The 43007-nt window shown below is 54.9% G+C and carries 40 protein-coding genes and 1 pseudogene (1 of these 41 running past the window's edge); 29 read left to right on the top strand and 12 right to left on the bottom strand.

Going from position 1 to position 43007, the window contains the following annotated elements:
- Positions 1 to 216: 216 nt before the first annotated feature.
- Positions 217 to 429 (bottom strand): hypothetical protein, encoded by a 213-nt coding sequence (locus tag Q3H59_RS20370; RefSeq protein WP_167391204.1) that lies wholly within the window; start codon positions 427 to 429, stop codon positions 217 to 219.
- Between Q3H59_RS20370 and mdtD the strand changes: the two genes are divergently transcribed.
- Positions 368 to 1771 carry a multidrug transporter subunit MdtD gene (gene mdtD, locus Q3H59_RS20365; protein WP_137386807.1) on the top strand — a complete coding sequence of 468 codons (1404 nt, stop codon included), beginning with the start codon at positions 368 to 370 and terminating at the stop codon, positions 1769 to 1771. The genes Q3H59_RS20370 and mdtD overlap by 62 nt on opposite strands.
- Here mdtD and rbsR read toward each other — a convergent pair.
- From rbsR to Q3H59_RS20330, 7 genes are all read right to left on the bottom strand, one after another.
- Entirely contained in the window at positions 1768 to 2751 is a 984-nt protein-coding gene (rbsR, locus tag Q3H59_RS20360; RefSeq protein ID WP_309836759.1) for a ribose operon transcriptional repressor RbsR, read from the bottom strand. The two genes, mdtD and rbsR, sit on opposite strands and share 4 nt — an antisense overlap.
- 13 nt (positions 2752 to 2764) lie before the next feature.
- Positions 2765 to 3694 (bottom strand): ribokinase, encoded by a 930-nt coding sequence (gene rbsK / locus Q3H59_RS20355; protein WP_309836586.1) that lies wholly within the window; start codon positions 3692 to 3694, stop codon positions 2765 to 2767.
- Positions 3695 to 3758: 64 nt separating this feature from the next.
- A complete protein-coding gene (gene rbsB, locus Q3H59_RS20350) occupies positions 3759 to 4634 on the bottom strand; it encodes a ribose ABC transporter substrate-binding protein RbsB (protein ID WP_137386809.1) in 876 nt (291 codons plus the stop codon).
- Between the two features lie 26 nt (positions 4635 to 4660).
- The gene (gene rbsC, locus Q3H59_RS20345; RefSeq protein WP_008106756.1) at positions 4661 to 5632 is read right to left on the bottom strand and encodes a ribose ABC transporter permease; all 972 of its coding nucleotides are present in this window, start codon (positions 5630 to 5632) and stop codon (positions 4661 to 4663) included.
- Positions 5629 to 7137: a ribose ABC transporter ATP-binding protein RbsA gene (gene rbsA / locus Q3H59_RS20340; protein WP_101763923.1), complete on the bottom strand. Its 1509-nt coding sequence runs from the start codon at positions 7135 to 7137 to the stop codon at positions 5629 to 5631. Before rbsA ends, rbsC begins: the two co-directional genes overlap by 4 nt.
- Positions 7138 to 7144: 7 nt before the next feature.
- A complete protein-coding gene (rbsD, locus tag Q3H59_RS20335) occupies positions 7145 to 7564 on the bottom strand; it encodes a D-ribose pyranase (protein ID WP_101763922.1) in 420 nt (139 codons plus the stop codon).
- Between the two features lie 172 nt (positions 7565 to 7736).
- A complete protein-coding gene (locus tag Q3H59_RS20330) occupies positions 7737 to 8132 on the bottom strand; it encodes a YgiW/YdeI family stress tolerance OB fold protein (protein ID WP_176973313.1) in 396 nt (131 codons plus the stop codon).
- A 180-nt stretch (positions 8133 to 8312) separates the two neighbouring features.
- On the opposite strand from Q3H59_RS20330, the gene qseB reads away from it, so the two are divergent.
- On the top strand, positions 8313 to 8975 hold the full coding sequence (qseB, locus tag Q3H59_RS20325; protein WP_137386813.1) for a quorum sensing response regulator transcription factor QseB: 663 nt from the start codon (positions 8313 to 8315) through the stop codon (positions 8973 to 8975).
- Positions 8972 to 10303: a quorum sensing histidine kinase QseC gene (gene qseC / locus Q3H59_RS20320; protein WP_101763919.1), complete on the top strand. Its 1332-nt coding sequence runs from the start codon at positions 8972 to 8974 to the stop codon at positions 10301 to 10303. Before qseB ends, qseC begins: the two co-directional genes overlap by 4 nt.
- Before the next feature lie 11 nt (positions 10304 to 10314).
- Here the strand turns inward: qseC and kup are convergent, their stop codons facing one another.
- Positions 10315 to 12183 (bottom strand): low affinity potassium transporter Kup, encoded by a 1869-nt coding sequence (gene kup, locus Q3H59_RS20315; RefSeq protein ID WP_101763918.1) that lies wholly within the window; start codon positions 12181 to 12183, stop codon positions 10315 to 10317.
- Between the two features lie 297 nt (positions 12184 to 12480).
- Here kup and ravA point away from each other — a divergent pair, with 297 nt between their 5' ends.
- The 24 genes and pseudogenes from ravA (at position 12481) to Q3H59_RS20195 (ending at position 39079) form a co-directional block, all read left to right on the top strand.
- Positions 12481 to 13977, top strand: a complete 1497-nt coding sequence (ravA, locus tag Q3H59_RS20310; RefSeq protein WP_101763937.1) for an ATPase RavA — start codon at positions 12481 to 12483, stop codon at positions 13975 to 13977.
- Positions 13974 to 15434: an ATPase RavA stimulator ViaA gene (gene viaA, locus Q3H59_RS20305; RefSeq protein WP_309836578.1), complete on the top strand. Its 1461-nt coding sequence runs from the start codon at positions 13974 to 13976 to the stop codon at positions 15432 to 15434. The genes ravA and viaA overlap by 4 nt, the downstream gene beginning before the upstream one ends.
- 67 nt (positions 15435 to 15501) lie before the next feature.
- Positions 15502 to 17628 (top strand): 5-histidylcysteine sulfoxide synthase, encoded by a 2127-nt coding sequence (gene ovoA / locus Q3H59_RS20300; protein ID WP_271460984.1) that lies wholly within the window; start codon positions 15502 to 15504, stop codon positions 17626 to 17628.
- 106 nt (positions 17629 to 17734) lie between these two features.
- Positions 17735 to 18196, top strand: coding sequence for a transcriptional regulator AsnC (gene asnC, locus Q3H59_RS20295; protein ID WP_008106733.1), 462 nt, complete (start codon positions 17735 to 17737; stop codon positions 18194 to 18196).
- Between the two features lie 154 nt (positions 18197 to 18350).
- A complete protein-coding gene (mioC, locus tag Q3H59_RS20290; protein WP_101763915.1) occupies positions 18351 to 18791 on the top strand; it encodes an FMN-binding protein MioC in 441 nt (146 codons plus the stop codon).
- A 442-nt stretch (positions 18792 to 19233) separates the two neighbouring features.
- Positions 19234 to 21123, top strand: a complete 1890-nt coding sequence (gene mnmG / locus Q3H59_RS20285) for a tRNA uridine-5-carboxymethylaminomethyl(34) synthesis enzyme MnmG (protein WP_192236794.1) — start codon at positions 19234 to 19236, stop codon at positions 21121 to 21123.
- Positions 21124 to 21170: 47 nt separating this feature from the next.
- Positions 21171 to 21788: a 16S rRNA (guanine(527)-N(7))-methyltransferase RsmG gene (rsmG, locus tag Q3H59_RS20280; RefSeq protein ID WP_309836576.1), complete on the top strand. Its 618-nt coding sequence runs from the start codon at positions 21171 to 21173 to the stop codon at positions 21786 to 21788.
- Positions 21789 to 22501: 713 nt separating this feature from the next.
- Positions 22502 to 22882, top strand: coding sequence for a F0F1 ATP synthase subunit I (gene atpI / locus Q3H59_RS20275; protein WP_222185617.1), 381 nt, complete (start codon positions 22502 to 22504; stop codon positions 22880 to 22882).
- 8 nt (positions 22883 to 22890) lie between these two features.
- Positions 22891 to 23709, top strand: coding sequence for a F0F1 ATP synthase subunit A (atpB, locus tag Q3H59_RS20270; protein ID WP_007893608.1), 819 nt, complete (start codon positions 22891 to 22893; stop codon positions 23707 to 23709).
- 49 nt (positions 23710 to 23758) lie between these two features.
- Positions 23759 to 23998: a F0F1 ATP synthase subunit C gene (gene atpE / locus Q3H59_RS20265; protein WP_003849523.1), complete on the top strand. Its 240-nt coding sequence runs from the start codon at positions 23759 to 23761 to the stop codon at positions 23996 to 23998.
- A gap of 107 nt (positions 23999 to 24105) precedes the next feature.
- Positions 24106 to 24576: a F0F1 ATP synthase subunit B gene (gene atpF, locus Q3H59_RS20260; RefSeq protein WP_007893603.1), complete on the top strand. Its 471-nt coding sequence runs from the start codon at positions 24106 to 24108 to the stop codon at positions 24574 to 24576.
- A 14-nt stretch (positions 24577 to 24590) separates the two neighbouring features.
- Positions 24591 to 25124, top strand: a complete 534-nt coding sequence (gene atpH, locus Q3H59_RS20255; protein ID WP_008106723.1) for a F0F1 ATP synthase subunit delta — start codon at positions 24591 to 24593, stop codon at positions 25122 to 25124.
- A gap of 14 nt (positions 25125 to 25138) precedes the next feature.
- Positions 25139 to 26681: pseudogene (atpA, locus tag Q3H59_RS20250) on the top strand (F0F1 ATP synthase subunit alpha).
- A 52-nt stretch (positions 26682 to 26733) separates the two neighbouring features.
- Complete coding sequence (gene atpG / locus Q3H59_RS20245; protein WP_101763910.1) at positions 26734 to 27600, top strand: F0F1 ATP synthase subunit gamma; 867 nt, start codon at positions 26734 to 26736, stop codon at positions 27598 to 27600.
- Positions 27601 to 27663: 63 nt separating this feature from the next.
- Positions 27664 to 29061 (top strand): F0F1 ATP synthase subunit beta, encoded by a 1398-nt coding sequence (gene atpD / locus Q3H59_RS20240; RefSeq protein WP_008106718.1) that lies wholly within the window; start codon positions 27664 to 27666, stop codon positions 29059 to 29061.
- A gap of 24 nt (positions 29062 to 29085) precedes the next feature.
- A complete protein-coding gene (locus Q3H59_RS20235; RefSeq protein WP_008106717.1) occupies positions 29086 to 29505 on the top strand; it encodes a F0F1 ATP synthase subunit epsilon in 420 nt (139 codons plus the stop codon).
- Positions 29506 to 29668: 163 nt separating this feature from the next.
- Positions 29669 to 31039: a bifunctional UDP-N-acetylglucosamine diphosphorylase/glucosamine-1-phosphate N-acetyltransferase GlmU gene (gene glmU / locus Q3H59_RS20230; protein WP_192414274.1), complete on the top strand. Its 1371-nt coding sequence runs from the start codon at positions 29669 to 29671 to the stop codon at positions 31037 to 31039.
- Positions 31040 to 31169: 130 nt separating this feature from the next.
- A complete protein-coding gene (gene glmS, locus Q3H59_RS20225; RefSeq protein ID WP_309836569.1) occupies positions 31170 to 32999 on the top strand; it encodes a glutamine--fructose-6-phosphate transaminase (isomerizing) in 1830 nt (609 codons plus the stop codon).
- A gap of 176 nt (positions 33000 to 33175) precedes the next feature.
- Positions 33176 to 34219, top strand: coding sequence for a phosphate ABC transporter substrate-binding protein PstS (gene pstS / locus Q3H59_RS20220; protein ID WP_049852409.1), 1044 nt, complete (start codon positions 33176 to 33178; stop codon positions 34217 to 34219).
- A gap of 89 nt (positions 34220 to 34308) precedes the next feature.
- Positions 34309 to 35271 carry a phosphate ABC transporter permease PstC gene (gene pstC / locus Q3H59_RS20215; protein ID WP_101763907.1) on the top strand — a complete coding sequence of 321 codons (963 nt, stop codon included), beginning with the start codon at positions 34309 to 34311 and terminating at the stop codon, positions 35269 to 35271.
- Positions 35268 to 36155: a phosphate ABC transporter permease PstA gene (gene pstA / locus Q3H59_RS20210; RefSeq protein ID WP_101763906.1), complete on the top strand. Its 888-nt coding sequence runs from the start codon at positions 35268 to 35270 to the stop codon at positions 36153 to 36155. Before pstC ends, pstA begins: the two co-directional genes overlap by 4 nt.
- 43 nt (positions 36156 to 36198) lie before the next feature.
- Positions 36199 to 36972: a phosphate ABC transporter ATP-binding protein PstB gene (gene pstB, locus Q3H59_RS20205; protein ID WP_309836566.1), complete on the top strand. Its 774-nt coding sequence runs from the start codon at positions 36199 to 36201 to the stop codon at positions 36970 to 36972.
- A 14-nt stretch (positions 36973 to 36986) separates the two neighbouring features.
- Entirely contained in the window at positions 36987 to 37721 is a 735-nt protein-coding gene (gene phoU, locus Q3H59_RS20200; RefSeq protein ID WP_007893583.1) for a phosphate signaling complex protein PhoU, read from the top strand.
- A 119-nt stretch (positions 37722 to 37840) separates the two neighbouring features.
- The gene (locus tag Q3H59_RS20195; RefSeq protein ID WP_101763904.1) at positions 37841 to 39079 is read left to right on the top strand and encodes an MFS transporter; all 1239 of its coding nucleotides are present in this window, start codon (positions 37841 to 37843) and stop codon (positions 39077 to 39079) included.
- A 104-nt stretch (positions 39080 to 39183) separates the two neighbouring features.
- Here Q3H59_RS20195 and yieH read toward each other — a convergent pair whose 3' ends face one another.
- Entirely contained in the window at positions 39184 to 39846 is a 663-nt protein-coding gene (gene yieH / locus Q3H59_RS20190) for a 6-phosphogluconate phosphatase (protein ID WP_192414277.1), read from the bottom strand.
- Between the two features lie 151 nt (positions 39847 to 39997).
- On the opposite strand from yieH, the gene Q3H59_RS20185 reads away from it, so the two are divergent.
- Positions 39998 to 41311 (top strand): NCS2 family permease, encoded by a 1314-nt coding sequence (locus tag Q3H59_RS20185; protein WP_101763902.1) that lies wholly within the window; start codon positions 39998 to 40000, stop codon positions 41309 to 41311.
- A gap of 28 nt (positions 41312 to 41339) precedes the next feature.
- Here Q3H59_RS20185 and Q3H59_RS20180 read toward each other — a convergent pair whose 3' ends face one another.
- Positions 41340 to 42086 carry a 4'-phosphopantetheinyl transferase superfamily protein gene (locus Q3H59_RS20180; RefSeq protein WP_110868240.1) on the bottom strand — a complete coding sequence of 249 codons (747 nt, stop codon included), beginning with the start codon at positions 42084 to 42086 and terminating at the stop codon, positions 41340 to 41342.
- A 294-nt stretch (positions 42087 to 42380) separates the two neighbouring features.
- Here Q3H59_RS20180 and Q3H59_RS20175 point away from each other — a divergent pair, with 294 nt between their 5' ends.
- On the top strand, positions 42381 to 42890 hold the full coding sequence (locus Q3H59_RS20175) for a flavin reductase family protein (RefSeq protein ID WP_192414279.1): 510 nt from the start codon (positions 42381 to 42383) through the stop codon (positions 42888 to 42890).
- A 46-nt stretch (positions 42891 to 42936) separates the two neighbouring features.
- On the opposite strand, the gene Q3H59_RS20170 is transcribed toward Q3H59_RS20175, so the two are convergent.
- On the bottom strand, positions 42937 to 43007 hold the end of the coding sequence (locus Q3H59_RS20170; RefSeq protein ID WP_137386827.1) for a malonic semialdehyde reductase. The gene runs 520 nt beyond the window's last position; 71 of the gene's 591 nt are visible here — the last part of the coding sequence; its start codon lies off the right edge, out of view; its stop codon occupies positions 42937 to 42939.

The following is a 43007-nucleotide window of genomic DNA, read 5'->3' as shown; positions in this document are numbered from 1 at the left end:
TCTGTCGCGAGGTGGCGTATACTACGCTACTCTCCTTCGGAGTCAAACACTTTTTTCAGCGCTTTCATCCGGCGGAATGAATTTCTTCACTCCCTGCCAAGCCGTCTGCGTTGCCGCTTTGCCGTCTCAGTGGTGGCGCATTATAGGGAGTTATTCGGAGCTGACAAGGGTTAATTGCAAAAAAATGACTGAGCGCCTCTTTTTTAAACGAACGCGTTAAAAACGGACATTTCCCGGCGAAGAATCAGTCAAAATCGCCGCTTCATCGGCATAAATCAGCGCCATCACCTTAAACACCAATGCTATTCTCTTTAACCAAACGTAATTTCTTTGTCGCAGGCTGACAATTATTCGAGAAGGACTTTCAATGATTCGCTCCGCGCGCAGCATGGCCGGCTTGCCCTGGATCGCCGCCATGGCGTTTTTCATGCAAGCACTTGATGCCACCATCCTGAATACTGCGCTTCCTGCTATCGCCACCAGCCTTGAACGTTCCCCTCTTGCCATGCAATCCGCCATCATCAGTTACACGTTAACGGTAGCGATGCTGATTCCGGTGAGTGGCTGGTTAGCCGATCGCTACGGCACACGCAAAATCTTCATTCTTGCGGTATCGCTATTTACGCTGGGTTCGCTGGCCTGCGCCTTATCCGGCTCGCTGAGCATGTTGGTGGTCTCGCGCGTGGTACAAGGGATAGGCGGGGCGATGATGATGCCCGTCGCGCGCCTGGCGTTGTTACGCGCTTATCCACGCAGTGAACTGCTGCCGGTGCTGAACTTCGTTACCATGCCGGGTTTAGTAGGCCCGATTCTGGGCCCAATGCTGGGCGGATTGTTAGTGACCTACGCCAGCTGGCACTGGATATTCCTCCTCAACATTCCCATCGGTATCGCTGGCATCTTCTACGCACGCAAATATATGCCGGACTTCACTACCCCAAAACGCCGCTTCGACTTTTCAGGCTTCCTGCTGTTTGGTTTGGGTCTGGTGCTGATCTCGGTCGGTATCGAGTTGTTTGGCGAGCGCGTGGTGTTGCCGTGGCAAGCGTTGTTGGTGCTGTTTGGCGGCATTGCATTACTTCTTCTCTATATAGTGCACGCGCGTCGCCATCCGGCACCGCTGATTAATCTGCCAATGTTTAAAACCCGCACCTTCTCGGTCGGCATCATTGGCAACATAGCTTCGCGTCTGGGAACCGGCTGCATTCCGTTCCTGATGCCGCTGATGTTGCAGGTGGGCTTTGGTTTTCCCGCACTGATTGCCGGTTGCATGATGGGTCCAACGGCGATTGGCGCGTTGCTGGCGAAATCCACGGTGACGCAAGTGCTACGCCGCTTTGGTTATCGCCATACGTTGGTAGGTATCACCATTATTATTGGCATATTGATCGCCACCTTCTCACTGCAATCGCCGGGTGGCAGCGTGGTGATGTTGCTGGCGGCACTGTTGATTCTGGGGATGGCGATGTCAACGCAGTTCACCGCGATGAACACCATCACGCTGGCAGATTTAAATGATGAGAACGCCAGCGGCGGGAACAGTGTGCTAGCGGTAACGCAGCAGCTGTCGATCAGCTTTGGCGTGGCGGTGAGTGCCGCAGTGCTGCGTTTCTATCAGGATGTCGAGGCCACAACCGTCGCGCAATTCCACGCCACCTTCCTGACGATGGGCGTCGTCACGGTGTTGTCTGCCTTTACCTTTATGATGTTACGTCCGAGCGATGGGCGTAATCTGATCGCCAACCGCGAGAAAAAGAAGAAAGCGACTTAGACCGAACCGCGCTCCACCAGCTCCGGCGTCAGCACCAGCGTTTGCTGACTGGCGTCGGGATCGCTCATACGATGAATCAAGGTATCAATCGCCAGTTCACCTAACTCATCTTTCGGCTGATGGATGGTACTAAGCGGCGGAGTCAGGTAACGCGCCAGCTCAATGTTGTCATAGCCCATCACCGCAATATCCTGCGGCACGCGCAATCCGGCCTGGAACAAGGCGTGATAGACGCCAACCGCCATCGCATCGTTGCTGGTAAATATCGCTTCTGGCAGCGTATCCAGCGTCAGCAGTTGATTCATGGCGTTGAAGCCGCCCTGAAACTCGAAATCACCATCAACCACAAAACCCGGCAGAACCGATAATCCGCTGTTGGCCATCGCTTTATGGAAACCTTCAAGACGCAAACGCGCGGGGGTTTTATCCTGCGGCCCGGCAATACAGGCAATGCGCGTGTAGCCACGATCAATCAGATGCTGGGTTGCCAGTTCGCCGCCGAGCAGCGCGTTGTCCTGAATAATGTCGCCGCGTCCTTCAAATGGCGCCCAGTCCATCATCACCATCGGTACCGAGGGATAACGATTGAGGATCTCCGCCGACGGCAGATGGGTTTCGGTGCACATCATCAGTAAACCATCGACGCGCTTTTGCATCAGCGTTTCGAGGCTGCGATTCATACGCTCTTCATCGCCTTCGGTATTACACAGAATCAGGCTATAGCCGCGTTCGTAACAGCTGTTTTCTACGCCGCGCACCACTTCGGAATAAAACGGGTTACTGCTGGCGGTCAGCAGCATGCCGATGGTGCGGGTTTGTTTGATCTTCAGGCTGCGTGCCAGCGCGGACGGCGCATAGTTCAGCTCACGAATCGCCTGTTCCACCTTTTCACGCACCTGCTCGCTAACAAAGCGATTGTTATTGATGACGTGTGAAACGGTGGAGGTAGAGACGCCCGCCAGGCGGGCGACATCTTTCATGGTAGCCAAGCGCTTAGTCCTGTTGTTGCAGGAAGGCGTCAATCTCAGTGCGCCACGGCACTGAGGGCTGCGCGCCCGGACGCGTCACTGCAATCGCAGCGGCGGCATGGGCGAAACGTACAGCATCATGCATCGCCACACCTTCCAGACGTGCGGTAATAAATGCCCCGTTGAAGGTATCGCCCGCTGCGATAGTATCGATGGCCTGCACGCTGAAGCCCGGAATGCGCACGCCGTTGCCTTGCTCACTCAGCCACACACCGCGACGGCCTAGCGTGATCAACACGGTAGCAATACCTTTCGCATGCAATGCCGCAGCAGCACGCGCGGCATCTTCATCGCTCTTCACCGCAATACCGGTGAGAATTTCAGCTTCGGTTTCATTTGGCGTGATGATGTCGATAAGCGCGAGCAGCTCATCAGAGAGCGCCGTGGCCGGTGCGGGATTCAGGATCACTTGCGTCTGCTGCGCGCGAGCAACCTTCGCGGCGGCCAGAACGCTTTCCAGCGGAGATTCCAGCTGCATCAGCAACGCATCAGCATCGGCAATCACCTGCTGATGCTGCGCAACGCGAGCCGGCGTCAGCGCGGCATTGGCACCGGAATAGATGCCGATATTATTTTCGCCTTCGCCATTCACGAAGATCATCGCTACACCGGTCGATTCATCTGCGACAGTTTCAACCGGTGCGGTATCAATGCGGTCTTGCTGCAACTGCTGACGAATACGCTCGCCAATATCATCAGCGCCTACACAGGCAATAAAAGCAATGTCTGCACCGGCACGGCCCGCAGCCACTGCCTGATTGGCCCCTTTGCCGCCAAAAGCAATGTGATACTGTTTCCCGATCACCGTTTCGCCCGGACGTGGAAAATGGGCGAGGTTAAGGATGTGATCGGCATTGATGCTGCCGAGAACGGCCAGTTTTGCGCTTGTGGTCATTGGGATTCATCCAGAAAGATGCGCCACCAGGACGGTGGCGCGTTGCCCTGCTTTTCTTTACTTATTATTTGGTCACCAGCTTCAGGTCAACCGGATTAACCGCCTGCACCTTCTCGCCTTTCAATACTTTATCGGCAGTCTGCACGCCAATCATACCAATCTTGTCTGGCATCTGCGCCACAGTCGCGGTCAGTTTACCCGATTCTACGGCTTTCACACCGTCAGCGGTGCCGTCAAAACCCACCACCAGCACGTCGGTTTTACCCGCGGTTTGCAGCGCACGCAGCGCGCCCAGCGCCATTTCATCGTTCTGAGCGAAGACGGCCTGCACATCCGGATGTCCCTGCAGCAGGTTCTGCATGACGTTCAGACCTTTAGTACGGTCGAAGTCAGCAGGCTGGCTCGCCAGGATGTTGAATTTGTGGGCATCGGCTGCCTGTTTGAAGCCTTCGCCGCGCTCACGCGCCGCAGAGGTACCGGCAATGCCTTGCAGTTCAATAATTTTCGCGCCATCGCCCAGTTTTTTGGCGATGAAGTCACCGGCCATTTTGCCGCCGAAGCGGTTGTCAGAAGCTACGTGGCTCACCACGGTGCCTTGTGCTGCTACGCGGTCCAGCGTGATCACCGGAATATTTGCCTGGTTCGCCATCTTCACGGCGTTACCCACCGCATCAGAATCAGTTGGGTTGATCAGCAGCAGCTTGGTGCCGCGCACTGTCAGATCCTGCACGTTCGCCAGCTCTTTCGCCGGGTTGTTCTGCGAATCCAGCACTACGAGGTTATAACCCAGTTGGTCAGCTTCTTTCTGTGCGCCATCTTTCAGTGACACAAAGAACGGATTATTCAGCGTAGATACCACCAGAGCAATGGTGTCCTTTGCCATCGCGCCAGCACTGAGGGTGGCGCCAAGAATGACGGCCAATGCAGTTAACTTTTTCATTTTTAAATCCTGTGTGAAGGTCAGAGTTATTTACTGCTTTTGTTATCCACCAGCACCGCTAGCAGAATGACGACGGCTTTAACAATCATTTGGTAGTAAGACGATACGCCCATCAGATTCAGGCCGTTATTCAGGAAACCGAGGATCAACGCACCAATCAGCGTGCCCATGATGCGACCTTTACCGCCCGCCAGGCTGGTACCGCCCAGCACCACCGCAGCAATCGCATCCAGTTCATAACCGGTGCCCGCTGTAGGTTGTGCGGAAGAGAGACGCGCCACTTCGATGGTGCCCGCCAATGCCGCCAGCAGGCCGCACAGCGAATAGACGATGATTTTAACGCGATTAACGTTGATGCCCGACAAACGCGTGGCCGCTTCGTTGCCACCCAGCGCATAGATGTAACGACCAAGGCGCGTGTGATGCAGCATGTACCACGCCAGCCCGAACACCGCGACCATCAGCCACACCGGCGTTGGAATGCCCAACGGGCGACCGATACCGAACCAGCCGAACAGATCGGCGTTATCGTTAAAACCGGTATTGATTGGGCTGCCGTTGGTGTAAACCATGGTGACGCCGCGCAGCAGCAACATCATCACCAGCGTGGCGATGAAAGCCTGCACCTTGCCGCGCGCTACAATCACGCCGGTAATACCGCCAATCGCCGCCCCCAGCGCCAGCGAAGCCGCAACGGCCACCAGCGCATTCACCTCTAATCCGACAATCGATGCCGCCACCGCGCCGGTCAGCGCCAGCAGCGATCCCACCGACAGATCAATGCCCGAGGTCAGAATCACCAGCGTCATGCCGACCGCCATAATGGCGTTGACGGATGTCTGCTGCAGAATGTTGAACATGTTGGCCAGCGTGAAGAAGTTCGGGCTCTGGCTGGCAACCACGGCGATCAGCACGATCAATGCAATCAGTGATTTCTGCTCCAGCAGCCAGGCTTTGCTAAACCAACGACGGCTGGCGGGTAAGGTTTGGGTGCTCATACAACTAACTCCTCGCTGTGTTGCTTACCGACTGCCGCCGCCATCAGGGATTCCTGGGTAGCTTGCTCACGGGAAAATTCGCCACTCAGATGGCCTTCATGCATCACCACAATACGATCGCTCATGCCCAGCACTTCCGGCATTTCCGACGACACCAAAATGATGCTCAGCCCTTCGGCTTTAAACTGGTTAATTAACTGATAAATTTCTTTTTTTGCCCCGACATCGACGCCGCGTGTCGGCTCATCAAGAATCAGCACATCGGGGCGCGTCATCAGGCCACGCGCAATCGCCACTTTTTGCTGATTACCGCCAGACAGCAGACCAATCGGTTGCTCCATTGACGGAGTTTTAACGTTGAACAGGCGGATAAAATCGCCCACCGCCAGTTGCTCGTCGCTGTGGCGCAGGTTGCCCGCGCCAGTGCTGAAATAGCGCAGCGCGGTCAGCGACATGTTCTCTTTCACCGACATGCCGAGCACCAGACCATCGCGCTTGCGGTCTTCCGAGATATACACAATGCCGCTGGCGAGGCCATCCTGCGGAGAGCGGGTCACGATCTCGCGGCCGTTCAGCGTCACTTTGCCTTTGCTGCGCGGCAGCGCGCCGTACAGCACTTTCATCAGTTCAGTACGTCCTGCGCCCATCAGACCCGACACGCCAAGGATTTCCCCTTTGCGCAGCGTAAAGCTGACGTTATCAACGCCCGGACCGCTGAGATTTTCCACTTTTAAGCGGATCTCGCCCGGCTGTTGATCGATACGCGGATATTGATCTTCCAGCTTGCGGCCGACCATCATCTCGATCAGGCTCTCTTCGCTGAGATCGCACACCGCGCGTTCGGCAATAAACTGCCCATCGCGGAACACGGTGACGTCATCGCAAATCTCGAAGATCTCTTTCATGCGGTGCGAGATATAGACGATGCCGCAGCCTTGCGCTTTCAGTTCATTGATGACGCGGAACAGCGACAGCGTTTCGGTATCAGTCAGCGCATCGGTCGGTTCATCCATAATGATGACTTTCGACTCGAAGCTGAGCACCTTGGCGATCTCGACCATCTGCTGATCGCCAATCGACAAATCGCCCACCAGCTTGTGGCTGTCGAAACGCAGATTGAGGCGCTTTAATAGCGCATCCGCTTCGGCATACATCTTTTTCCATTCGATGCGGCCAAAGCGGTTAACACATTCGCGGCCAAGGAAGATATTCTCGGCAACAGTCAGCTGCGGAATCAGGTTCAGTTCCTGATGGATAATGCCAATGCCTGCTTCCTGCGACGCTTTCGGGCCAGAGAACGCCACATCCTTACCCAGCCACTGCAGGGAACCGGCATCCATGCTGTAAATGCCGGTCAGCACTTTCATCATGGTGGATTTGCCCGCGCCGTTTTCACCCACCAGCGCCATCACGCGTCCCGGATAAACGGCCAGCGATGCGCCATTCAACGCCTTCACGCCAGGAAACGACTTTTCAATTCCTTTGAGTTGCAATAACGGTTGCATAGCGGCCTCAGAAGGTCACGCCGGCGCTCAGGATGACATTCGCATACGGAGAACACTCTCCGCTGCGAATGACCGCCTGACTACGCTGCGTATGTTGTTTGAATTGTTCATGGCTGGTGTAACGGATGGTGATGACATTCCCCTGGTGCTGTTGCAAGGCTTCGAGCACGGCGAGCAGTGCGCTGTGGAGCTGCGGATTGTGCTGCTTAATCTCCTCCGCCATCAGGGCGCTTTCGACCTGCATCTCCTGCGTGACAACGTCAACTACCTGTAGAAATTCGGGCGTACCCGGCGTTAACGCCAGATCGATGCGCTGTGGACCGGCCGGAATCGGCAAGCCTGCATCTGCAATCGTCAGCGTATCGGTGTGCCCCAGGCGAGCAATCACATGTGAGACTTCAGCGTTTAACAAGCGACCTTTTTTCATTTATTCCACTCCACAGCGAAACGTTTCGCTGATCGGGAGTGTATAAAATGCGCACGGCAACTCAATGGCGGCATCACGGAAATGTGATCGCCATCGAAACGTTTCGCTTGTGCCGGAGAGAATTTGAGTTTGGTGGGATTTTGGAGCCGCTGCTGCGGCCCCGAAGATGGCATTACGGCAGTTTACGTACCTGTTTCACGTCCAGTTCGATGGAGTTGAAATCTTTATCCAGTTCGCCGGTCAGTTCTACCTGATCCTTCGGCGTGATGGTCAAACCGTTCCAGCGTTTATGATCGATTTCAACTTTCATGGTGCCGGTGGCATCACGGAACTGATAATCCTCATCACCGATTTGCTTCTCAAGCGTACCGCGCACGGTAATCCAGCTATCGTCTTTCATCTCTTCGGCCTGTTTCACCGTGACAACGCTGGTGTTATCGGCTTTGAACCCGCCGGACTTCACCTGCGCGGATGGCGCATTGGGATCAACAAAGCCACCTTGCTGAGCGGCAAGAACCGGCGTGGCGGCCAGGGCGACAATCGCTAACAGAGCTGCAGACTTTTTCATAATTCACCTCTTTTCCATGAATGTGTCGGTTTACGGGAGCTATTTCACCATAAGGTTCTTAACAGGATCTTAAGAGAATCCGTTTGGCTAACATTCATGAAAAATAGTCTATTTGCCGGGATTTTCGCTGTACAAGAGCAATTGTGCTTCGTATAACTCCGCTTAACAGAAGGAGAGTTGATGCGCATTTTACTGATTGAAGATGACACGCTGATTGGCGACGGTTTGAAAGTCGGGTTGACCAAACTTGGTTTCAGCGTGGATTGGTTTGTCTCCGGCGAAGCCGGATTTCAGGCGTTGACCGCCGCACCCTGGGACGCGGTGGTGCTGGATCTGTCGCTGCCCGAACGCGATGGTCTGGATATCCTGCGTCAGTGGCGCCAGCAAGGACACGATGTGCCGGTGCTGATTCTCACCGCGCGCGATGCGCTCGATCAGCGCGTACAGGGATTACAACTCGGCGCCGACGATTACCTGTGTAAGCCGTTTGCGTTAACAGAAGTGGCGGCACGCTTGCAGGCGTTGATCCGTCGCCGTCATGGGCAACTGCAGCCGGAACTGAAACACGGCAACGTGGTAATGGCGCCCGGCAGCCACAGCGTGCTGTGCGATGGCGAACCCGTTAGCCTGAAAAGCCGCGAACTGGCGCTGCTGGAACTGTTTCTGCGTAATCCTGGCCGCGTGCTGACGCGCAGTCAGCTGGAGGAGAAGCTCTACAGCTGGGATGAAGATGTCTCCAGCAATGCGGTGGAAGTGCACATTCATCATCTGCGCAAGAAACTCGGCAGCCAGTTTATTCGTACCGTACACGGCGTCGGTTATACGCTGGGAGCGGCGGAATGAGTCTGTTTCTGCGCCTCGCCATCGGCTTTGTGCTGCTGATTATAGTGTGCGGCGGCCTGGCCGGCCTCAGCGCCTGGCATCAAACCCGCGATACGGTGAACGAGCTGTTTGATACTCAGCAGATGCTTTTCGCCAAACGGCTGATAGCGCTTGATCCCACCTCACTGCAGGACGTGACGTTGCCGAAAACCAAAGCGATCCTGCGCCATCACCGCGGCGATCAGGATGATGATGCGCTGGCATTTGCCATTTTCAGCGCGGCAGGCCAACCGTTGTTGAACGACGGCGAAAACGGTCGCGATCTGCAATTCGATCATCAGCGCGATGGCTTTGTTGATGGACGACTGCGCGGCGATAAAGACAGCTGGCGCCTGGTGTGGCTCACCTCCGAGGATAAGCGCTATCGCGTGGTGGTCGGGCAAGAATGGGAATACCGCGAAGATATGACGCGCGATCTGGCGCTCAGCAGCCTGCTGCCGTGGCTGATTGCCATGCCCTTTATGTTGCTGCTGCTGCTGGCGCTGGTGTGGTTCGAGCTGCGCCCGTTGAAACGCCTCACGCTTTCCCTGCATCAGCGTGCGCCGGATGATGCCACGCCATTGCCGGACACGCGCTTGCCTAAAGAGGTGAAGCCGCTGGTGGTGGCGCTTAACGGCTTGTTCAGTCGTATGGCGCATCTGGTGCAGCGCGAACGTCGCTTTACCTCCGATGCCGCCCATGAACTGCGCAGCCCGCTGGCGGCACTGCGCGTGCAGAGTGAAGTGATTCAGCTGGCAGATGATGATGAGGCGATGCGCAAACGGGCGATTCAACAACTGGATAGCGGCATCGTGCGTGCCACGCGTCTGGTGGATCAGCTCTTAACGCTGTCACGCGTGGAAGCCGACGATCTGCGCAGCGAGTTTCAACCGGTGGCGCTGGCACCGCTGCTGCAAAACCTGCTGGCGGAGCACTTCCCGCAGGCAGAACAACAAAACACCGCTTTGCAGTTTACCAGCCACGCCGAACCGGTGATGAACGGTCATCCGCTGTTACTGGGGTTGATGGTGCGCAATCTGCTGGATAACGCGCTGCGCTATTCGCCGTCGGGCAGCACTGTTGATGTGCAGCTCAATGCCCGCGCCATTACCGTTGATGATAACGGGCCAGGCGTCAGCGATGAGCAGTTGATAAGGTTGGGTGAACGCTTCTGGCGACCGCCAGGACAGGCGCAAACCGGCAGCGGATTAGGGCTTTCCATCGTGAAAAATATTGCCCAGCTGCACGGCGTTCGCTTGCAGTTCAGCCAGCGCGCCAGCGGAGGATTGCGCGTCACCTTAAGTTGGTGACGCGCACAGCGTTAAATCTCGACCTGGGTTCCCAGCTCGATCACGCGGTTCGGTGGGATTTCAAACTGATCGGGCGCGCGCAGCGCATTGCGTTGCAGCGCGAGGAACAGCTTGCCGCGCAGGCGCAGATACCACGGACGATCGCCGATAATCAGCGATTCATGCGACATAAAGAAGGAGGTTTCCATCATGCGGCAGTTCAGGCCTTCAAGACCGCAGCGGTGGAAAATCTCTTCGACGTTTGGCGTTTCGCGCCAGCCGTAACTCGCCACCACGCGCCAGAAGGTCGGCGACAACTGTTCGATGGTCACACGACGGACGTTGTGCACGTAAGGCGCATCTTCCGTACGCAGCGTCAGCAGCACCACGCGCTCATGCAACACTTTGTTGTGCTTGAGGTTATGCAGCATGGCAAACGGAATCACATTCAGCGCACGCGACATATACACCGCGGTGCCCGGCACGCGTACCGGCGGCGATTTCTCCAGCGACGCAATCATCGCTTCCAGTGAATTGCCGTGCTCATGCATACGACGCAGCAGACGGAAACGCTCGCTTTTCCAGGTAGTCATGATGATGAACATCATCAGCGCCAGCGTCAGCGGCAGCCAACCGCCGGAGAACACCTTGATCAGGTTGGCGGAGAACAGCGACACGTCGATGATCAGCATGGCAATCAGAATCAGCACCACCAGATAGCGGTTCCAGTGCCAGTTTTGAATCGCCACGGTAGAACAGAGAATGGCGGTCAGCACCATGGTGCCGGTGACCGCGATGCCATAAGCCGCCGCCAGATTGCTGGAGTGCTCGAAGCCGACAATCACAATCACCACCGAGAAGTAGAGCAGCCAGTTAATCACCGGAATATAGATCTGCCCGGACTCCTCTTCTGAGGTGTGCACAATGCGCATCGGCGGCAAATAGCCGAGACGCACTGCCTGACGCGTTAATGAGAACACGCCGGAAATCACCGCTTGCGAGGCGATCACTGTGGCTAAGGTGGCGAGAATCAACATCGGGATCAGCATCCAATCCGGCGCAAGCAGGAAGAACGGGTTTTTGATCGCTTCAGGATGTTTGAGCAGCAGCGCGCCCTGACCAAAGTAGTTGAGCACCAGTGAAGGCAGCACCACGATAAACCAGGCGAGACGAATCGGAAATTTACCGAAGTGGCCCATATCGGCATACAGCGCTTCCACGCCGGTAATCGCCAGCACCACCGCGCCCAGCGCGAAGAAAGAGACACTTTTGTATTGAATAAAGAAGTGCAGCGCCCAGTAAGGATTCATGGCGTGCAGCACGTCAGGATTATTAATGATGCTACGCGCACCCAATACGGCGAGGATGATAAACCACAGCAGCATCACCGGCGCGAACAGCTTACCGACAATGCCGGTGCCGTGCTTCTGGATGACAAACAGCAACGTCAGCACCGCAATCGCCAACGGCACGATGTAGGTATCGAGGCTCGGCGCGGCAATTTCCAGACCTTCTATCGCCGATAGCACCGACACCGCCGGCGTGATCACCACTTCCCCGTAGAAGAAGCTGCCGCCGATCAGGCCCATGATCACCAGTATCGCGGTGGCTCTGGCGCCGGTGTTTCGTCCGGCCAGTGACATCAGCGTTAAAATCCCGCCTTCACCGGCGTTATCTGCACGCATTACGTAGCTGATGTACTTTAGCGACACCACCAGAATCAGCAGCCAGAAAATCAGCGACAGGAAGCCAAAAACCGCTTCGCGCTCCACGCCAAATCCAAACTGACCAGAGAGGCATTCACGCAATGTATAGAGTGGGCTGGTACCGATATCGCCATACACCACGCCAATTGCCGCCAGCGTGACTGCCCCAAGGGACTGTTTCTTATCCGAGCTCATAAGTTGTCTTTTGTTGGAGCCGGAGGCGCTTGCCTTCCGCTCAAGCCATCAAAAAGCGCACAGTATGCACATATTCCCAAAAAAACCTACTCTTACAAAGTGTCACCATCGCGTCGGTGACGCGGTTTTTCGCCGAAAATAGCGCCAAAAAACCGTTGGAAGCGGCGAGTTTTCTCGCATCAACCTTCTGAAACAAAAAAGCTGACGGCTATCAACGCAATCGCGCATGATAATCAGTAGAGTATTGCGCTCGCCAGACTATGACGGCACCAGGATCAAAAGGATAATGATGTGATTATGGCTCAACCCCATCTTTTGGCAGAAAGAATTTCTCGCCTGAGCAACGCTCTGGAAAAAGGGCTGTATGAACGCCATCATGCGATCCGCCTCTGTTTGCTGGCTGCCTTAAGTGGCGAAAGTGTGTTTCTGCTCGGGCCGCCGGGCATCGCCAAAAGTCTGATTGCCCGCCGATTGAAATATGCCTTCCAGCACGCCCGCGCATTTGAATACCTGATGACCCGTTTTTCCACCCCCGAAGAGGTGTTTGGCCCGCTGTCGATTCAGGCATTGAAAGATGAAGGGCGTTATCAGCGTCTGACCAAAGGTTATCTGCCGGATGCCGAAATTGTCTTCCTCGACGAAATCTGGAAAGCCGGCCCGGCAATTCTTAATACCTTGTTGACTGCCATTAACGAACGCCGCTTCCGCAATGGCGACAGCGAAGAAAAAATCCCAATGCGCCTGCTGGTTACCGCTTCCAACGAATTGCCGGAAGCCGATAGTGGCCTGGAAGCGCTGTATGACCGCATGTTGATTCGCCTGTGGCTGGATAACGTGCATGAGAAGCAGAACTTCCGCAGCATGCTCACCCACCAGCAGGATGAAAACGACAATCCAGTGGCGGAATCGTTGCGCATCAGCGACGAAGAGTATGAGCAGTGGCAGAAAGGCATCAGCCAGGTCAGTTTACCGGATCATGTGTTTGAACTGATTTATCAGCTTCGTCAGCAGTTAGAAACGCTGCCGGACGCGCCGTACATTTCCGATCGTCGCTGGAAGAAAGCCATTCACCTGTTACAGGCCAGCGCCTTTTACAGCGGCCGCGTGGCCATCGCGCCCATCGACTTAGTGCTGCTGAAAGATTGCCTGTGGCATGACGTGGCGTCGATGAAAATGCTGGATCGCGAAATCGATACGCTAATGTCGCAACACGCGTGGCAGCAACAGGCGCTGCTACATAAGCTGCAGCAGATCAAAAGCCGCCGGCTGGCGCTGCAACAGCAGCAAAGCGTGGCGCAAGCGCTGACGCTGGAGAAACACAGCGGCATGTTCAGCCGCAAACCGCACTACGAATTACCCGCCGCCATCACCGATGATCAACTGACGCTAATGCTGCAACAACCGTTGATGCTGCACGACATGCAGGTGACGCACATTCTGATTGGCCGCGAAGCGCTGGATCAGTGGCTGCTGAAGGGTGGTGAAATCCGTGGCAAGCTGAACGGCATCGGCTTTGGTCAGACGCTGGATATGCTGGTGGATACTCATCACTGTTTGACGCTGCGCGATGTCAGCCTGCAATCCACGCGTCTGACGCTGCCGGGCGCCAGCAGCAGCAGCGAGATGCCGCAGGAGATCGCTGATGAATATGACGCGCTGGAAACCCAGCTGCGCGCGCAGCGCACGCTGTTCAGCCAGCATCAGCGCTGTCTGTTCATTAGCGATGACTGGCTGGCACGCATCGAAACCAGCCTGCAGGATGTCGCGGAACAGCTGAAACAGGCGAGAAAATGATCTCACTGGAGACGCTGAGTGCGCTGTTGTCGATTGGCGAAACCGAGTTAATCGAAGAGCTGATTATCGCGCTGCTCGCCTCACCGCAACTGGCGCTGTTCTTTGAGAAATTTCCCCGCCTGAAACAAGCCATGTTGCGCGATCTGCCGCGCTGGCGATCGGAGATCGCCGAGCAGATCAAAGTCACGCCGGTGCCAGAAGCGCTGGCGCAGGAGTTTCAGCTGTTTCAACAGATGCAGCTACTCAGCACGCAACATTTCACCCAGCAGTTACCCAACATTATGACGCAGCTGAAAAGCCTGCCGTCGCCGTTCATCGAAGAAGCCAGCAAACTGCTGCTGAATGCTGAAAGCGACCAGCTCAGCAACGCGCAACACACCTTGTTCCTGCAACGCTGGCGTCTCAGCCTGACGCTGCAAACGCTGACGCTGAATGAAACCCTTCTGGAAGAGCAGCGCGAACGCTTGATGGCCGAGCTGCAGCAGCGCATGGCGATCAGCGGTCAGCTGGCGCCGATTCTTACCGATGACGATGAAGCTGCCGCCGGACGCCTGTGGGATTTAAGCAAAGCGCCGCTGCAGCACGGCGATTATGAACTGATTGTGCAGTACGGCGATTTCCTCGCCCAGCAGCCGGAATTGATGAAGCTGGCGCAGCAGCTGGGTCGCAGCCGCGAGGCCAAATCGGTGCCGTCGCAGGATGTACCGCTGGAAGCGTTTCACCAGCTGGTGCGCGAACCGGATAACGTACCGGAAGAAGTCAGCGGCATTCATCAAAGCGATGATGTGCTGCGTCTGTTGCCACCTGAGCTGGCGGCATTGAGCATAAGCGAGTTAGAGCTGGAGTTTTATCGGCGCTTAGTCGAGAAACGCTTGCTGACTTATCGTCTGCAGGGCGATGCGTGGCACGAAAAAGTCACCATGAGTCCGGCCAGCCACCAGCAGCATGAGGAGCAACCGCGCGGCCCGTTTATCGTTTGCGTTGATACGTCCGGATCGATGGGCGGTTTCAATGAGCGCTGCGCCAAAGCCTTTTGCCTGGCGCTGCTGAAAGTGGCGCTGGCGGATAAGCGCCGCTGCTATATCATGCTGTTTGCTCATGAAGTGATCGGTTATGAACTCACCGCTGATAACGGCATTGAGCAGGCGATCCGTTTCCTCAGCCAGCGTTTTCGCGGCGGTACCGATCTCGCGGCCTGCCTTGCGGCGGTGGTGAAACGCATGGAAGGCAGCGCGTGGCAGGAAGCGGATGCGGTGATCGTTTCGGATTTTATTGCCCAGCGTTTGCCGGACGACATCGTCAGCACCATTAAGCAGCGTCAGCGCCAACATCAACAGCGCTTCCACGCGGTAGCAATGTCGCTGCATGGCAAACCCGGCATTCTGCGCATCTTCGATCACATCTGGCGCTTCGATACCGGCCTGAAAAGCCGTCTGCTGCGCCGCTGGCAGCGCTAATTCATCTGGCGGAAATGCTAATTTGCTATATTGATAAGTTCGAGCATTTAGCAAACTGGAGCACCTTGTGACGACCGCCCAACTTCCCGCACCGACCCGTACGCTGAAACTTTCCGGCCAACACTCCGAACAAAAACGGGCCGAGCTGCTGGCGTACTTCACCCAAACCTGGGAACTGTATGAAAGCCTGTTTGATTGCCTGGCGGACGAGCGCGCCTGGTTTAACAAAGCCATTTCGTTGCGCCATCCGCTGATCTTCTATTTTGGTCACACCGCAACCTTTTACATTAATAAGCTGATGGCAGGCCGCTATCTCGATCAACGCGTTGACGATCGTATTGAGGCGATGATGGCGATCGGCGTGGATGAGATGAGTTGGGACGATCTCAACGACAGCCATTACGACTGGCCGACCATCGCAGAAGTGCGCGACTATCGTGGCAAAGTGAAAAGCCTGGTGAGTGAGTTTATTCGCACCATGCCGCTGGAACTGCCGATCGACTGGGACAGCCCGGCGTGGGTGATTCTGATGGGCATAGAACACGAACGTATTCATCTGGAAACCTCCAGCGTGCTGATGCGCCAGTTGCCGATTGAATGGGTTAAGCCGCAGCCGCACTGGCCAGTTTGCCCGCAGGCGCGTCACGATCGTCAATCGGTACCGGAAAACTCTCTGATCGCAATGCCCGGCGGCCGTGTGCAGCAGGGCAAAACCGACGACACTTATGGCTGGGATAACGAATACGGTAGCCAGCAAACCGAACTGAAGCCGTTTAAGGCCAGCAAAATGCTGGTCAGCAATGCTGAGTTTTATCGTTTTATTGCGGCGGACGGTTATAACGATCGCCGCTGGTGGGATGACGAAGGTTGGGGCTGGCGTGAATTTTCCGGTGCGCAGATGCCAACATTTTGGGTCGGTGACGAAAAGCTGCCCGATCAGCTAAAACTGCGCGTGCTGGCCGAAGAAGTGGCGATGCCGTGGGATTGGCCGGCGGAAGTGAATCAACTGGAAGCCGCCGCGTTCTGTCGCTGGCTGGCGGAAGAGACCGGTAAATCTGTTCAGCTTCCCTGCGAAGCCGAATGGGCGCAGCTGCGTGAGCAAGTTGGCGGCGATCAGCCGGACTGGACTGAAGCGCCGGGCAACATCAATCTGGCATATTGGGCTTCCTCCAGCCCGGTCGATCGCTTCGCACAAGGTGAGTTTTACGACATCGTCGGCAACGTCTGGCAGTGGACCACGACGCCAACCAACGGTTTCGAAGGCTTTAAGGTGCATCCGCTCTACGACGATTTCTCCACACCAACCTTTGATGGCAAACATGCGCTGATCAAAGGTGGCAGCTGGATTTCCACCGGCAATGAAGCGCTGAAATCTGCGCGCTACGCTTTCCGTCGTCACTTCTTCCAGCACGCCGGTTTCCGCTATGTCGTTTCTTCCCATGAAGAGAGCATGACGCTCAATCCTTATGAAACCGACAGCATGGTGTCGCAGTATCTCGATTTCCAGTACGGACCGAGCTACTACAACGTACCCAACTACGCGGCTGCGCTGGTGGAAAAACTGCTGCCGCACTGTACTGCGCGGGGTCAGGCGCTGGATATCGGCTGCGCCACTGGGCGGGCCAGCTTTGAACTGGCGCGCCACTTCGAGGCAGTAACGGGCATGGATTACTCGGCGCGCTTTATTGATGTTGCGCTGCAGCTGACCTCCGGTGAGGATTTCCGCTATGTGGTGCCCGAAGAGGGCGATCTGGTGGAGTATCGTCAGGTGCGGCTGAAAGAGTTTGGTCTGGAAGCTGAGCAAGCGCAGCGTATTCAGTTTGTGCAGGGCGATGCCTGTAACCTGAAGCCGCAGCCGGACCGTTACGATCTGGTGCTGGCCTCTAACCTGATCGATCGTCTGCGTCAGCCAAAACGTTTCCTGCAGGATGTCACGCCGATGATCCGCGCCGGTGGTTTGCTGGTGCTGTCATCGCCGTATACCTGGCTGGAAGATTTCACGCCGAAAGAAAACTGGCTGGGCGGTGTTCGCGAAAATGGTGAAGCGCTGACAACCTATCAGGCGCTGCAGCGTCTGTTACGTGATGCCTTTGACGAAGTGGCACCGCCGCAGGATGTACCCTTTGTGATCCGCGAAACGGCGCGCAAATTCCAGCACACGCAGGCGCAAGTGACCTTCTGGCGTAAACGCTAAAAAGCAGGCAGACAACGGCATGGCTGTTGTCTGCACCTTGCCTGCACCGCTAATTTGCTGCACATTCTCCTCTATTCATAGAAGAAGAACTCAACGAGGATGGACAATGGCGGAACACCTTCAGCTGGATAACCTGGATCGCGGCATTCTGAATGCGCTGCTACAGAATGCGCGTACCGCCTATGCCGAGCTCGCCAAGCAGTTCAACGTCAGCCCCGGCACCATTCATGTGCGGGTGGAGAAGATGCGTCAGGCGGGCATTATTTTGGGCACGCGCGTGGAGATCGATCCGCGTCAGCTCGGCTTCGATGTGTGTTGCTTTATCGGCATTATCCTTAAAAGCGCGCGCGATTATCCGGCGGCTCTGAGCAAACTCGACGCGCTGGATGAAGTGGTGGAAGCCTGGTACACCACCGGTCATTACAGCATCTTTATCAAAGTGATGTGCCGATCAATCGATGCCTTGCAACAGGTGTTGATCAATAAGATCCAGACCATCGACGAAATTCAGTCCACCGAAACCCTGATCTCCCTGCAAAACCCGATCATGCGCACCATTAAGCCGTGATCCCTCTCTAATCTGTGCACAAACTTATCCCCGGCAGATCGCGCGTATAGCGCGACTTGCCGCCTGATGCTTTCTACTGTTAACCCTGTTTTCCACAGGTGGATCACGGCTTGATCACAGCGTACAATGCTCGCCTTTAGTGCGGGAGAGCATCATGGCCGATATTACGTTAATCAGTGGAAGTACCCTTGGCAGCGCCGAATATGTTGCTGAACATCTGGAAGAAAAACTGCAGGAAGCGGGCTTCTCAACCGAGGTGCTGCATGGCCCAGAGCTGGATGAGCTGCTACCGGAAGGGATTTGGCTGATCGTTACCTCCACGCACGGTGCCGGTGAACTGCCTGATAATTTGCTTCCTTTATATGAAGCACTGCAGGAAACAAAACCGGACCTCTCTGGCTTACGTTATGGCGCAGTCGGCATCGGTAATCATGAATACGATCTTTTCTGCGGCGCGATCAAGCTGCTGGAAGAGCAATTGAACCAACTGGGCGCCAAACGCATTGGCGATCGACTGGAGATCGACGTGCTGGAGCATGAGATCCCGGAAGACGCGGCCGAAGTGTGGGTCGCCACATGGAAAACGCAGATTTAAAACGATCTTTAGTGGCTGGGGATCGGGAAAATAGAATGATCCCCAGTTGATTGCGCTGTTTTTTTACCTTAAACCCGCGATCGACTGTGGATAACATGGCCTGTTTCATGCGTATAACCAGTAGTTATCCAAATAACAACGTCTGTTTCTTTTTTAGGCTGTGCATAAGTAGCCATTTTGATCCCAGCTTATACGGATCAGGATCACCGATCATTCACAGCTAATGATCCTCGCTAATTTGCTGTTTAGCCTGAATTTTTTGGGGTTATCAACAGCCGGATGCGATCCTAATAGTAGATCTAACAGAAAGATCATATAAAAGACTTAAGATCCTTTCTTTTAAACCTCGGGATCCCGCGACTTTCGCCGCCGACATTATTTCAGTAGAATCCACCGCCCAGGGCAACGATCCCTGTCCGAAACACTAACGAGGACCCACTTCATGTTTTATCCAGATCCTTTTGACGTCATCGTAATCGGTGGTGGTCATGCGGGCACAGAGGCCGCGATGGCCGCAGCCCGAATGGGTCAGCAAACCCTGTTACTCACCCATAACATTGATACGCTTGGACAAATGTCCTGTAACCCGGCGATCGGTGGCATCGGGAAAGGACATCTGGTGAAGGAAGTGGATGCCTTAGGCGGTTTGATGGCCACAGCAATTGACCAGGCAGGTATCCAGTTTAGGATACTAAACGCGAGTAAAGGCCCCGCCGTTCGCGCCACTCGTGCTCAGGCTGACCGTGTACTGTATCGCCAGGCGGTACGCACCGCATTAGAGAACCAGCCAAACCTGATGATCTTCCAGCAGGCGGTTGACGATCTGATTGTGGAAAACGATCGTGTCGTCGGTGCTGTGACGCAAATGGGCCTGAAGTTCCGCGCCAAAACCGTGGTGCTGACCGTCGGGACCTTCCTCGATGGCAAAATCCACATCGGGCTGGATAACTACAGCGGTGGCCGTGCAGGCGATCCGCCATCAATCCCATTGGCAAAACGCCTGCGTGCACTGCCGCTGCGCGTAAACCGTCTGAAAACCGGTACGCCGCCACGTATCGACGCACGCTCGATTGATTTTTCGGTGCTGACACCGCAGCACGGTGATAATCCGATGCCGGTGTTCTCGTTCATGGGCAAGGTTTCACAGCATCCACAACAAGTGCCATGCTGGATCACCTACACCAACGAACAGACGCATGACGTGATCCGCAATAACCTCGATCGCAGCCCGATGTATGCCGGGATCATCGAAGGTATTGGTCCACGTTATTGCCCATCGATCGAAGACAAAGTGATGCGCTTTGCCGATCGTAATGCGCACCAGATCTTCCTGGAGCCGGAAGGCCTAACCAGCAACGAGATCTACCCGAATGGCATCTCCACCAGCCTGCCGTTTGACGTCCAGATGCAGATTGTACGTTCGATGAAAGGACTGGAAAACGCGAAGATCATCCGTCCGGGTTACGCCATCGAGTATGATTTCTTCGATCCACGCGATCTCAAACCGACGCTGGAAAGCAAATTTATCCACGGTCTGTTCTTTGCTGGCCAGATCAACGGCACCACTGGCTACGAAGAAGCGGCAGCGCAAGGTTTGCTGGCCGGCCTCAACGCAGCACGCGCTTCCGCCGACAAAGAGGGCTGGGCGCCACGTCGCGATCAGGCTTACCTTGGTGTGCTGGTTGATGATCTGTGCACGTTGGGCACGAAAGAGCCGTACCGCATGTTTACATCACGCGCGGAGTACCGCCTGATGCTGCGCGAAGACAACGCCGATCTACGTTTGACCGAAGCCGGTCGCGAGCTCGGTCTGGTTGATGATGCCCGCTGGGCGCGCTACAACCAGAAACTGGAGGCGATTGAGCAGGAGCGTCAACGCCTGCGCGATCTGTGGGTGCATCCAAAATCGGATAACGTGGCGGAAGTGAACGCGGTGATCAGTGCGCCGCTCACCAAAGAAGCCAGCGGTGAAGATCTGCTGCGTCGTCCAGAGATGACCTATCCGCTGCTGACGTCACTCGCCAGCTACGGTCCGGCACTGTCAGATGAGCAAGCTGCTGAGCAGGTGGAGATTCAGGTGAAATACGAAGGGTACATTGCGCGTCAGCAGGAAGAGATTGATCGCCAGCTGCGCAATGAAAACACCTTGTTGCCTGTCGAGCTCGACTATCGTCAGGTAAATGGCTTGTCGAATGAAGTGATCGCCAAACTCAACGATCACAAACCGACTTCCATCGGCCAGGCTTCTCGTATTTCGGGCATCACGCCTGCGGCCATCTCAATTCTGCTGATTTACCTGAAAAAACAGGGCTTGCTGCGTAAAAGCGCCTGATCGACTTTGGGGCGAGGCAACTCGCCCCCGTTAATGGAATTCTCGTTGTGATCAACAAACTCTCCTCGCTGCTAAAAGCGGCAAACATTTCCCTTACCGATCAACAAAAACAGCAGTTGGTTGGCTATGTTGAGTTGCTGCATAAGTGGAATAAGGCCTATAACCTGACATCAGTGCGCGACCCGCAGCAGATGCTGGTACGCCATATTCTCGACAGCATGGTGGTTGAGCCACATTTGCAGGGCGAACGCTTTATTGATGTCGGCACCGGTCCGGGCTTACCAGGCATTCCGCTGGCCATTGTGCGCCCGCAATCGCATTTCACCTTGCTGGATAGCCTCGGCAAACGCGTGCGATTCCTGCGTCAGGTACAACATGAGTTAGGACTTACTAACGTCACGCCGGTGCAGAGCCGCGTTGAAGAGTACCCGTCTGAGCCGCCATTCGACGGTGTTATCAGTCGTGCATTTGCTTCACTCGAGGATATGCTGACCTGGTGTCATCATCTGCCGGGTCCTGAAGGTCGCTTTTATGCCCTGAAAGGTGTGCGTCCGGATGATGAGATTGCTGCATTACCCGCTGGCTTTACGGTGGAAAAAATTCAACCTCTGCAGGTACCCGAGCTGGATGGTGAACGCCATCTGGTGGTGATTACCCGCCAATAGCCTTTTAAACGGTATGGATTTAATCTGCTTCATGCCGTTTGTCTTAGTCATTGCCCTGAACGAAAAAGCAGCGATTGAACACTTTTAGGTAAAAGCTTTTATTTCGCAGGGCAGGGCGCGCGAGTTAACATCCCCGGCGGAAATTATCCGAAAATCTCTGTTACATTTAACGAATAATTCACATTTCATTATCACGGAGATCACTTTTTTGGGTGTATTTACCCAACCAAATAATCACTGGTGAAAATATAACTTTGCAATAAATTGGCGTACGTAATATCAGTTTTGCGTTTTTATTGCAGCGCATGATGTCAATAGAGTGTTTTTCTCGAAAATCGAAGCGCAACAGTTAAATAATAAAATTAAAACTCTGATTTATAAGTGCTTAATACAATGTAGAAATCGTATAAATCTTGTCTGAAACAAATTCAGTCAGGCATTCCTTGTTTATTATGTGATCTAAAGCACGCTTTAAAAGCAAGTCGGTCGGGCATTTTCAGACTTAAAGTCAGACATTGCCTGAAGACGATGTTTTGAAAAATAGCCCTTCAGAAAGAAATTTAAATAATTGTTCACCTTTTCGCTACTTACCGATTGAAATCGCAGGTGGCGCCCGTATAATTTGCACGGCTTTTGCTGCTTGACTCAAATGAGTAAAGGCAGTCTTATACGACACGCGACATACCCCGTTCGGGGCAGGAGAGTTCAGCGTCATGTCAGTGTCTCTTTACAGTGTGAAATTAGCCCGGGCCGTGCTGATCATTCAGCTGGTGACCTTTGTCACCATCGGTGCGCTCTTTACCCTGAAAGAGGTTACCTGGGGCGCCTCCGCCATCGCGGGTGGCGTGGCAGCTTGGCTGCCGAACGTGTTGTTTATGTTTTTGGCCTGGCGCCTGCAGGATCAAACGCCTGCGAAAGGACGTGTTGCCTGGAGCTTCGCCCTCGGTGAAGTGTTGAAGGTGTTCACAACCGTCATTTTCCTCGCGGTGGCGTTGGGTGTGTTTGGAGCGGTCTTCTGGCCACTCGCAATCACGTGGTTATCGGTGCTGGTGGTGCAGATCGTCGCTCCGGCTGTAATTAACAACAAAGGGTAAGAGGCATCATGGCTGCTGGAGAAATCTCTACTCCGCAAGAATACATAGGTCACCACCTGAATAACCTTCAGTTGGACCTGCGTACTTTCGAGTTGGTGAATCCGCACGACGCTCCCGCGACGTTCTGGGTATTAAATATCGATTCCATGTTTTTCTCTGTGGTGCTGGGACTGATTTTCCTGGTGTTGTTCCGCAAAGTGGCGAAAAGCGCTACCAGCGGTGTTCCAGGGAAATTACAAGCGGCTATCGAACTGGTTGTCGGCTTCGTTGATAACAACGTGCGCGACATGTACCACGGTAAAAGCAAACTTATCGCCCCGCTGGCTCTGACGATTTTCGTCTGGGTCTTCCTGATGAACTTCATGGATCTGCTGCCTATCGATTTGCTGCCGTTTATCGGCGAGCACTATTTAGGCCTGCCGGCGCTGCGCGTCGTGCCGTCTGCAGACGTGAACATCACGCTGTCTATGGCGCTGGGCGTATTTATTTTGATTCTGTTCTACAGCATCAAAATGAAAGGCATTGGCGGCTTCACCAAAGAGTTGACGCTGCAGCCTTTTAATCACCCGATCTTCATCCCCATTAACCTGATTCTTGAAGGTGTTAGCCTGCTGTCCAAGCCTGTTTCACTGGGTCTGCGACTGTTCGGCAACATGTATGCGGGTGAGTTGATCTTTATCCTGATTGCCGGCTTGCTGCCGTGGTGGTCGCAGTGGTTGTTGAATGTGCCTTGGGCCATTTTCCACATCCTGATCATTTCGCTGCAGGCTTTCATTTTCATGGTCCTCACGATCGTCTATCTGTCGATGGCATCTGAAGAACATTGATTTTTATCTCAACACTTAAGCTTTTAACTGAAACAAACTGGAGACTGTCATGGAAAACCTGAATATGGATCTGCTGTACATGGCTGCCGCTGTGATGATGGGCCTGGCGGCAATCGGTGCTGCGATCGGTATCGGCATCCTCGGAGGTAAATTCCTGGAAGGCGCCGCGCGTCAACCGGATCTGATCCCTCTGCTGCGTACGCAGTTCTTTGTTGTAATGGGTCTGGTGGATGCAATCCCGATGATCGCTGTAGGTCTGGGTCTCTACGTGATGTTTGCTGTCGCTTAAACCTGGTAGCCTTGTTCACTCATGGCACCTGGTGTGATGAGGGACGGATTCTGCCGTTTATCTCTGATAGCGGCAGAGCAAGTTAACTTAATAAGAGGCATTGTGCTGTGAACATTAATGCAACAATCCTCGGCCAGGCCATCGCGTTCATTCTGTTTGTCGCGTTCTGCATGAAGTACGTATGGCCGCCGATTATGGCTGCCATCGAAAAGCGCCAGAAAGAAATTGCTGAAGGCCTTGCTTCTGCTGAGCGCGCGAAGAAAGATTTAGATCTCGCGCAGGCCAATGCGACCGACCAGCTGAAAAAAGCGAAAGAAGACGCTCAGGTCATTATCGAGCAGGCGAACAAACGCCGTGCCCAGATTCTGGACGAAGCGAAAACCGAAGCTGAGACTGAACGTAACCGCATCGTGGCGCAGGCGCAGGCAGAAATTGATGCCGAGCGTTCGCGTGCCCGTGAAGAGCTGCGTAAGCAAGTCGCGTTGCTGGCATTAGCTGGCGCCGAGAAAATCATCGAACGTTCCGTGGATGAAGCTGCTAACAGCGACATCGTTGATAAACTGGTCGCTGAACTGTAAGGAGGGAGGGGCTGATGTCTGATCTGATTACTGTAGCTCGCCCCTACGCCAAAGCAGCTTTTGACTTTGCTGTTGAGCATCAAAGCATCGATCGCTGGCAATCCATGCTGGCGTTTGCCGCAGAAGTGGCTCGCAACGAACAGATCGCAGATCTTCTTTCCGGTGCGCTCGCACCGGAAGCTTTGTCTGCTTCTTTCATTGCAGTTTGTGGCGATCAACTTGATGAAAACGCCCAGAACCTGATTAAGGTAATGGCCGAAAACGGACGTTTGACAGCGCTTCCAGCCGTACTGGCTCAGTACATTCAACTGCGTGACGCTTATGAAGCGACAGCCGAAGTTGATGTGATTTCTGCCAGCACGCTGAGTGACAGTCAGCTGACTAAAATCAGCGCCGCGATGGAAAAACGTCTGTCACGTAAAGTTAAGCTGAATTGCAAAATTGATAAGTCTGTAATGGCAGGTGTGGTTATCCGTGCGGGTGACCTGGTCATTGATGGCAGCGTACGCGGCCGTCTTGATCGTCTGGCAGACGTCTTGCAGTCTTAAGGGGACTGGAGCATATGCAACTGAATTCCACCGAAATCAGCGAACTGATCAAGCAGCGCATTGCTCAGTTCAATGTCGTGAGTGAAGCTCACAACGAAGGTACTATTGTTTCTGTAAGTGACGGTATCATCCGCGTACACGGCCTGGCCGATGTCATGCAGGGTGAGATGATTGCCCTGCCGGGCAACCGTTACGCTATCGCACTGAACCTCGAGCGTGACTCGGTTGGTGCAGTAGTGATGGGCCCGTATGCTGACCTCGCGGAAGGCATGAAAGTAAAATGTACGGGTCGTATTTTAGAAGTTCCAGTTGGCCGTGGCCTGCTGGGCCGTGTGGTGAACACACTGGGTGCACCGATCGACGGTAAAGGCGCAATCGAAAACGACGGCTTCTCGCCTGTTGAAGTGATTGCACCGGGCGTTATCGACCGTCAGTCTGTAGACCAGCCTGTTCAGACCGGTTACAAATCTGTCGATGCGATGATTCCAATCGGCCGTGGCCAGCGTGAGCTGATCATCGGTGACCGTCAGACCGGTAAAACTGCAATGGCAATCGACGCCATCATCAACCAGCGCGATTCAGGCATCAAGTGTGTCTACGTTGCGATTGGTCAGAAAGCGTCAACCATTTCTAACGTAGTACGCAAACTGGAAGAGCACGGCGCGCTGGCTAACACCATCGTGGTTGTCGCTTCTGCTTCTGAATCTGCAGCACTGCAGTACCTGTCACCGTACGCCGGTTGTGCAATGGGTGAGTACTTCCGTGACCGCGGTGAAGATGCACTGATCGTGTACGATGACCTGTCTAAGCAGGCTGTTGCTTACCGTCAGATTTCTCTGCTGCTGCGCCGTCCACCAGGTCGTGAAGCATTCCCTGGTGACGTGTTCTATCTCCACTCTCGTCTGCTGGAGCGTGCATCACGCGTTAGCGCTGACTACGTTGAGCGCTTCACCAACGGTGAAGTGAAAGGCCAGACCGGTTCTCTGACCGCACTGCCAATCATCGAAACTCAGGCGGGTGGACGTTTCTGCGTTCGTTCCGACCAACGTAATCTCGATTACTGATGGTCAGATCTTCCTGGAATCTAACCTGTTCAACTCCGGTATTCGTCCAGCCGTTAACCCGGGTATTTCGGTATCCCGTGTTGGTGGTGCTGCACAGACTAAGATCATCAAGAAACTGTCCGGTGGTATTCGTACCGCGCTGGCACAGTATCGTGAACTGGCTGCGTTCTCTCAGTTCGCTTCCGATCTGGACGATGCAACGCGTAAACAGCTGAGCCACGGTCAGAAAGTGACCGAGCTGCTGAAACAGAAACAGTATGCGCCGATGTCAGTCGCGCAACAGGGTCTGGTGCTGTTTGCTGCTGAGCGCGGCTATCTGAACGATGTTGAACTGGCGAAAGTCGGCAGCTTCGAAGCCGCTCTGCTGGCGTTCGCGGATCGCGATCACGCTGAGCTGATGGCTGAAATCAACCAAGCGGGTAACTTCAATAACGAAATCGAAGAGAAGCTGAAAGGCCTCCTCGAAACGTTTAAAGCAACCCAGTCCTGGTAATGTCTGGCGGCTTGTCTGAAAAGGCAGGCCGCAAGGCTTTGAGGAGAAGCTAATGGCCGGCGCAAAAGAAATACGTAGTAAGATCGGAAGCGTAAAAAATACGCAGAAGATCACCAAAGCGATGGAAATGGTCGCCGCCTCCAAAATGCGTAAAACGCAGGAACGCATGGCGGCCAGCCGTCCGTATGCAGATACCATGCGCAAAGTGATTGGTCACCTTGCCTTGGGTAATCTGGAATACAAGCACCCTTACCTGGATGAGCGTGACGTTAAGCGCGTCGGCTACCTGGTCGTTTCGACTGACCGCGGGCTTTGTGGTGGTTTGAACATTAACCTGTTCAAAAAATTGCTGGCAGATATGAAAAGCTGGGCGGATAAAGGCGTACAGAGCGATCTGGCTGTTATCGGTTCGAAAGGCAATTCATTCTTCGGCTCTGTAGGTGGCAACATCGTGGCACAAGTCACCGGTATGGGCGATAAGCCTGCACTGTCTGATTTGATCGGCCCGGTAAAAGTGATGTTGCAGGCCTACGATGAAGGTCGCATCGACAAGCTGTATATCGTTGCCAACAAGTTTAATAACACCATGTCTCAGACTCCGACCATTACCCAACTGCTGCCGTTACCGCCAGCGGAAGGTGAAGAAGAGATGAAGGCGAAGACCTGGGATTACCTGTACGAACCCGATCCGAAAGCGCTGCTGGATACTCTGCTGCGTCGTTACGTCGAATCGCAGGTTTATCAGGGTGTGGTGGAAAACCTGGCCAGTGAGCAGGCCGCACGTATGGTTGCAATGAAAGCTGCAACCGATAACGGCGGAAACCTGATCAAAGAGCTGCAGTTGGTTTACAACAAAGCTCGTCAGGCCAGCATCACCCAGGAACTTACCGAGATCGTCTCGGGAGCCTCCGCGGTTTAACCAGGCATATATCCTGTCGCGCGAGCGCGGCTGGGTATTTTCGTATTAGGTAGAGGATTCAAGATGGCAGCTGGAAAGATTGTCCAGATTATCGGCGCCGTAGTTGACGTCGAATTCCCTCAGGACGCGGTACCGCAGGTATACAGCGCTCTCGAGGTGAAAAATGGTGATGCTCGTCTGGTGCTGGAAGTTCAGCAGCAGCTGGGTGGTGGCGTGGTTCGTACCATCGCCATGGGTACTTCTGACGGCCTGAAGCGCGGTCTGGAAGTTACCGACCTGAAAAAACCTATCCAGGTTCCGGTTGGTAAAGCAACCCTCGGCCGTATCATGAACGTATTGGGTGAGCCAATCGACATGAAAGGCGACCTGCAGAATGACGACGGCACTGTAGTAGAGGTTTCCTCTATTCACCGTGCAGCACCTTCGTATGAAGATCAGTCTAACTCGCAGGAACTGCTGGAAACCGGCATCAAGGTTATCGACCTGATGTGTCCGTTCGCTAAGGGCGGTAAAGTCGGTCTGTTCGGTGGTGCGGGTGTAGGTAAAACCGTAAACATGATGGAGCTGATCCGTAACATCGCGGCTGAGCACTCAGGTTATTCGGTATTTGCTGGTGTGGGTGAGCGTACTCGTGAGGGTAACGACTTCTACCACGAAATGACTGACTCCAACGTTATCGATAAAGTAGCGCTGGTGTATGGCCAGATGAACGAGCCGCCGGGTAACCGTCTGCGCGTAGCACTGACCGGTTTGACCATGGCGGAAAAATTCCGTGATGAAGGCCGTGACGTTCTGCTGTTCATCGACAACATCTATCGTTACACCCTGGCCGGTACTGAAGTATCAGCACTGCTGGGTCGTATGCCATCTGCGGTAGGCTATCAGCCAACGCTGGCAGAAGAGATGGGTGTGTTGCAGGAGCGTATTACCTCCACTAAGACCGGTTCAATCACCTCTGTACAGGCCGTTTACGTTCCTGCGGATGACTTGACTGACCCGTCACCAGCAACCACCTTTGCTCACTTAGACTCAACCGTTACGCTGAGCCGTCAGATCGCCTCTCTGGGTATCTACCCAGCCGTTGACCCGCTGGATTCTACCAGCCGTCAGCTGGATCCACTGATCGTGGGTCAGGAGCACTATGACGTTGCGCGTGGCGTGCAGTCTCTGCTGCAGCGTTACCAGGAACTGAAAGACATCATCGCTATCCTGGGTATGGACGAGCTGTCTGAAGAAGACAAGCTGCTGGTGGCACGTGCGCGTAAGATTCAGCGCTTCCTGTCTCAGCCGTTCTTCGTTGCTGAAGTCTTCACCGGTTCTCCAGGTAAGTACGTCACCCTGAAAGACACCATCCGTGGCTTCAAAGGCATCATGGAAGGCGAATTCGACCACCTGCCAGAGCAGGCGTTCTACATGGTCGGCGCTATCGAAGAAGCCGTAGAAAAAGCGAAGAAACTGTAATTTAGGTTTCCCAGGAGGAATGGTATGGCTATGACTTATCATCTGGACGTGGTCAGCGCGGAGCAACAAATGTTCTCCGGTCTGGTCGAGCGTATCCAGGTGTCAGGTAGCGAAGGTGAGCTGGGGATTCGTCCTGGCCACGCCCCGCTGCTGACAGCCATCAAGCCTGGTATGATTCACATCGTGAAACAGCACGGCGAAGAGGAGTTTATTTACCTCTCTGGCGGCGTGCTGGAAGTTCAGCCTGGCAGCACCACCGTTCTGGCCGACACCGCGATTCGCGGTGAAGACCTCGACGAAGCGCGCGCGCTGGAAGCGAAACGTAAAGCGGAAGAGCACATGAACAGCAGCCACGGCGACGTGGATTATGCTCAGGCTTCTGCGGAACTGGCGAAAGCCATCGCGAAACTGCGTGTCATCGAGCTGACCAAAAAAGCGATGTAATCAGGCTTTATGCGTCACGAAATGCCAGCCCTTTGGGTTGGCATTTTTTTTGCCCAAAATTTGCCGCCTGGCGCTGAGCCCGGCTAATTTCGACCCGAGAAAAATGTAGTAATCTCGGGGTTAAACCTTACACTTTCGAAAGTTGAAGAGAATCAGGATAGTTATGTCTACGAACGCGATGAGTGTGGTGATCTTAGCCGCTGGCAAAGGCACCCGAATGTATTCCGACCTGCCCAAAGTTCTGCACACCCTTGCAGGTAAACCAATGGTTCAGCACGTTATTGATGCCGCAACCGGTTTGGGCGCCCAGCAGATCCATCTGGTTTACGGCCACGGCGGAGATTTACTGCAGTCAACGTTAGCGCATAACGCACTCAACTGGGTGCTGCAGGCCGAGCAACTCGGTACTGGTCATGCGATGCAGCAGGCGGCACCCTTCTTTGCCGATGACGAAGATATTCTGATGCTATACGGCGACGTGCCGCTGATCTCGCAGGCCAGTTTGCAACGTCTGCGTGATGCGAAACCCGCGGGCGGCATTGGTTTACTCACCGTAGTTCTGGATAACCCCACCGGCTACGGTCGTATCGTGCGTGAAAACGGCACGGTGATCGGCATCATTGAGCAGAAAGATGCCTCGCCAGAACAGCTAAATATTCAGGAAATTAACACCGGCATTCTGATTGCCAACGGCGGCGACCTCAAGCGCTGGCTGGCACAACTTAACAACAACAATGCGCAGGGCGAATTCTATATCACCGATATCATCGCCATGGCGCACCACGAAGGCCGCGTGATCAATGCGGTGCATCCGGCGCGCATCAGCGAAACCGATGGCGTCAACAATCGCCTGCAGCTGGCAACGCTTGAGCGTGTCTACCAAAGCGAGCAGGCAGAAAAGCTGCTGCTGGCGGGTGTGATGCTGCGCGATCCGGCGCGTTTCGATCTGCGCGGTGCGTTGCAACACGGCCGCGATGTGGAGATCGACACTAACGTGATCATCGAAGGCAAGGTCACGCTCGGCAACCGCGTAAAAATCGGTGCCGGCTGCATCATTAAAAACAGCGTGATTGCTGACGACTGTGAAATCAGCCCTTATTCGGTGATCGAAGATGCCACGTTAGCCGCTGCTTGTACGGTTGGGCCTTTTGCGCGTCTGCGTCCGGGCAGCGAGTTGGCGGAAGCGGCGCACGTGGGCAACTTTGTAGAGATGAAGAAAGCCACGCTCGGCAAAGGCTCTAAAGCGGGTCACCTCTCTTATCTCGGCGATGCGGAAATTGGCGCGGGCGTGAATATCGGTGCGGGTACCATTACCTGTAACTACGATGGCGCTAACAAATCCAAAACCATCATTGGCGACAACGTGTTTATTGGTTCGGATACCCAACTGGTGGCGCCTGTCAGCGTGGCGAGCGGTGCGACCATCGCCGCGGGCACCACGATAATGAAAGATGTGTTAGCTGCGGATCTGGTCTACAACCGTAAAGAACAGAATCAAAAATCGGGCTGGCAGCGTCCTGTTAAGAAAAAATAAATTTTAAAGGCCGACAACGATCGGCCTGTTAGCAGTGCCATAAAAAAATATCCCCACTCTCTACAAGGCTCGGGGAAATCAGGTCGTATGACAACGCAATGGCCGAAAGCCATGAAGTCAGGAAATTACTATGTGTGGAATTGTTGGTGCAGTAGCGCAGCGTGACATCGCAGAAATTCTGCTGGAAGGTTTGCGTCGTCTTGAGTATCGCGGTTATGACTCCGCGGGATTAGCCGTCGTTGATCGTCAGGGCCATATGACGCGCCTGCGTCGTTTGGGTAAAGTGCAGAACCTGGCGGAAGCCACAGAGCAGCAGCCGCTAATTGGCGGCACCGGTATCGCACACACGCGCTGGGCGACACACGGAGAACCGTCGGAGGCCAATGCGCATCCGCACGTTTCCGAGCACATCATCATCGTGCACAACGGCATCATTGAAAACCATGAGCCGCTGCGCGCGCAGTTGCTTGAGCGCGGCTATCACTTTGCCTCAGAAACCGACACCGAAGTGGTGGCGCATCTGGTGCATTGGGAGCAGAAGCAGGGCGGCACGCTACGTGAAGTGGTGCTGCGCGTTATTCCGCAGCTGCGCGGTGCGTATGGCATGGTGATCATGGACAGCCGCGATCCTTCGCTGCTGGTGGCGGCGCGCTCCGGTAGTCCGCTGGTGATTGGCCGTGGCGTGGGCGAAAACTTTATCGCTTCCGATCAGCTGGCGCTGCTGCCAGTGACGCGTCGCTTCATCTATCTGGAAGAGGGCGACATTGCCGAGATCACCCGCCGCGAAGTCACCATTATCGATCGTGACGGTAAAACCACTAAGCGCGCTGAAATCGAATCGACCGCGCAGTACGATGCCGGCGACAAAGGCATCTATCGTCATTACATGCAGAAAGAGATTTACGAGCAGCCGAACGCGATCAAAAACACCATCACCGGTCGTTTTAATCACGGCGAAGTCGATCTCAGCGAGCTGGGCCCGGATGCTGAGACGCTGTTGAGCCAGGTCGAACATATTCAGATCATTGCCTGCGGTACGTCATACAACTCCGGCATGGTTTCGCGTTACTGGTTTGAGTCGCTGGCTAACCTGCCTTGTGATGTGGAAATCGCCTCGGAATTCCGTTATCGCAAATCTGCAGTGCGTAAAAATAGCCTGCTGATCACGCTGTCACAATCGGGTGAAACCGCCGATACGCTGGCGGCGCTGCGCCTGTCGAAAGAGCTGGGTTATCTCGGTTCGCTGGCCATCTGTAACGTGGCCGGTTCATCGCTGGTGCGTGAATCCGATTTAGCGCTGATGACCAAAGCCGGCACTGAAATTGGCGTGGCATCCACCAAAGCCTTCACCACGCAGCTGGCAGTATTGCTGATGCTGGTGGCGAAACTCGGTCGTCTGCACGGCATGAAAGCCGAAACCGAGCACGAGATTGTGCACGCGCTGCAGGCCTTGCCGAGCCGCATCGAACAGATGCTGGCGCAGGACAAAGTGATCGAAAACCTGGCGGAAGGTTTCTCTGATAAGCATCATGCGCTGTTCCTTGGCCGTGGCGATCAGTATCCGATCGCGATGGAAGGCGCGCTGAAGCTGAAAGAGATCTCCTATATCCACGCCGAAGCCTATGCGGCGGGCGAGCTGAAGCACGGCCCGCTGGCGCTGATTGATGCGGATATGCCAGTGATCGTGGTCGCGCCCAACAACGAACTGCTGGAGAAGCTGAAATCCAATATAGAAGAGGTACGCGCGCGCGGCGGTTTGCTGTATGTGTTTGCCGATCAGGATGCCGGTTTCAGCGACAGCGATGGCATGAAAATCATCTCCCTGCCGCACGTAGAAGAGGTGATTGCACCGATCTTCTACACCGTGCCGTTACAGCTGCTCTCATACCATGTGGCGCTGATTAAAGGTACCGATGTTGACCAGCCGCGTAACCTGGCGAAATCGGTTACCGTTGAATAATCAGTAACAAGAGTGGGCCCGCAATGGGCCCGCTTCATTTCTGTACGCTGTCATATAACTGTCACATTTCGTACATTTCACTGTCATCAAACTGTCCTATTTTCCCTCCAGCAGCAATCACTGACTCCTACTAAAAAGGCATTGAGCCTGATTTTTTTGAATCCCCTGGAGGGAACATGACACTGATGCGTAGCACCGTAGCCCGAATCCTCGCCGCCACCTTCGCAGTAAGCGCGGTTTCTGCTTTTGCAGCCACCGATCTGACGGGCGCAGGCGGGACATTCCCGGCGCCGGTTTATGCCAAGTGGGCAGCCGAGTACCAGCAAGCCACCGGTAGCAAAATCAACTATCAGGGTATTGGTTCTTCCGGCGGCGTGAAGCAAATCATCGCGAAAACCGTCGATTTCGGTGCGTCTGATGCGCCAATGAAAGAAGAAGATCTGCAGAAAAACGGCCTGTTCCAGTTCCCTACCGTCATTGGTGGTGTGGTGCTGGCGGTTAACATCCCAGGTGTGAAATCCGGTGAACTGACTCTTGACGGTAAAACCGTGGGCGACATCTACCTCGGCACCATCAAAAAGTGGAACGACCCGGCGATCACTAAACTGAACCCAGGCGTGAAACTGCCAGATTCCAACATCAACGTGGTTCGCCGCGCTGACGGTTCCGGTACTTCCTTCGTCTTCACCAGCTACCTGGCAAAAGTGAACGAAGAGTGGAACAGCAAAATCGGTAAAGGTAACACCGTTAACTGGCCAACCGGTCTGGGCGGTAAAGGTAACGACGGCGTGGCCGCGTTTGTACAGCGTCTGCCGGGTTCAATTGGCTATGTGGAATACGCTTACGCCAAGCAGAACAACCTGACCTACACCAAACTGGTTGATGCCGACGGTAAAGCGGTTGCACCAAGCGAAGAGAGCTTTGCTAACGCCGCGAAAGGCGCAGACTGGAGCAAAACCTTTGCTCAGGATCTGACCTTCCAGAAAGGCAACGATGCATGGCCGATCACCTCAACCACCTTCATCCTGATTTACAAAGATCAGGCGAATGCGGAGAAAGGTAGCGAAGTGCTGAAGTTCTTCGACTGGGCATACAAAGGTGGCAGCAAAACCGCAACCGACCTGGATTACGCCGCGCTGCCAGAAAGCGTAGCTAACCAGATTCGTGCAGCGTGGAAAGCGAACATCAAAGATAGCTCCGGTAAAGCGCTGTACCAGTAACAGATTGACCCGGCCAGCCGAGACTGTTGGCCAACCCCAATGGGCGGCCTGCGTGCCGCCCTGACATCCCCCTGAGAACAGAGAATTCTATGGCTGCCACTAAGCCGACGTTCAAAGCCCCCGGTAAACAAGGCGACATGATTTTCGGCGCGCTGGTGAAGCTATCCGCGCTTATCGTGTTGCTGTTGATGGGCGGCATTATCGTCTCCCTGATTTTCTCCTCCTGGCCAAGCATCCAAAAATTTGGTTTCTCTTTCCTGTGGAACAAAACCTGGGATGCGCCAAACGAACAATTTGGTGCGCTGGTACCGATTTACGGCACCCTCGTCACCTCGATTATTGCCTTGATCATTGCCGTGCCGGTGAGCTTCGGCATCGCGCTGTTCCTGACCGAACTGGCGCCAGGCTGGCTGCGTCGCCCGCTGGGCACCGCCATTGAGCTGCTGGCGGCCATCCCCAGCATCGTGTACGGCATGTGGGGCCTGTTTGTTTTCGCGCCGCTGTTCGCCGAATATTTCCAGACGCCAGTTGGCAACGTGATGGCGAATATCCCGATTGTCGGCACGCTATTCTCTGGCCCGGCATTCGGTATCGGTATTCTGGCGGCGGGCGTGATTCTCGCCATCATGATCATTCCGTACATCGCCTCGGTGATGCGCGACGTATTTGAACAAACGCCGGTGATGATGAAAGAGTCTGCTTACGGTATCGGCTGCACCACGTGGGAAGTGATCTGGCGCATCGTGCTGCCGTTCACCAAAAATGGCGTGATCGGCGGCGTGATGCTTGGCCTGGGCCGCGCGTTGGGTGAAACCATGGCGGTGACCTTTATCATCGGTAACACCTACCAGCTCGACAGCGCCTCGCTGTTTATGCCGGGCAACAGCATCACCTCCGCGTTGGCCAACGAATTCGCCGAAGCGGAATCCGGTGTTCACGTTGCGGCTCTGATGGAGCTGGGTCTGATTCTGTTCGTGATTACCTTTATCGTGCTGGCGATCTCCAAACTGATGATCCTGCGTTTGGCGAAGAGTGAAGGAGCCCGTTCATGACCGCTATTGAAGTTCAGGCTCGCGCTGAGCTGGAAGCCTCGCGCCGCAAAATGCAGGCATGGCGCAGTACCAAAAACAAAATTGCCCTGACGCTGTCGCTGATGACCATGGCATTCGGTCTGTTCTGGCTGGTGTGGATTCTGTTCACCACCGTTACGCGCGGCGTTGATGGGTTGAGCTGGGAGCTGTTTACCGAATCGACACCGCCGCCCAACACCGCAGGCGGTGGTTTAGCCAACGCCTTACTCGGCAGCGGTTTACTGATTTTCTGGTCGACGATCATCGGAACGCCGCTCGGCATCATGGCTGGGATTTATCTGGCGGAATATGGCCGTAAACACTGGCTGGCGGAAGTGATTCGCTTCATCAACGACATTCTGCTGTCAGCACCGTCGATTGTGGTGGGCCTGTTCGTTTACACCATTGTGGTATCGCAGATGCAGCACTTCTCCGGTTGGGCGGGCGTAGTAGCGCTGGCGCTGCTGCAAATCCCGATTGTGATTCGTACCTCCGAAAATATGCTGCGTCTGGTACCCGACAGCATGCGTGAAGCGGCTTATGCGCTGGGTACGCCGAAGTGGAAGATGATTTCGGCGATTACGCTGAAAGCCTCGGTTTCCGGCATCATCACCGGTGTGCTGTTGGCCGTGGCGCGTATTGCCGGTGAAACCGCACCGCTGCTGTTTACTGCGCTGTCGAACCAGTTCTGGAGCACCGACATGATGCAGCCGATCGCTAACCTGCCGGTCACCATCTTTAAATTCGCCATGAGCCCGTTTGCCGAGTGGCAAAGCCTGGCGTGGGCGGGTGTGCTGATTATTACCGTGTGCGTGCTGCTGCTGAACATTGTGGCGCGTGTGGTTTTCGCCAAGGGCAAACACTAATTTCCCAGCGCGGCTTCGGCGGCGCTGCTTATGAGAGACGAGAATGAGTAACGTGACTTCATCAGCCGGTAAAATTCAGGTCCGTAATCTGAACTTCTATTACGGTAAGTTTCACGCGCTGAAAAACATCAATCTGGATATCACCAAAAATCAGGTGACCGCGTTTATCGGCCCATCAGGTTGCGGTAAATCCACTTTGCTGCGCACCTTCAACAAAATGTACTCGCTCTATCCGGAGCAGCGTGCCGAAGGTGACATCCTGCTGGATGGCGATAACATTCTGGCTTCCAATCAGGATATCGCCCTGCTGCGCGCCCGCGTCGGTATGGTGTTCCAGAAGCCTACGCCATTCCCGATGTCGATTTATGACAACATCGGCTTCGGCGTGCGGCTGTTTGAGAAGCTGTCGCGTGCCGATATGGATGAGCGCGTGCAGTGGGCGCTGACCAAAGCCGCGCTGTGGAATGAAACCAAAGACAAGCTGCATCAGAGCGGTTACAGTCTTTCCGGCGGTCAGCAGCAGCGTTTGTGCATCGCCCGCGGCATCGCGATTCGCCCGGAAGTGCTGTTGCTGGATGAGCCTTGCTCCGCGCTGGATCCGATTTCAACCGGTCGTATTGAAGAGCTGATCACCGAACTGAAGCAGGATTACACTGTGGTGATCGTGACTCACAACATGCAGCAGGCTGCGCGTTGTTCTGACCACACCGCTTTTATGTATCTGGGCGAGCTGATTGAGTTCAGCGATACCGATACCTTGTTCACTAAGCCCGCAAAGAAGCAGACCGAAGATTACATCACCGGTCGTTACGGCTGATTCAGGAGACGCACATGGATAATTTAAATCTGAACAAACACATCTCCGGTCAGTTCAACGCGGAGCTGGAGCACATTCGCACGCAAGTGATGATCATGGGCGGCATGGTTGAGAAGCAGCTGATGGACGCCATCACCGCGATGCACAACCAGGATGGCGAGCTGGCGCGTCACGTCATTGACGGCGACCAGAAGGTTAACATGATGGAAGTGGAGATTGATGAAGCCTGCGTACGGATCATCGCCAAACGCCAACCGACCGCCAGCGATTTGCGCCTGGTAATGGCGATCATCAAGACCATTTCTGAGCTGGAACGCATTGGCGACGTGGCGGAAAAAATCAGCCGCACCGCGCTGGAGAAGTTCAGCCAGCAGCACCTGCCACTACTGGTGAGCCTTGAAGCGCTTGGTCATCACACCGTGCAGATGCTGCACGACGTGTTGGATGCGTTCGCGCGCATGGATCTCAACGAAGCCATCAAAATCTACCGCGAAGATAAGAAGGTGGATAAAGAGTACGAAGGCATCGTGCGTCAGCTGATGACCTACATGATGGAAGATCCGCGCACTATCCCAAGCGTGCTGACCGCGCTGTTCTGCGCGCGCGCCATCGAGCGTATCGGCGATCGCTGCCAGAACATTTGCGAAATTATCTTCTATTTCGTCAAAGGTCAGGATTTCCGTCATGTGGGCGGCGACAAGCTGGATGAACTGCTGTCGGGCGATGACGGCAGCAATAAACCCTCTTGATTGATGCGTCGGCGGCCCGTTGCCACTGTGGCTAACGGGCCGCCTGCTTAAATTCTGTCTGTTCTCATTGATTCCCTCTCTTTATACTTGGCGCACTTTTTTCTGCCAGGTGCTGTTACATGTCTTCCCCAACTCCTAAAAAACAAGCCATTACACCGGCGAAAGCCATGGTGGCGGCTATCAGCGGCTACGCGATGGACGGATTTGATCTGCTGATTCTTGGTTTTATGCTGCCGGCGATCAGCGTCTCGCTGGCGCTCGATCCGTCTCAGGCCGGTTCGCTGGTCACCTGGACACTGATTGGCGCGGTGATCGGCGGCATCGTGTTTGGCCATCTCAGCGATCGTTATGGTCGCATCCGTATCCTTACCGTTACTATTCTGGTGTTCTCAGTGTTCACCGGCCTGTGCGCCGTGGCGCAGGGTTATTGGGATCTGCTGGTGTACCGCACGCTGGCGGGCGTGGGATTGGGCGGAGAGTTCGGCATCGGCATGGCGCTGATTGCCGAAGCCTGGCCGAAAGAGAAGCGCAACCGCGCCTCGGCGTGGGTGGGCATTGGCTGGCAGCTCGGTGTGCTGCTGGCGGCCTTTATCACGCCGCCGCTGCTGAGCGTGATTGGCTGGCGCGGCATGTTCCTCGTCGGTTTGCTGCCGGCGCTGGTCTCCTTTGTGATTCGCCGCAGCATGGGCGAGCCGGAGAGCTTTACCCGCCACGTGGAGAAAACGCCGCAGCTCTCGTTTGGCGCACGTCTTAAATTGCTGTTTGCCGATCGCGCCACCAGCAAAGCCAGCCTGGGGATTTTCATTCTCTGCTCGGTGCAAAACTTTGGTTACTACGGATTGATGATCTGGATGCCGAGCTATCTGTCGTCCAGCTTCGGTTTCAGCCTGACCAAATCTGGCCTGTGGACGGCGGTGACGGTGGTGGGCATGACGTTCGGCATCTGGCTGTTTGGCGTGCTGGCCGATCGTTTCGCGCGCTGGAAAATCTTCCTGCTGTATCAGTTTGGCGCGGTGGTGATGGTGGTGGTGTATGCGCAGCTGCGCGATCCTACGGTGATGCTGTTTACCGGCGCGCTGATGGGGATGTTTGTGAACGGCATGATCGGCGGCTACGGCGCGCTGATTTCCGATACTTTCCCACCGCAGGCGCGCGCAACGGCGCAGAACGTGTTGTTTAATTTGGGGCGTGGCGTAGGCGGGTTTGGTCCATTGGTGATTGGCCTGCTGGCGACCAATATCTCTTTCACCGCGGCGATCACGCTGCTGGCGCTGATTTATCTGCTGGATATCGCCGCCACGCTGTTCCTGCTGCCGAAGAAGCAGAGCAACGAGGATTCGTTAGGGGCGATTGGCTGATTTGGTTTGTGCTGGCTGTCCCCCATCCCGGCCTTCCCCCATGAATGGGGGAGGACCGAGGAGGGGGACAGCCAGCACAAACCAAGGAGGGGGGAAAACGAGCTCTACCCCACCAAATCCCAGCCACGCGCGCGCCACAAATCCGGCAACTGCGCCATATCATCAAAGCGCGTCACCAGCGGATGATCGAGCTCGGGATTGTGCGCATCGGCGCAGTAGTAAAACACCGGAATCCCGGCCGCGATCCCGGCACGCGCGCCCGCTTCGGAATCATCCACCAGAATGCACTTCTCAATCGGCACCTGCATCTGCTCGGCGGCGTGATACATCAGTTCCGGATCCGGCTTCCAGTGGTTAATGTCATACCCGCTGTACAGCTTGCCATCGAGATACGGCAGCATGCCGGTCAATCCCAGCGAATGCTGCATCTTCTTCACCGTGCCGTTTGAAACCACACACATTGGCACTTTCACGCGCTCCACCAGCGCTTTGGCACCGGCAATCGGCTTCAAATCGAGATCAAACAATCTCGCCACTTCGGCGCGATAGGCGGTTTCCACTTCTTCGAGCGGCAGTTCAACCTGATGTTCGGCCGCCACATCGCGGATGATGTCGTAGAGCTTTACCCCTTTATACTGCTCAAACATCTGCTGCAGAGAGCGTTCAATACCGTAGCGGGCAAAGGTGTTGACGTAAGCTTGCGTACAGATCACTTCGCTGTCGACCAGCGTGCCGTCGCAATCAAAAAAAATACATTCCACCGACATCGCACATCATCCTTTTGTTAAACAATAAGCTGACACTCTAGCGCACTGAGCGTAGAAAGCGACCCTGAGCAACCGGTTGCGAATAATCAGTGTTTTGCCACGCTAAACTCTATAGGATACGCGGCGATAAATTTTTTAGCGGAACAGTGGAATGACTAATCAGGGCCTTTTGCAGCGCATCTTTAAACTGCAGGAACACGGAACCACCGTGCGTACCGAAGTGATTGCCGGTTGCACGACTTTCCTGACGATGGTGTACATCGTTTTCGTTAACCCGCAAATTCTCGGTGTAGCGGGCATGGATACGCAGGCGGTGTTTGTTACTACCTGCTTGATTGCCGCGTTCGGCAGTATTCTGATGGGGCTGGTGGCGAATTTGCCGGTAGCACTGGCACCGGCGATGGGCCTGAACGCCTTCTTCGCTTTTGTGGTGGTCGGGGCCATGGGATACTCGTGGCAGATTGGTATGGGCGCGATTTTCTGGGGCGCGCTGGGTCTGCTGATCCTCACGCTGCTGCGCGTGCGTTACTGGATGATTGCCAACATTCCGCTCAGCCTGCGTGTTGGCATTACCGCCGGTATTGGTCTGTTTATCGCCATGATGGGGCTGAAAAACGCCGGAATTATCGTGCCGAACGCCGATACCATTGTGGCTGTGGGTAATCTGACCTCGCACAGCGTGCTGCTTGGGGCGCTGGGTTTCTTCATCATCGCAATTCTGGCTTCCCGCAATATCCATGCGGCGGTGCTGGTGTCGATTGTGGTGACGACCGCGCTGGGCTTGATCATTGGCGATGTGAAATTCAGCGGCGTGTTCGCCGCTCCGCCAGCGATCACTTCTGTTGTGGGCCAGGTTGATATCAAAGGCGCGTTCAACATCGGCATGGCCGGGGTGATCTTCTCCTTTATGCTGGTGAATCTGTTCGACTCCTCCGGCACGTTGATTGGCGTGACCGATAAAGCCGGGCTGACCGACGAGAAAGGCACTTTCCCGCGCATGAAGCAGGCGCTGTACGTTGATAGCATCAGTTCGGTGACCGGTTCGCTGATTGGTACCTCATCGGTGACCGCCTACATTGAAAGCTCGTCCGGCGTGGCGATCGGCGGTCGTACCGGCCTGATGGCGGTGATCACCGGGATTCTGTTCCTGCTGGTGATGTTCCTGTCACCGCTGGCGGCGATGGTGCCCTCTTATGCGGCGGCGGGTGCGCTGATTTACGTTGGCGTATTGATGACGGCGTCGCTGTCACGCGTGCAGTGGGACGATCTCACCGAAGCGGTGCCAGCGTTTGTTACTGCGGCGATGATGCCGTTCAGCTTCTCGATCACCGAAGGTATCGCGCTGGGCTTTATCTCTTACTGCGTGATGAAGTTGGGAACCGGCCGCTGGCGTGAAATCAGCCCGTGCGTGGTGGTGGTCGCGCTACTGTTCGTGCTGAAAATCGTCTTTATCGATGCCCACTAAACAGTAAAGGCCGCTGATGCGGCCTTTTTTACGGATGTCCCATCTCATGCGGCGTGACCAAACTGGTCAGGCGCAGCGTATGCGGCCCTATATTGGGTTTACTCATCTCGACATCGCGCAGTGCTTGCCACTGCTGCGCGCCATCAATCTCCCACAGATGTAAGCGTTCGGTGCCGGGCGACAGCGCGCACGACCACACCAGCGTGGGCTCAGCATCACACACCGCCTGAATATCGGGGAACACGGTGGAACGCAGCCGACCGGCCGCAGGATGCAAACGCAGTGAATCAATACCGCTATCGGTTTCGCCGGTGAGCTTGAGAATGCTTTGGCGCAGCGTCCAGATTTGCGTCAGCGCTTCCATGAAATCCTGCTGCGCGTTAATCCATGCTTTTTCGCCGGAGGAGAGATCCTGTGTCAGCATATCCTGTGTTTGGCGACTGTGTGCGCGCACAATTTCCATATCCAGTCCGGCGCGGCCGCCTTCTTCGGCCAGCAGCACACCGATAGTGTTTCCGGCGTAGGAGATGCTGAAATCGGGCAGGTTGGCATCGGCAAAACAGGGACGTCCGCTGCTGCTGGTCGTTAGCGCGGGGAGTTCGCGGATACCGTAGACGCGTAACATCAGCTGAGCAAGCAGTTCGCGTGCGGCGAGAAAGCGTCCGCGACGCTTGTCAGCGAAGCGCTGAGCGCTGTTGATTACTTCTTGTGGCACCCGCATGTTCTCAGAAGAAAAGGGCGGATTACCTATCCAACGTACAAAATGACTAGCCATCTGTCGCTCCATGAAAATGGTCGAATAATCATCAGTGCTATTGTAAGAATTTTCTCATGGGTTTGCATCCGGCTTAAGATGGAATAGGCGATATTTCAGATAAGGACGAAGCCATGCGGCAATCCCATTTGGCAACTTTGCATAGAACGCTTTTGCAGAAACCTGCCGGATTGAGTGCCTAACTGTGTGATGTGGTGTAGGATTTGGGCAGTAAAACAGCACATCAAAGTGCGCTAACTCTTCATTCATCTGCCCATTGTGCGCATTGTTAAAACAGGCACGTCGGAGTTTTTTATGTCAGATACCGCTATTTCTCGCCAGGAATCGATCTCGCTTGATGAGTTTCGTCACGGCATGCGTCGCTTAACCGCGGGTGTTTCTCTGGTTACCACCGAATTTCAGGGCGAAAAGCTTGGGCTGATTGCCACGTCGGTCAGTTCGCTTGCGGCTGAGCCACCCAGCCTGCTGGTATGCGTGAATCGTAGCGCGTCCAGTCATGATGCTTTTACCGCAGCCGGCCATTTTGCCGTGAACGTGCTGCGTGAGCAGCATGACGACTTATGTGCCCAGTTCAGCCAATCCTCACGCCGCGCCGAGCGTTTTCAAAACGGTACGTGGCAGACGCTGAATACCGGCGCGCCGATTCTGGCTGATGCGCTGGTGAGTTTTGATTGCCAGCTGGAGAAGGTAGTGGAGTGGAACACGCACAGCGTGCTGCTGGCGCGTATCGTGGGCATTGCTCTGCCAGGTGAAGCGGCAGAGCCGATGATCTACTTCAACAGCGGCTTCCATTCACTGGGATAACCGCTTGAAACGGGCGTCGTGGGCTAAGCCCGACGCCTTTTCTCAATCAGGCAAAGGTGCTGGCTTCATCAAAGCCGAGACGCGGCAGACGCGCGTGCAGTTTGCTGGCTTCGCCAT

The organism is Pantoea sp. SORGH_AS_0659, assembly GCF_031453915.1.
GTDB classification, from domain to species: Bacteria; Pseudomonadota; Gammaproteobacteria; order Enterobacterales; family Enterobacteriaceae; genus Pantoea; species Pantoea leporis.
This window is presented reverse-complemented; position numbering and strand designations above follow the sequence as displayed.

Coding starts and splice junctions, on each gene's coding strand:
- pstS (WP_049852409.1), top strand. CDS start 33,176: ATGACACTGATGCGTAGCACCGTAGCCCGAATCCTCGCCGCCACCTTC.
- asnC (WP_008106733.1), top strand. CDS start 17,735: ATGGCGGAACACCTTCAGCTGGATAACCTGGATCGCGGCATTCTGAAT.
- Q3H59_RS20370 (WP_167391204.1), bottom strand. CDS start 429: ATGAAAAACGCCATGGCGGCGATCCAGGGCAAGCCGGCCATGCTGCGC.
- glmS (WP_309836569.1), top strand. CDS start 31,170: ATGTGTGGAATTGTTGGTGCAGTAGCGCAGCGTGACATCGCAGAAATT.
- yieH (WP_192414277.1), bottom strand. CDS start 39,846: ATGTCGGTGGAATGTATTTTTTTTGATTGCGACGGCACGCTGGTCGAC.
- Q3H59_RS20235 (WP_008106717.1), top strand. CDS start 29,086: ATGGCTATGACTTATCATCTGGACGTGGTCAGCGCGGAGCAACAAATG.
- rbsC (WP_008106756.1), bottom strand. CDS start 5,632: ATGAGCACCCAAACCTTACCCGCCAGCCGTCGTTGGTTTAGCAAAGCC.
- ravA (WP_101763937.1), top strand. CDS start 12,481: ATGGCTCAACCCCATCTTTTGGCAGAAAGAATTTCTCGCCTGAGCAAC.
- Q3H59_RS20185 (WP_101763902.1), top strand. CDS start 39,998: ATGACTAATCAGGGCCTTTTGCAGCGCATCTTTAAACTGCAGGAACAC.
- qseB (WP_137386813.1), top strand. CDS start 8,313: ATGCGCATTTTACTGATTGAAGATGACACGCTGATTGGCGACGGTTTG.
- mnmG (WP_192236794.1), top strand. CDS start 19,234: ATGTTTTATCCAGATCCTTTTGACGTCATCGTAATCGGTGGTGGTCAT.
- rbsR (WP_309836759.1), bottom strand. CDS start 2,751: ATGAAAGATGTCGCCCGCCTGGCGGGCGTCTCTACCTCCACCGTTTCA.
- pstC (WP_101763907.1), top strand. CDS start 34,309: ATGGCTGCCACTAAGCCGACGTTCAAAGCCCCCGGTAAACAAGGCGAC.
- qseC (WP_101763919.1), top strand. CDS start 8,972: ATGAGTCTGTTTCTGCGCCTCGCCATCGGCTTTGTGCTGCTGATTATA.
- mdtD (WP_137386807.1), top strand. CDS start 368: ATGATTCGCTCCGCGCGCAGCATGGCCGGCTTGCCCTGGATCGCCGCC.
- atpI (WP_222185617.1), top strand. CDS start 22,502: ATGTCAGTGTCTCTTTACAGTGTGAAATTAGCCCGGGCCGTGCTGATC.
- Q3H59_RS20180 (WP_110868240.1), bottom strand. CDS start 42,086: ATGGCTAGTCATTTTGTACGTTGGATAGGTAATCCGCCCTTTTCTTCT.
- atpG (WP_101763910.1), top strand. CDS start 26,734: ATGGCCGGCGCAAAAGAAATACGTAGTAAGATCGGAAGCGTAAAAAAT.
- atpB (WP_007893608.1), top strand. CDS start 22,891: ATGGCTGCTGGAGAAATCTCTACTCCGCAAGAATACATAGGTCACCAC.
- glmU (WP_192414274.1), top strand. CDS start 29,669: ATGTCTACGAACGCGATGAGTGTGGTGATCTTAGCCGCTGGCAAAGGC.
- atpH (WP_008106723.1), top strand. CDS start 24,591: ATGTCTGATCTGATTACTGTAGCTCGCCCCTACGCCAAAGCAGCTTTT.
- atpE (WP_003849523.1), top strand. CDS start 23,759: ATGGAAAACCTGAATATGGATCTGCTGTACATGGCTGCCGCTGTGATG.
- mioC (WP_101763915.1), top strand. CDS start 18,351: ATGGCCGATATTACGTTAATCAGTGGAAGTACCCTTGGCAGCGCCGAA.
- Q3H59_RS20330 (WP_176973313.1), bottom strand. CDS start 8,132: ATGAAAAAGTCTGCAGCTCTGTTAGCGATTGTCGCCCTGGCCGCCACG.
- Q3H59_RS20195 (WP_101763904.1), top strand. CDS start 37,841: ATGTCTTCCCCAACTCCTAAAAAACAAGCCATTACACCGGCGAAAGCC.
- rbsB (WP_137386809.1), bottom strand. CDS start 4,634: ATGAAAAAGTTAACTGCATTGGCCGTCATTCTTGGCGCCACCCTCAGT.
- rbsK (WP_309836586.1), bottom strand. CDS start 3,694: ATGACCACAAGCGCAAAACTGGCCGTTCTCGGCAGCATCAATGCCGAT.
- kup (WP_101763918.1), bottom strand. CDS start 12,183: ATGAGCTCGGATAAGAAACAGTCCCTTGGGGCAGTCACGCTGGCGGCA.
- pstB (WP_309836566.1), top strand. CDS start 36,199: ATGAGTAACGTGACTTCATCAGCCGGTAAAATTCAGGTCCGTAATCTG.
- pstA (WP_101763906.1), top strand. CDS start 35,268: ATGACCGCTATTGAAGTTCAGGCTCGCGCTGAGCTGGAAGCCTCGCGC.
- rbsD (WP_101763922.1), bottom strand. CDS start 7,564: ATGAAAAAAGGTCGCTTGTTAAACGCTGAAGTCTCACATGTGATTGCT.
- phoU (WP_007893583.1), top strand. CDS start 36,987: ATGGATAATTTAAATCTGAACAAACACATCTCCGGTCAGTTCAACGCG.
- viaA (WP_309836578.1), top strand. CDS start 13,974: ATGATCTCACTGGAGACGCTGAGTGCGCTGTTGTCGATTGGCGAAACC.
- Q3H59_RS20175 (WP_192414279.1), top strand. CDS start 42,381: ATGTCAGATACCGCTATTTCTCGCCAGGAATCGATCTCGCTTGATGAG.
- rbsA (WP_101763923.1), bottom strand. CDS start 7,137: ATGCAACCGTTATTGCAACTCAAAGGAATTGAAAAGTCGTTTCCTGGC.
- atpD (WP_008106718.1), top strand. CDS start 27,664: ATGGCAGCTGGAAAGATTGTCCAGATTATCGGCGCCGTAGTTGACGTC.